At 68.9% G+C, this 57671-nt stretch carries 31 protein-coding genes, 1 tRNA gene and 2 pseudogenes (1 of these 34 running past the window's edge); 25 read left to right on the top strand and 9 right to left on the bottom strand.

Annotated elements, in window-relative coordinates; genetic code table 11:
* The 5 genes from greA to thrC form a co-directional block, all read left to right on the top strand.
* On the top strand, positions 1–275 hold the 3' portion of the coding sequence (gene greA, locus HUW62_RS07410; RefSeq protein WP_163870501.1) for a transcription elongation factor GreA. Its footprint begins 244 nt before the window's first position; 275 of the gene's 519 nt are visible here — the last part of the coding sequence; its start codon lies off the left edge, out of view; it ends in the stop codon at positions 273–275.
* Positions 276–460: 185 nt separating this feature from the next.
* Positions 461–3451: an ATP-dependent DNA helicase RecG gene (gene recG / locus HUW62_RS07405; protein WP_255203296.1), complete on the top strand. Its 2991-nt coding sequence runs from the start codon at positions 461–463 to the stop codon at positions 3449–3451.
* Between the two features lie 153 nt (positions 3452–3604).
* The gene (locus HUW62_RS07400; RefSeq protein WP_163870503.1) at positions 3605–4258 is read left to right on the top strand and encodes a protein-L-isoaspartate(D-aspartate) O-methyltransferase; all 654 of its coding nucleotides are present in this window, start codon (positions 3605–3607) and stop codon (positions 4256–4258) included.
* Between the two features lie 203 nt (positions 4259–4461).
* Positions 4462–4926, top strand: a complete 465-nt coding sequence (locus HUW62_RS07395; RefSeq protein WP_368670359.1) for a hypothetical protein — start codon at positions 4462–4464, stop codon at positions 4924–4926.
* Positions 4923–6260, top strand: coding sequence for a threonine synthase (gene thrC / locus HUW62_RS07390; protein ID WP_176433996.1), 1338 nt, complete (start codon positions 4923–4925; stop codon positions 6258–6260). Before HUW62_RS07395 ends, thrC begins: the two co-directional genes overlap by 4 nt.
* 58 nt (positions 6261–6318) lie before the next feature.
* Here thrC and ribB read toward each other — a convergent pair whose 3' ends face one another.
* On the bottom strand, positions 6319–7473 hold the full coding sequence (gene ribB / locus HUW62_RS07385) for a 3,4-dihydroxy-2-butanone-4-phosphate synthase (protein WP_163870515.1): 1155 nt from the start codon (positions 7471–7473) through the stop codon (positions 6319–6321).
* A 214-nt stretch (positions 7474–7687) separates the two neighbouring features.
* Here ribB and HUW62_RS07380 point away from each other — a divergent pair, with 214 nt between their 5' ends.
* From HUW62_RS07380 to HUW62_RS07370, 3 genes are all read left to right on the top strand, one after another.
* Positions 7688–8026: a hypothetical protein gene (locus HUW62_RS07380; protein WP_217911178.1), complete on the top strand. Its 339-nt coding sequence runs from the start codon at positions 7688–7690 to the stop codon at positions 8024–8026.
* Complete coding sequence (gene tmk, locus HUW62_RS07375) at positions 8023–8679, top strand: dTMP kinase (RefSeq protein ID WP_176433995.1); 657 nt, start codon at positions 8023–8025, stop codon at positions 8677–8679. Before HUW62_RS07380 ends, tmk begins: the two co-directional genes overlap by 4 nt.
* A 64-nt stretch (positions 8680–8743) precedes the next feature.
* Positions 8744–9481 (top strand): molybdopterin-binding protein, encoded by a 738-nt coding sequence (locus HUW62_RS07370; RefSeq protein WP_176433994.1) that lies wholly within the window; start codon positions 8744–8746, stop codon positions 9479–9481.
* 24 nt (positions 9482–9505) lie between these two features.
* Here HUW62_RS07370 and HUW62_RS07365 read toward each other — a convergent pair whose 3' ends face one another.
* The 4 genes from HUW62_RS07365 to HUW62_RS07350 form a co-directional block, all read right to left on the bottom strand.
* Positions 9506–14584: a tetratricopeptide repeat protein gene (locus tag HUW62_RS07365; RefSeq protein WP_176433993.1), complete on the bottom strand. Its 5079-nt coding sequence runs from the start codon at positions 14582–14584 to the stop codon at positions 9506–9508.
* A gap of 165 nt (positions 14585–14749) precedes the next feature.
* The gene (locus HUW62_RS48550; protein WP_255203295.1) at positions 14750–15448 is read right to left on the bottom strand and encodes a hypothetical protein; all 699 of its coding nucleotides are present in this window, start codon (positions 15446–15448) and stop codon (positions 14750–14752) included.
* 63 nt (positions 15449–15511) lie between these two features.
* Positions 15512–27649: a non-ribosomal peptide synthetase gene (locus tag HUW62_RS07355; RefSeq protein ID WP_176433992.1), complete on the bottom strand. Its 12138-nt coding sequence runs from the start codon at positions 27647–27649 to the stop codon at positions 15512–15514.
* Positions 27650–27828: 179 nt separating this feature from the next.
* Complete coding sequence (locus HUW62_RS07350) at positions 27829–30699, bottom strand: hypothetical protein (protein WP_255203294.1); 2871 nt, start codon at positions 30697–30699, stop codon at positions 27829–27831.
* Positions 30700–30885: 186 nt separating this feature from the next.
* Between HUW62_RS07350 and HUW62_RS07345 the strand changes: the two genes are divergently transcribed.
* The 3 genes from HUW62_RS07345 (at position 30886) to HUW62_RS07335 (ending at position 34593) form a co-directional block, all read left to right on the top strand.
* Positions 30886–31833 (top strand): pirin family protein, encoded by a 948-nt coding sequence (locus HUW62_RS07345; RefSeq protein ID WP_240356504.1) that lies wholly within the window; start codon positions 30886–30888, stop codon positions 31831–31833.
* Positions 31834–32109: 276 nt separating this feature from the next.
* Positions 32110–33861, top strand: a complete 1752-nt coding sequence (locus HUW62_RS07340) for an alpha-keto acid decarboxylase family protein (RefSeq protein WP_163866892.1) — start codon at positions 32110–32112, stop codon at positions 33859–33861.
* Between the two features lie 456 nt (positions 33862–34317).
* Positions 34318–34593, top strand: a complete 276-nt coding sequence (locus tag HUW62_RS07335) for a hypothetical protein (RefSeq protein ID WP_163866893.1) — start codon at positions 34318–34320, stop codon at positions 34591–34593.
* An 87-nt stretch (positions 34594–34680) separates the two neighbouring features.
* Here HUW62_RS07335 and hutH read toward each other — a convergent pair whose 3' ends face one another.
* Complete coding sequence (hutH, locus tag HUW62_RS07330; RefSeq protein WP_163866894.1) at positions 34681–36207, bottom strand: histidine ammonia-lyase; 1527 nt, start codon at positions 36205–36207, stop codon at positions 34681–34683.
* Positions 36208–36317: 110 nt separating this feature from the next.
* On the opposite strand from hutH, the gene HUW62_RS07325 reads away from it, so the two are divergent.
* From HUW62_RS07325 to HUW62_RS07310, 5 genes and pseudogenes are all read left to right on the top strand, one after another.
* Positions 36318–37595: an aspartate kinase gene (locus HUW62_RS07325; protein ID WP_163866895.1), complete on the top strand. Its 1278-nt coding sequence runs from the start codon at positions 36318–36320 to the stop codon at positions 37593–37595.
* Positions 37596–37662: 67 nt separating this feature from the next.
* Positions 37663–38019 (top strand): helix-hairpin-helix domain-containing protein, encoded by a 357-nt coding sequence (locus HUW62_RS49615; protein ID WP_163867073.1) that lies wholly within the window; start codon positions 37663–37665, stop codon positions 38017–38019.
* Between the two features lie 9 nt (positions 38020–38028).
* Positions 38029–38127: pseudogene (locus tag HUW62_RS49900) on the top strand (zinc-ribbon domain-containing protein); the annotation flags it as partial.
* A 114-nt stretch (positions 38128–38241) separates the two neighbouring features.
* Entirely contained in the window at positions 38242–40350 is a 2109-nt protein-coding gene (locus HUW62_RS07315; RefSeq protein ID WP_255203293.1) for a hypothetical protein, read from the top strand.
* Positions 40351–40518: 168 nt separating this feature from the next.
* The gene (locus tag HUW62_RS07310; protein ID WP_176433989.1) at positions 40519–41703 is read left to right on the top strand and encodes a glycosyltransferase family 2 protein; all 1185 of its coding nucleotides are present in this window, start codon (positions 40519–40521) and stop codon (positions 41701–41703) included.
* Positions 41704–41778: 75 nt separating this feature from the next.
* On the opposite strand, the gene HUW62_RS07305 is transcribed toward HUW62_RS07310, so the two are convergent.
* Positions 41779–42654: a CHAP domain-containing protein gene (locus tag HUW62_RS07305; RefSeq protein WP_163866898.1), complete on the bottom strand. Its 876-nt coding sequence runs from the start codon at positions 42652–42654 to the stop codon at positions 41779–41781.
* A gap of 136 nt (positions 42655–42790) precedes the next feature.
* On the opposite strand from HUW62_RS07305, the gene HUW62_RS07300 reads away from it, so the two are divergent.
* From HUW62_RS07300 to HUW62_RS07275, 6 genes are all read left to right on the top strand, one after another.
* Positions 42791–44485: a HEAT repeat domain-containing protein gene (locus tag HUW62_RS07300; RefSeq protein ID WP_163866899.1), complete on the top strand. Its 1695-nt coding sequence runs from the start codon at positions 42791–42793 to the stop codon at positions 44483–44485.
* 53 nt (positions 44486–44538) lie between these two features.
* Complete coding sequence (locus tag HUW62_RS07295) at positions 44539–46620, top strand: ATP-dependent helicase (RefSeq protein ID WP_176433988.1); 2082 nt, start codon at positions 44539–44541, stop codon at positions 46618–46620.
* A gap of 90 nt (positions 46621–46710) precedes the next feature.
* Positions 46711–48333 (top strand): Hsp70 family protein, encoded by a 1623-nt coding sequence (locus tag HUW62_RS07290; RefSeq protein ID WP_163866901.1) that lies wholly within the window; start codon positions 46711–46713, stop codon positions 48331–48333.
* 6 nt (positions 48334–48339) lie between these two features.
* On the top strand, positions 48340–48765 hold the full coding sequence (locus HUW62_RS07285; protein ID WP_163866902.1) for a hypothetical protein: 426 nt from the start codon (positions 48340–48342) through the stop codon (positions 48763–48765).
* Between the two features lie 16 nt (positions 48766–48781).
* Positions 48782–49051: a hypothetical protein gene (locus HUW62_RS07280; RefSeq protein ID WP_163866903.1), complete on the top strand. Its 270-nt coding sequence runs from the start codon at positions 48782–48784 to the stop codon at positions 49049–49051.
* A 74-nt stretch (positions 49052–49125) separates the two neighbouring features.
* Positions 49126–49197 (top strand) — tRNA-Val (locus tag HUW62_RS07275).
* 141 nt (positions 49198–49338) lie between these two features.
* On the opposite strand, the gene HUW62_RS07270 is transcribed toward HUW62_RS07275, so the two are convergent.
* Entirely contained in the window at positions 49339–50325 is a 987-nt protein-coding gene (locus HUW62_RS07270; protein ID WP_176433987.1) for a TerC family protein, read from the bottom strand.
* A gap of 352 nt (positions 50326–50677) precedes the next feature.
* Between HUW62_RS07270 and HUW62_RS07265 the strand changes: the two genes are divergently transcribed.
* On the top strand, positions 50678–51715 hold the full coding sequence (locus HUW62_RS07265; protein WP_176433986.1) for a carbohydrate-binding protein: 1038 nt from the start codon (positions 50678–50680) through the stop codon (positions 51713–51715).
* Positions 51716–51954: 239 nt separating this feature from the next.
* Complete coding sequence (locus HUW62_RS07260) at positions 51955–53571, top strand: Rieske 2Fe-2S domain-containing protein (RefSeq protein ID WP_176433985.1); 1617 nt, start codon at positions 51955–51957, stop codon at positions 53569–53571.
* Between the two features lies 1 nt (position 53572).
* On the opposite strand, the gene HUW62_RS07255 is transcribed toward HUW62_RS07260, so the two are convergent.
* Positions 53573–56737 (bottom strand): LamG-like jellyroll fold domain-containing protein, encoded by a 3165-nt coding sequence (locus tag HUW62_RS07255; RefSeq protein ID WP_176433984.1) that lies wholly within the window; start codon positions 56735–56737, stop codon positions 53573–53575.
* 181 nt (positions 56738–56918) lie between these two features.
* On the opposite strand from HUW62_RS07255, the pseudogene HUW62_RS07250 reads away from it, so the two are divergent.
* Positions 56919–57671, top strand: a pseudogene (locus tag HUW62_RS07250) (hypothetical protein); the annotation flags it as partial.

Genomic DNA, 57671 nt, shown 5'->3' with positions numbered 1-57671 from the left:
GCAAACTGGGCGGCGACAAGGTCGTCTTCGGGGCGACCGTGGACCTGCTGGACACGGAGACGGACAAGCCCGTCACCTACCGCCTCGTCGGTGAGCTGGAGGCCGACCTCAAGAAGCGGTGGCTCGCCGTCACGTCACCCGTGGCCAGTGCGCTCATCGGCAAGCGCAAGGGAGACATCGCCACGGTGCGGAGTCCGGGTGGGACGCGCGAGCTGGAGGTCCAGGAGATTCGCTTCGAAGACCCCGAGGACGACGCCCCGCCCAGCGAGGGCTGAACGTCAGCGGTTCCATTCTCGAGAGAGAGCCGACGGGGGAGCGGGCCTGAGCTCGCTTCCCCGGTTGCGTTTTCTGGGAGACGTCACCCCCGTTCCGTAGGATGGATGGTCGTGACTTCCGCGTGAACCATCCGCTCGCCAGTCTTGTGGGACCCCTTCGGTACGCGTGCCAGCGCGACTTCGCCATGCTCGCGACGCTGAAGGACCTGACGTCCGTCATGGAGCGTGCGTTGGCGGGAGCCAGTGGCGTGGACGCCGAGGCGCTCCAGGACCTGCGAGCGGCGCTGCCCTATGTGGACCACCCCACGCCCGAGCGCCGCAAGGCCGCGCTCCGACGCGTGGTGCGCGCGCTGAAGCGGAGTGGGGTCGCGCTGCCGCCAGAGCTGGATGGGGTCGCGGAGGCCGCGCCGAGAGCCGAGGGGACTGGGGCCGCTGAGTCCGGGAACGTGGTGAAGCATCGGCGGGACGACATGCCTCGTTCCGACCTCACTGGGGGCAAGCGCGAGCCCGTTGCGACGACGTCGTCAGGGCGAAGCGGCGATACCGCGCGCGGACAGGACGGGACGCCCGCGCGCACCGAAACCTCGCGCGTGCGAGGACAGGACGGGACGCCCGCGCGTGAGCCAGGGCGCATCGGCGATGCCTCACGTGTGCACGGACAGGAGGGCCTGCTGGAGCCCGCCGCTCGTGGCCGCACGCGCGTGATTGGGGAGAGCGGACCTGTCGCGCCGCCACCTGGTTACGTGCAGATTCCCCCGTGGAAGTCGAACGAACCATTGCCGTCCACGGCCCGTGCGACGGCCCCCGCGTCCCGCTCGGCCACCGGTGTCGCGCCACCGACGGCGAACCCCCGGTCCTACGGAAGGGAGATGGGCCTCGCACGCCCCGGCAACGCGCAGCCCGCCGTGGGAGAGATGCGCCCGGGACGACGCGGCGTCCAACAGGCCTCGCTCGACACGGGCGCGGAGGCCGGTGCCCCTCCCGCCAAGGCGAAGAAGGAGCAACGCAAGAAGAAGCGCGCCGTGGCGGCGGAGGCCTCTCGCTCCGAGGCGAAGCTCCTGTCCATCGCGCCTCGCTCCGGCCCTTTGTCCTCGCCGTTGAAGACGCTCGGCAAGCGCCTGGGGCCTCGGCTCATCTCCGCGCTCGACAAGAAGGGCCTGCGCCGGATGGGCGACATCCTCTTCCTGCTGCCGCGCTGCTACGAGGACCGCCGACAGTTGCGCACCATCGCCGAGCTGGAGCCCGGCGAGCGCGGTGTCACCGTGGGCATGGTGAAGGTCGCGGACTTCGTCCCGGGCAAGCAGGGACGGCGGATGTTCCGCGCCGTGGTGGGGGACCGCTCCGGCAGCATCGCCGCGACGTACTTCCACGCGGGACCGTGGCTCAAGAGTCGCTTCACCGTGGGCAAGCGCATCGTCCTCTCCGGCGAGGTGCGCGCGACGATGAACGGCCGCGAGATGGCGCATCCGGAGATCGAGCCGGCGGAGGATTTGGAGTCCGCCACCTCGGTCCACTTCAACCGCATCGTCCCCGTGTACCCAGGCTTCGAGCGAGGCGAGCAGCGCTCGTTCCGTGAGCTGGCCGCGCGTGTCGGCGAGCAGTACGCGCACGAGTTGGAAGACCCGCTGCCCGCGGACCTGCGCCGTCGACTGGAGTTGATGGGCCTCCCGGAGGCGCTGCGCTTCATCCACTTCCCACCGGACGCGGCCGACCTGGAGGCGCTCGACTCTCACCAGAGTCCGGCCCATCGCCGGCTCGCGTTCGACGAGCTGTTTTTCCTCCAATTGGGCATGGCCCTCAAGCGCCAGGGCATCAAGGCGGAAGAGGGCATCTCCTTCGACGTGTCAGCGCCCCGATTGGAGAAGGCTCGCGCCGCGCTGCCGTTCCAGCTCACCGGCGCCCAGGCGCGCGTGGTGGAGGAGCTGAGCCGGGACATGGCGCGCTCGGAGCCGATGAACCGGCTGGTGCAGGGCGACGTGGGCAGCGGCAAGACGGCGGTGGCGATGGTCGCCGCGCTCGTCGCGCTCCAGGACGGCTATCAAGTCGCGGTGATGGCCCCGACGGAAATCCTGGCCGAGCAGCACGAGCGCACCTTCCGCAAGGTGCTCGAGCCGCTGGGCTTCCAGGTGGGGCTGCTCAGCGCGGCGGGGACGGCCAAATCGAAGCGGCAGGTGCGCGACGCCGTGGCCCGAGGTGACGTCCACCTGGCCGTGGGCACGCACGCCCTCATCCAGCAGGACATCGCCTTCGCTCGGCTGGGGCTCGCGGTCATCGACGAGCAGCACCGCTTCGGCGTGCTCCAGCGTCACTCGCTGATGAGCAAGGGCCCGAAGCCGGACGTGCTGGTGATGACGGCCACGCCCATTCCCCGCACGCTCGCCATGACGCTGTACGGCGACCTGGACCTGTCCATCATCGACCAGCTCCCGCCGGGACGAACGCCCATCAACACGCGCGTCTTCAACGACAAGCAGCGCGCCCGCGTCTACGAGGCCATCGCCACGGAGCTGACCAAGGGCCACCAGGCCTACGTCGTGTATCCGCTGGTGGAGGAGTCGGAGAAACTGGACCTGGAGGACGCGACGCGCGGCGTGGAGAAGCTGCGGCTGGCGTTCCCCCAGGCGAGCGTCGGCCTGCTGCACGGGCGGATGAAGGCCGAGGAGAAGGACGCGGTGATGGAGGAGTTCCGCGAGAAGCGGCTGCAGGTCCTCGTGTGCACCACGGTGGTGGAGGTGGGCGTGGACGTACCCAACGCCTCGGTGATGGTGGTGGAGGCGGCGGAGCGCTTCGGCCTGTCACAGCTCCACCAGCTCCGGGGCCGCGTGGGCCGTGGCGCGGCGGCCAGTTTCTGCTACCTGGTGGCCAACAGCGCACGCTCCATGGAAGCCGTCGAGCGCCTGTCGGTGATGGAGCAGAGCAGCGACGGCTTCGTCATCGCGGAGCGGGATTTGGAGATTCGAGGGCCCGGCGAGTTCATGGGCACGCGGCAGAGCGGTCTTCCAGAGCTGGCCGTGGCGAACCTCGCGCGGGATGGAGACCTGCTGTCGATGGCGCAGGTGGAGGCCCGGCGCATCCTCGCCAGGGACCCGGAAATGCAGTCCCCCGAGCACCAGAGCCTGGTCAAGGCGCTCGAGGAACGCTGGGAAGGGCGACTCGCGCTGGCTCGGGTGGGGTAGGGCGTTCGGCGCCCGTCACCCTGGTAGCAGGGCAGCCACGTCGAGGATGCCAGGACCTGGCTGAAGTGTCGGGTCTCCCCAAGATGAACGCCGGCTCGGCCATGCGCGCAGCGTAAGCCTTTCTTGGGACGCTCGGGCGGTTAGGCTTGGAGCATGGGAGACCGAAGTCGAGCCCAGTACTTGTCGAGTCAAGGCATCCGCGACCGGCGAGTGCTGGAGGGAATCGCGCGCCTGTCGCGCGAGGACTTCGTGTCGGAGGACACGCGCGAGAAGGCCGAGGCCGATACCCCGCTGGCCATCGGCCATGGACAGACCATCAGCCAGCCTTTCGTCGTGGCGCTGATGACAGAGGCGCTGGGCATCAAGGGCCATGAGCGCGTGCTGGAGATTGGCACCGGCTCCGGTTACCAGACGGCGCTCCTGTCGCTGCTCTGCCGCGAGGTGTGCACGGTGGAGATCGTCCCCGAACTCGCCCGCTCGGCTCGCTCGCGGCTGCGGCGTCTGGGCTTCGACAACATCTACTTCCGCCGGGGCGATGGCACCGAGGGGTGGCCGGAGCAGGCGCCCTTCGACGCCATCCTCGTCACCGCCGCGCCGGACGAGGTCCCCAGCACGTTGCTCGGTCAGCTCCGGCGCGGGGGGCGGATGGTCATCCCCGTGGGGCCCACGGGAGGCACCCAGGAGCTGTTGCTCATCCAACGGGCCCGGAAGCCAGGAGTCCTCCCCCAGGTGGAGTCCCTGCTGCCCGTCCGCTTCGTCCCCATGACGGGAGGCGCTTTTCGAGTGGATCCTGGAGGGCGACCTTGACGTGGCGCGTGGAAAGGGCGGGGCCGCCCGAATGCCTGGATGCTGTCAGGAGCGGTGAAGGCGCGTTGCTCCCGAGCAGGGCCGCCCGCTAACGTCGCGCAATGATCATCTGCCCGGTCTGCGACCACGTTCAGCCCGAAGGGACCGAGTGTGACGTCTGCGGAAAGCGGTTCCCCGCCGCCGCCCTCGCGGCGACGCCACCCGTGGCGCGGCTGCCGGAGCTGGAGCTGACGCCTCACACGGGCGGACGCGACGCGGTGGACGCGCCCCTGCTGCCGGAGCTGGATGGGACGCGCTTGCGCAGCGGCCCGGACCTGCCGGCGCAGGTGGTGCAAGACCTGGAGCTGACCCGCTCGGCGCCGACGGGGGAGATGCCCGTGGCGATGCTCCAGGAGCTGGACACCGGGCGCGCGCAGGATGACGGCGTGAGGACCGCGGCCCCGGTGGGCGCCGTCGTCTGCCGCTACTGCCGCAATGTGCAGGCGGTGGGGCTGCTCTGCGACAACTGTGGCATGCGGCTGCCGCGCGCGCGGCTGGCGGCGACCGCCGTGGCGGCGAAGGGGCAGCAGGACGACGACGAGTGGATGGCCTGTCCCTCGTGCCATACCCGTGGTCGGCGCGGACGCGCCTGCTCCGAGTGCGGCACCCGGCTCCAGGAGCAGGCATGAGCACCAGGGAGCCCGGCTTCCGGGCGGAGTACGCATGCAGCGAGGGCTGTGACTTCCGCGCCTCGCTCCTGGACGTCGTCTACCGGTGTCCGCGTTGCGAGGGCCTGCTGGAGGTGCGTCACGACGTGGAGGCCCTGCGCGCCGTGTCCGCGACGGAGTGGAAGCGGCGCTTCGAGTCGCGCTTCGGCTCGGCTCGACTCCCGGATGGCTCGGGGGTGTGGGGCAAGCGCGAGTGGGCCTACCCCCAGCTTCCCGTGGAGGACATCGTCTCTTTGGGCGAAGGCCGCGTGCCGCTCAAGCCCCTGCCTCGCATGGCGTCCGAGCTGGGGCTGGCCGCGCTGGACTTGAAGGAATGCGGCGTGTCGCCCACGGGCAGCTTCAAGGACTGGGGAATGACGGTCCTGGTCTCCGCCGTGAAGCACATGCGGGCCAAGGGCGTGCCGCTGAGGGCCGTGGCGTGCGCGTCCACCGGTGACACCTCCGCGGCGCTGTCCGCCTACTGCGCGGCGGCGGGGATTCCGGCGGTGGTGTTCCTGCCCACGGACAAGGTCTCCCTCGCGCAGCTCGTGCAGCCCATCGCCAACGGCGCGCGCGTGTTGTCGCTCGACACGGACTTCGACGGCTGCATGCGGCTGGTGCAGGCGGTGACGGCGGACACGGGGCTGTACCTGGCCAACTCGATGAACTCGCTGCGCATCGAGGGGCAGAAGATGGTCGCCGTGGAGCTGTGCCAGGACCTGGGCTGGGAGCCGCCGGACTGGGTGGTGATTCCGGGCGGCAACCTGGGCAACGCCAGCGCACTGGGCAAGGGCTTCGAGCTGATGCTGGAGCTGGGGCTCATCACCCGTCGCCCGCGCATCGCCGTGGGGCAGGCCGAGCGCGCCAACCCGCTGGCCCGCTCCTTCCGGGGTGGGTTCCAGGAGCTGGTGCCCATGCAGGCTCGGAGCACGCTGGCGTCCGCCATCCAGATTGGCAACCCGGTGTCCTTCCGCCGCGCGGTGCGAATCCTCAAGGCGTTCGACGGCGTGGTGGAGGAAGCCACCGAGTCCGAGCTGTCCAACGCCGCCGCGCGCGCGGACAAGGAGGGCACCTTCACCTGTCCCCAGACGGGCGTGGCGCTCGCGGCGCTGGAGAAGCTGGTGGCCCAGGGCGTCATCGCGAAGGGCTCACGCGTGGCGGTGGTGTCCACCGCGCACGGGCTGAAGTTCGCGGACTTCAAGGTGGGCTACCACCGGGGCACGCTCGCGGACGTCACCAGCCGCTACGCGAATCCACCCGTGAAGCTCCCCGCGAACCTGGACGCCGTTCGCGAGGCCCTGTCGGACCTGGCCTGAGCCCGCGGCCTCGAGGTGGGGCTCCCGTTCAGGGGCGCCCCGGTGCTTCGAGAGCGCGTCAGTCCGCCAGCAGCGGGACGCGCTTGTCGATGGTGAGACCGAAGCCGGCGAGCCCGCGGTAGGTGACGTCCGTGTTGGTCATCACCTGGAGCGAGCGCACGCCCAGGTCATTGAGAATCTGGCAGCCCATGCCCAAGTCCCGCGTCTCGTGCGGGCCGGTGCGCAGGTCGGCGCTGCCGTCCGTGTTGCGCTTGTGATTGATGCCGAAGTCGCCGCCGTGCATGCCGGGCAGGTACACCAGCACGCCGGTGCCCTCGCGGGCGATGCGCGCGAGCGACTGATCCAACAACACGTTGCAGTTGCAGGTGGGCGAGCCGAACACGTCGCCCAGGGTGCAGGCGGCGTGCAGTCGCACCAGCGCGCTCGGGCGGGCGGAGGGGTCTCCCTTCACCAGCACCAGCGACTTGGCGCCGTCGGGCAGCCACGTGTACGTGAGCGCGGTGAAGTCGCCGTAGCGGGTGGTGACGGTCTGCTGGCCGGGCTCGCGGCGCACCAGCCGGTCCTTGCGGCGGCGGTACTCGATGAGGTCCGCGATGGTGATGACGGACAGCTTGTGCTGGATGGCGAAGGCCTTGAGGTCCGGCATCCGCATCATGGTGCCGTCGTCCTTCACCAGCTCGCAGAGGATGCCGGAGGAGCCCAGTCCCGCCAGCCGCGACAGGTCCACGGTGGCCTCGGTGTGGCCCGCGCGGCGCAGCACGCCGCCGTCGCGGTAGCGCAGCGGGAAGATGTGGCCGGGGCGCAGGAAGTCGTTCGCCTGGCTCTCCGGGTCCGCCAGCGCGAGGATGGTCTTGGCGCGGTCCGCCGCGGAGACACCCGTCGAGGTGCCGTGCCGGTAGTCGACGGAGACGGTGAAGGCGGTGCGGTGGGACTCGTTGTTGTCCGCCACCATCTGCGGCAGCCGCAGGGCGTCCAGCCGGTCCGCCAGCATGGGCATGCAGACGATGCCGCTGGTGTGGCGCACCATGAAGGCCAGGTGCTCCGGAGTGACTTTCTCCGCCGCCATGATGAGGTCGCCCTCGTTCTCCCGGTCCTCGTCGTCCGCGACGATGACGAACTTGCCTTCGCGGATGTCGCGGATGGCGTCCTCGATGGAGGACAACGGGAGGTCGTCAGGGCTCATGGAGGATTCGGTCCGCTCGCGAGTCTGCATGTGCTGGCGCATGTAGCGTCTGCGTCAGAGGCTGGCAAGCCAACCTGCCCGACGCCGTGCGCTCGGGTGATGGGGTGGATGAGCCAATCACGAGGGCTCTCTTGCCTGCCCGTTGCCGTGTCGCTGGAATTGGTTGGAACCCAGAAGGTTGGACTCGCCAGGGGCGATTGACTCGACGCGTGGGACGGGCTGCTGTAGGGTGCCCGGCTCCGTGATGAGCGCTGATACCCAGGACTTGAGGACGCAGCTCGACCAGTTGCAGGAGAGCTTGTCCATCCGGCAGAGCACCACGCACTTCGCCCACACGGGGGTCGCCACCCTGGCGGCCCTCATGTTCGCGGGGGCGGCTGGCAAGCTGTTCTATGACTCCCTGCGCACCCCGCTGTTGGCGTGGGGCGTGACGCTGCTGGCGCTGGGGCTGCTGGGCTACGCGCTCCGCCGCTACCTGGTGGGACGGCGCGTGCTGGCGGACGAGTTGACGCGCTTCCAGACGCTCCTGGAGCTGCGCAGCCAGCTCCGGCTCGACGACCCCGCGGCGCTGCTGCCCCGGTGAGCGCGGCCCGCAAGTCCGCCCGACGCGGGCGGTTCATCGTCCTGGAGGGGCTCGACGGAGCCGGCACCACCACGCAGGCGGAGCGGCTGGCCTCCGCCTTGCGCGCGGAGGGGCACGCGGTGCTCACCACGCGTGAGCCCTCGGATGGCCCGGTGGGAACCCTGATTCGCCAGGCCCTCACCGGCCGGCTGGGCCTGCCGAATGGCGCGGGCCCGCTGGCGCCGGAGACGCTGGCGTTGCTCTTCGCGGCGGACCGGACGGACCACCTCGCGGCGCGGGTGCTGCCCGCGCTGGAGGAGGGGAAGCTGGTGCTCTGCGACAGGTACGTCCTGTCCTCGCTGGCCTACCAGGGGGCGTCGCTGCCCATGGCCTGGGTGGAGGCGGTGAACGGGTACGCGGTGTCCCCGGACCTGACCCTGTTCGTCGGCGTCGCGCCCGAGGTGGCCGCGAAGCGCCGGGCCGCTCGCGGTGGGGCCGCGGAGCTGTTCGAGGCGGACGAGGCCCAAAGGCGCATCGCCAAGCAGTACCTGGCCGCCATCCGCCGCCGCGCGAAGAAGGAGCGCATCGTCCACATCGACGGTGAGCAGGGGATTGAAGCGGTGACGGCGGCGTCGCTGGTGGAGATTCGCAAGCTCTTGGCCCGCAAGCGCTGACGGACGGTTGGTGAAATCTCGCCCGGCGGAGTCCCCGGCCGTTGCGCTACAGTCCGCCCTTCCTATGGAGCGCACCGGCGCGGCGGCAATCATCATCGGCAATGAGGTCCTGACGGCGAAGGTCCAGGACCAGAATGGCCCGCACCTCATCAAGAGGCTGCGCGAGGTGGGCATCGTCCTGCGCTCGGTGGAGACCATCCTCGACGACGTGGACGCCATCGTCGACGCGATGAGTCGGGCGCGTCAGCGGGCCCGCTATGTGTTCACCAGTGGCGGCATTGGCCCCACGCACGACGACGTCACGGTGCGGGCCGTGGCGCTGGCCCTGGGCAAGCCCGTGGTGCGACTGCCGGAGATGGTGTCGCTCATCAAGGCGCGAGCGCCCGAGGGCAAGGTGACGCCGGAGGGCATGCGGCTGGCGGACGCCCCGGAGGGCGCGGTGCTGCTGCCGCAAGCGGGCACCTGGTACCCGGTGCTGACGGTGGGGGACGTGTTCCTCCTGCCTGGCGTGCCGCAGCTCTTCCGGATGCAGTTGGAGACGGTGCTGGCTCGGCTGAGCGGCACGCCCGTGGTGCTGAGCAACCTCTACCTGCGCCTGGGCGAGAGCGACATCGCCGCCGTGTTGGACAGCGTGGCGCTGAGCATGCCGCACGTGGCCATCGGCTCGTATCCGGAGTTCGACCCGGAGAAGGACTTCCGGGTGAAGATCACGGTGGAGGCCGCGGTGCGGGCTCCCGTGGAGGAAGCCGTCGCGCGAATCATTGGCGGGCTTCCCGACGGCGCGGTGGTGCGGCGGGAGTAGCTGCCCTCCCGCCGCGAGCCGGGACTACAGCGACAGTCCCAGCCGCTGGCGCAGCCGGAAGAAGTCGTCGGTGAAGGACCAGGTGAGCAGGGTGCGCAGCCGCTCGCCCTCGCGCACGGCCTGAATCATCGGCTCCGGGGAGTCCAGCTTCGCGCCCGCGAAGTTCGGGTCCTCGCGCAGCACCATGCCCAGGCCCACGGACACGTCACCAGCGATGAGCAGGCCCGCGCGGTCCGCCGAGGCATCCAGCGCGTCCAGCCACGGCGACAGCTCCAGCTTCTGCACGTCGCCCAGCGCCATCGCCGGCGCTTCCAGCGCCTTGATGGCCTTGCGTGAGAAGGCCTTGCGAAGCTGCTTCACCGTCTCGTCATTGCGCCGTCCCAGCGCGGTGAACTGCTGCGCGTGGATGCGGATGGCGCTGCCGAACAGCTCCGCTGTCTCGCCCTGCGACAGCTTCTCCAGCACCGCCGCCTTGTTCAACAGGCCCAGCGCCGCGCGGCCCAGGAGGAACTTCTGCTCGCGCGCGTTGAAGCGCCGCACCACGTCCTGGCCGATGCACACCGACAACGGCTCGGTGGTCTCCAGCACCGTGAGGCCGCGCCGCGCCTGGTATGCGTCGAACTCCTCCACGCCGAACACCTGCGCCACCGTGCGGATGGCCTTGTACACGGCGCTGTCCGTCTTGAGCTTGTCTGTCTTCGGGTTGACGCCGACGATGTCGAAGCTCGGGGGGTAGACCTTCTCCAACTGGTCTCCCATCGCCCGGAGCACCTCCAGCAGCGGCCCCCGGACGCCGGGGTGCAGCAGCATGGAGTCCACGTCCGTCGACGTGAGCCCCTCGCGGACCTCCTGCGCCAGCCGCGTGCGGCCCTCCGTGTAGAAGGCCAGCTCCGCCTCGTTCGTGGAGCGCAGGAACTGGAGCACGGACGCCACGCAGAAGGCCTTGTCGAGCTGCTTCAGTCCCTCCCACAGCTTGAACAGCGCATGCAGGCTGTCCACCCGCGTCGGGTCCTGGCGGAGGATCTGCCGGTGCTCCTCGACGGCGAGCGGCACGGAGGACGTGTCGCGCGCGTACAGCCCCGCCAGCGCCGTGCGCGCCGTGAGGTTGGCGGCGTCGCTCTCCACCACCACACGGTACAGCGCGGTGGCGCGCGCGGGCTCGGACAGGGGGCCCGCGAACAGCTCCGCCACGCGCATGCGCAGCGCCGCCGCGCGCTTCGAATCCGTGGCCGCCGTCGTCTGCGCCTGCGCCTCCAGGAGTTGCGCCAGCTCCGGCAGGTTGCGCGCGCGCTCGTACAGCGTCACCAGCCGGTCCACCAGCGTCGGGTCTCCCGGCGTCAGCTCCAGCGCGCGACGGTACAGCGGCGTGGCCGCGGCCGCGTCGCCCAGGCCCTCGTCATAGGTGCGCGCGAGCTCCAGCGTGAAGCGCGCGCGGGACTCGGCCGGCAGCTCCTGCTGAAGCAGCTTGTGCAGGCAGTCCACCGCGCCCGCCCAGTTGCGTCCCTGGGCATGAATCGAGGCCAGTCGCTCCAGCGCCTCCAGGTGGCGGGGCTGCGCGGTGAGCACCGTCATCAGGTGCGCGGACGCGCGGCTCGGGTCATTCAGGTGCGTCTGGTACAGCGAGCCCAGCGTGAGGTGGAAGGGCGCGAGCGTCCGAGCGTCGCCGCCCTGCTGCACGCGCTGGCTCAGCATCGCGGCGGCCTCCGCGTACTGCTGCGCCTCCAGCAGCAGCGAGCCGCGCAGCTCCAGCGCTTCGATGTGTCCCGGCTGCGCGGCCAGGGCCTTCTCCAGCAGCGCCACCGCGCGCGTCCGGTCTCCCAGGGCCGCGTGGTGCAGCCGCGCCGCGCTCACGTAGCCCGTGGCCGCGGCGGGGTGGTCCTTCTGCGCCAGCTTCGCGTCGGCGCGCCGCTCGTGCAGCGCGGCCAGGTCCGCCGAGCCACCCCGGTGGGCGAGCAGCTCCTCCAGGCCCGCCTGCGCGGCCGGGTGCAGCGGGTCTCTCTCCAGCGCCTGCTTGTAGAGGGCCGCCGCGGCGTCGGTGTCCTTCTGGACGAACGAGGCCAGCCGCGCCGCGCCGATGAACGCTTCGATGGCGCCGCGAGGGTCCTTGCTGAGCCGGGCCTCGGCCTCCAGCGCGGCCCGCGCCTCGGCCGCGTCTCCGCGCCGCATCGCCACGCGCCGCGTGCCCTGCAACGCCGGGAGGCACTGGGGATGCAGCTCCAGGGCCTGCTTGTAGAGGGCCGCCGCGCGCTCCAGGTCGCCGAAGCGGATCTCCGCGAGCTCGGCGGTGCGCAGCAGCATCTCCAGCGCCTCTTCCGCGTCGCGCGCGTGCGCCAGTCGCAGCGTGTAGAGCCGGGCCAGGCCCGAGATGTCCCCGGCGAGCTTGAGCGAGCGCTCCAGCGCGAAGGCCAGCCGCGCGTCGCCCGGGTCCGCCTCGAAGGCGCGCTTGTACGCCTCCAGCGTTCCCTCGGCGGGGCCCTTGTCCAGGTCCACGGCGGCGGACAGCCGCAGCGCGGTGGCCAGGCGCGGGTCATTCACGCGCTCGGCGATTCGCTGCCGCAGCTCCGCGCGGCGAGGACGGTCCGCGGCGCGGATGCGCTCCAGCAGGGTGAGGGCGGTGAGGTTTCCGGTGTCCAGGCCCAGCACGGCCTCGCAGCACAGGGCCGCGCGCGAGGGCTCCTGGAAGCGGTCCAGGTACAGCCGCGCCAGCTTGAGATACGCGGTCACCTTGGCCGTGGGCGTGCCGCCGACCTGTGTCTCGCGGTCCAGGATGGACACCAGCTCCTTCACGTTGTCCTGCGCGAGGAACAGGCGCTCCAGGGCGCGCAGCGTGGCGGCGTGGCCCGGCGTCAGCCGCAGCACCTCCTGGTACGTCTCGATGGCCAGCTCCGGACGCTGGAGCGAGTCCTCCCAGATGGCGGCGGCCTGGAACAGCGCGTTGGCGCGCTCCAGCGGATCCGTCCGGTTGGCGGCCTCCTCGCGCAGCATCTCCACCAGGTTCTCCCACGCGCCCTGCGCCCGGTAGATGCGGGCCAGCGCGCGCAGCGCCGGGAAGTAGCTGGGCGCCAGCATCAGCGCCTCCTGGTACGAGGCGATCGCCTCGTTCTCCTGGGACAGCCGCTGCTCGTACAGCTCACCAATCTTGTAGATGAGCGCGGCGGCCTGGTCGGTGGAGGGCGAGCTCTCCGACTCCGCCCGGTACATGTCCACCAGCTTCGACCAGCGGCCGTCCTGTGCGTACAGCCGTCCCAGCGCCTTGAGCGCGGGCAGGTACGACGGGGACAGCGCCAGCACGCGCTCGTAGGCGGAGATGGCGCCCGGGCGGTCCTTCAGGTTCTCGTCGAGAATCTCCGCGTTGCGGTGCAGGAGCGAGAGCACCTGCTTGGTGTCGCCCGCGAGCGACGCCTCCAGGTCATGCGTCTCCAACAGCTCCCGGTAGCGGCCCGCGCGCTCGTACAGCCGCGCCAGGTTGCGGATGGTGGGCAGGTGGTCCGACGCCAGGTCGAGGATGCGCTTCATGCACTCGATGGCGTGGTCCAGATCTCCCAGCCGGTCCTCGTATACGCCGGCCATCTTGTTCAGCGTGGTGATGAGCTGATCCCTGTCGGACGTTTGGAGCAGGTCCTGCTCGAACATCGCCACCAGCTCCGCGAAGCGGCCCTGGCGCTCGTAGAGGCGGGTGAGGGCCTTCTGCGCGGGGAGGTAGCCGGGCTGCAACTGGAGGCAGGAGTTGTAGCGGGAGATGGCGTCCTCCTGCCGTCCCAGCCGCTCCTCCAGAATCTCCGCGGCCTTGTACATGCGCGCGGCCTTCTGCTTGGCGTCCTCGGCGGCGGCGACCTCCGCGTCGAAGACGGAGACCAGGCCCTCCCAGTTCTGCATCCGGTAGTACAGCTTGCCCAGGCCCGCGAGCGCCGCGGAGTGGCCGGGGATGCGCGCGACGATGGCCTGATACCGCGCCGCCGCGTCCACCTCGCGCTTGAGGACCTCTTCGTATAGCGCGGCCAGGCGCAGGTTGGTGGCGACGAGCTCGCTCTCGTCGTTGAGCGAGCCCACGCGCGCCAGCAGCACGTCGGCCAATTCCTCGTAGCGGCCCTGCGTCTCGTAGATGCCGGCCAGTTCGCTGAGCACCAGCGGCTCGTTGGGCGCGGCGTGGCGCGCATCCAGCAGCGCGGCCAGGGCCTCTCCCTTCTGGCCCAGGCGCTCATGCACCTTGGCGATCTGCAGATAGGCGGGCGCGGCCAGGGGGCCCAGCGCGGTGGCCTCGGCGGTCAGCGCCGCGAGCAGCTCCTCGGTGCGCCCCTCGCGCTCGGCCACGTGCTTGAGCGCGGCGAGCAGCAGCGGATCCGAGCGGTCCAACGCGAAGGCCTCGCGCAGGAGCGCGGCGGCGGGCTCGCGCTGCTTGAGGCGCTCGTCGAGGAGCAGCCCCGCGCACGTCAGGTAGTGCGCGCGCAGCGACGGCTGCTGCATGGTGGCGGCGAGCAGCTTGTAGACCTCCACCAGCGCGGCGGCGTCATTGCGCATGGCGTAGACGGACTCGAGCTGCGTGAGCACCACGACGTCGGTGGGCCGTCGCTCCAGGCACTGGCGCAGGCAGGCGGTGGCCTCGTCGTCGCGGGACAGCCGCTCCTGGAGGACGATGCCCTTCTCGAACAGGAGCGCGGCTTGATGGCGCGCGTCCTCGGTGGCGGCGAGCTCCGCGTCGAGGAGCTGGATGACCATCTGCCAGTTGCCCACGTCCGCGAACAGGCGGCGCGCGGCGCGGATGTTGACCAGGTACCGGGGCGCCAGCTTGTACGCGTTCTGGAAGGCGACCGCCGCGTTGCGCGGATTCTTGAGCGGCTCCTCCCAGAGCAGACCCACTTCATGGAAGAGCTGCGCGGCGGCGGGGCCATCCGTGGTGCTCAGCGTCCGGGCCTCGCGCTCCAGCGAGGCGATGCGCTCGCGGGCCTCGTCCTCGGTGCTCGGCGCGGGCGCCGCCTGGGGCGCGGCCTGCACGGACTGGGTCAGCACGTCGGCGGCCGTCGGGCCGGCCTTCGCGGGTGCCCCAGAAAGCGGAGGAGGGGCGACCGTGACGGGGGGTCGCGGGATGTCGTTGCGCTCGCTCATGAAAGGCCGGCTCCGGGGGCCAGTTCTGAGAGGGAAAGAATGGCCAGGAGTGGTCGTAACACGCGCTTGGCCGGTCCCTCAACTTCCCGACATTCCTGACGATTTGGGTGTCCGGATACCCGGGGAGCGAGCAGGCCCCCGCTTGGGGCGCCAGTCCCGCGAGGCTCAGAGTCCCTCGCGCAGGTTCTCCTCGGCGATGCGTGTCAGCTCCGTCACGTGCCTGTGGAGCCAGAGGCCGAAGGGCTGGATGGACTTCGCGGGGGTCTGCTCGGGGAGGGCTTGCAGACTCTCGTCGAACGGGACGATGGCGTGCTCGCCCGAAGGAGTCCTCGTGCGTTGGTCGAAGGCGAAGGACCGGCCGATGTGCCATCCGCCGTGGAACACGAAGAGGTTCTTCAGCTCCTTGTTCCCGGTGGCCTTCACGAGCCCGTCGATGTCGTAGGTGTCGTCGGCGATCTCCAGACAGCTCCAGCCACCGCCCACGACGTTGCCGCATGGGAAGGTGGGCAGGCCGCGCTCCACGACGTTGTCCACGAGCCAGGTGACGCTGCCGTACACGCGCTGGAAGTAGTCCCAGCTCGACTCGCTGTTCCTGGGTTTGGGGACCTTCTTTCCGTTCCAGCTCCCGATGCGGTGCTTGTACTGGCGCTTGAAGATGGAGAGCTGTTGGTCGAGGGAGTCCATGCGCTCGGGCTCCTTCTTCACGTCGAGGTGCTCCGCGACGAAGTGTGACTTCGGGTAGCGGTCGTGGAGGTCCTTCAGCATCGCGATGGCCGTGTCGACGGCCTCGTAGGGGTCCTTCGGCTTCGCGAAAGAAGGGCCCTTGGGCGCGGAGGTCTTCTGCGGATGCTTCGAGTCGGGCATGGGCGATTCTTCACACGGGAGGTGGACGGGGTAAATCGATGAGTCCGTTTCCGACGCCGGTGCTCAGGTGCCCGTGGACTTCGGAAGGACCTTCTCTTCAACGCGCCGCATGAAGTCATTCAGGTGTCGAGCCATCACGGAGACATGGGGCGGTTCAACCATCGTCTGGTGATTGCCGGGGATGCCGATGAGCTCCAGTCCACCGCGGACGAGCTGTTGCCAGGGCCGCTCGGGATGGAGAGGGTGCGGTGGGACGTACTCCTGGGCGCGTAAGTAGATGGCGGTGCCCTCGGTAGGCGCAGGCTCGTAGCTGAACAACGCGCGCATGTGCGCCTTCCAGACGGAGAGGAAGACCTGGAGGTCCACGAGCGAGAACGAGTCGGGGACGACGGCGCCGTCGCGGGCGCGGCGCAGCACCTCGAGCATCTGGGCCTGCGGGTCCAGTCCGCGCAGGAGGGAGATGAGCGCCTCGGACGAGTCACCGAAGGTGGCGGCGAGCAGCTCCGCGTCATCCTCGAAGCGCTTGGGGAGCTGGCCAGGCCCTGGGGTGTCGAGGAACACGAGCAGCGAGGGAGGGACTCCCAGGCGTCGCAGGGTCTGCGCCATCTCGTAGACGATGGTGCCGCCCATGGACAGACCCACGAGGTAGTACGGCGGTCGCGGACGCAGTTGGAGCAGGGCATTCAGGTGGACGGAGGCGAGCTGTTCGATGGTCTGGAGCGGTTCGCATTCGCCATTCACGCCCGGAGCCTGGAAGCCGTAGACGGAGCGCTCTGGACCGAGCGCACGCACGAGGTCCTGGTAGCAGAAGACGGTTCCGCCAATCGGGTGCATGCACAGGAGCGGCGGGAGGTCATCGCGTCCCTGCTGGAGCAGCACGATACCATCAGGAAGCGCGGGCGCGGAGTCGAGCACCGTCGTCCCCGAATCACCGGGCGTCAGCTTGCCTTGGACCCAGGTGGCGAGCGCGGCCACGGTGGGACTCTGGAAGAGGACCTGGAGGGGGACCTTGAAGCCGAAGCGCTCGGACAGCTTCGCGACGAGCTGCGCGGCGAGGAGCGAATGGCCACCCAGGTCGAAGAAGCTCGTCGTCACGCTGATGGACTCGCGGCCGAGGACCTGGGACCACAGCGTGCCGATGTCCTCTTCCAGCGGGGTGCGTGGAGCGACGCGCGCGTTCGCGTCATCCCCCGTCGCGGAGGGCCGAGGCAGCGCTCGATGGTTGACCTTGCCGTTCGCCGTGAGCGGCAGTGACGGAAGCACCACGAAGTCCGAGGGCACCATGTGCGAAGGCAGCGTCCCCTGGAGGAAGGCGCGGAGCACCGTGGACGTCAGCTCCAACTCCGTCGCGACGTAACCGACGAGGCGCCTGTCGCCCGGAGTGTCCTCACGAACGAGGACGATGGCGTCACGCACGTCGGGGTGTGCACGCAGCGCCGACTCGACTTCACCCAGTTCGATGCGGAAGCCGCGCAGCTTCACCTGGTTGTCGCGACGGCCGATGAAGTCGAGAGCCCCGTCATGGCGAAGCCGGACGAGGTCACCGGTGCGGTAGAGGCGAGCGCCAGGAATGGTGCTGAAGGGGTGGGGAATGAAGCGCTCCGCGGTGAGGTCGGGCCGGTCCCAGTAGCCCCACGCGAGACCCTCGCCACCGACGAAGAGTTCACCCGTGACGCCCGTGGGGACGGGCTGCAAATGCACGTCGAGGACAAAGGCGGTGCTGTTGGCGATGGGCCTGCCGATGGGGACGGAGTGTTCCTGGTGGAGGAGGACGGGGTGCCAGGAGCTGAACGTGGTGTTCTCAGTGGGCCCGTAGACGTGGAGCAGGTGCTGAGGAGGGCCGAGAGAGAGGACGCGGTTGACGCACGAGGTGTCGGCGTTCTCGCCGCCGAACAGGAGGAAGCGGAGGCGGGAGAAGGCGGAGGGCTCGGAGCGCGAGACGAGGTTGAAGAGAGCGGTGGTCAGGAAGAGGGCGGAGACGCGCTCGTCGAGGAGACGACGGGAGAGGATGCTCGGGTCGATGACGTCATCCTTGTCGAGGATGACGAGGGATGCGCCGTTGAGGAGGGCGCCCCAGATTTCGAAGGTGGAGGCGTCGAAGGCGACGGTGGCCGCCTGGGCGACGCGGTCGTCGTGACCGAGCTGGACGTAATCGGAATCGAGGACGAGACGGAGGACGGCACGGTGGGGAATGCAGACGCCCTTGGGGCGGCCCGTCGAGCCCGAGGTGTATGTGACGTAAGCGAGCTCGTCCGGCCCCATGTCGTGCGTGAGCTGGGGAAGTTCGGCATCGGAGAAGAGGGGCAGCGCGTCGATGCACAGCGGCGCGGTGTCACCATGGGGGACGCGCGCGGACAGTGAGGTCAGCGTGACGATGCGCCGAACCTGTGAGTCGCGAACCATGAAGTCGAGGCGCTCAGCGGGATAGTCCGGGTCGAGCGGGACGTAGGCGCCACCTGCCTTGAGGATGGCGAGCAGCGTGACGATCAGCTCGGGAGAACGAGGCAGGCACACCCCGACCTGTGGATGCGCTCTGTCGACGCCGTGGGCACGGAGGATGCGCGCGAGCTGTGTGGAGCGAGTGTCGAGCTGACCGTAGGAGAGCGAGCTTGAGCCGTGCTGCACGGCGATGGCGTTGGGCCGCAGCGAGGCCTGGATGGCGAAGCACTCGACGATGGACGAGCGGGCCGGATACGGTCGGCGGGTGTCATTCCATTCGACGAGCCACTGACGCCGCTCCTCGGAGGAGATCAGCTCCAGGGAATGGATGGAGGCGTGTGGCGTCTGGACGACCTGCTCCATCAAGCCGCGGAGATGGTCCGCCATGCGAGAGATGGTGGCGGGCGCGAAGAGCGCGGTGGCGAACTCGAAGACACCGTTGAGTCCGTGAGGCGTCTCTTCCAGCGACAGAGTGAGGTCGAACTTGGAGGTGCGTGGGTGCAACTCAAGGGTGTCGACCACGAGGCCCGGGAGATGAAGCTGTCCGGCCGGAGCATTCTGGAGAACGAACATGACCTGGACGAGAGGGCCATGGCTCAAGGAGCGCTCGACGTGGAGCTCCTCGACGAGCTTCTCGAAAGGAAGCTCCTGATGGGAGTAGGCGCCGAGGCAGGCGTCACGGGTGCGAAGGAGGACGTCGAGGAAGGAGGGGTTGCCGGAGAGGCGAGCCGGGAGAGGGAGGGTGTTGACGAAGAATCCGATGAGGGATTCGAGCTGGGGGCGAGTGCGGTTGGCGATGGGAGAGCCGACGAGGAAGTCGAGCTGACCGGAGTAGCGGGAGAGGAGGAGCTGGAAGGAGGAGAGCAGTGCCATGAAGAGGGTGGCACCGTGGAGACGGGAGAAGGAGTCGAGGGAGTCGCGAAGGTGGAGAGGAAGAGAGAAGCGGTGGGTAGAGCCCTCGAAGCGCTGGAGAGAGGGGCGAGGGAAGTCAGTAGGCAGAGAGAGGACGTGAGGGACGCCGTCGAGGAGGCGGGTCCAGAAGTCGAGCTGAGAGGAGAGGGTGTCGCCGGAGAGCCAGGTGCGCTGCCAGGAGGAGAAGTCGGCGTACTGGATGGAGAGCGGGGCCAGGGGAGAAGGAACACCCTGGAGGCGCGAGAGGTACTCGGCGGAGAGTTCCTGGTAGAGGACGCCGAAGGACCAGCCGTCGGAGACGATGTGGTGGAGGTTGAGCAGCAGCAGATGCCGTTGAGGCGCGAGGAGGAAGAGGCGCGCACGGAAGAGAGGCCCGAGGGCGAGGTTGAAGGGCGTCTCGGCGTCGAGCTGGAGAAGGCGAAGGACCTCCTCGTCGGGGCTGGCAGAGGCCGAGAGGTCGACGAGTCCCCAGTCGAAGTCAGGCGAGTCGAAGATGTGCTGAGAGGGCGCGCCATCGCCGGGGAATCGAGTGCGGAGGGCCTCGTGCCGAAGGACGAGCGCGCGGAGGCTGTCATGGAGCGCGGTGACGTCGAGAGCACCCTCCAGCCGGAGCGCGAAGGGCATGTTGTAGACGGCCTGATGCTCATGGAACTGGCTGAGGAACCAGAGGCGTTCCTGTGCGAAGGAGAGCGGCGGCGGCTCGTCCCTGCTCACCGTCGGAATGAGCGAGGTGTTCGGAGCCGCCTGCGCTGACCCAATGCGCTGCTCCACGGCGTGCGCGAAGGACTCGATGGTCGGTGCTTCGAAGAGCATCCGCACGGCCAGCGGAACCCCGAGACGTTCCTGGCTTCGCGAGATGATCTGCGTGGCGAGCAAGGAGTGCCCGCCCAGGTCGAAGAAGTTCGCGGTGACGCTGACCTTGTCGAGCTGAAGCACCGTCGACCAGATGGCTGCGAGCTGCGACTCCAGCTCCGTACGTGGCGCGACGAATGCCTCATCGTCGAGGGGGGCCGCCTCGGGTGCCGGGAGCGCGCGGTGGTCGAGCTTCCCGTTGGGCGTGAGGGGCATCGCCGCCAGGACGATGATCGTCGAGGGAACCATGTGGCTGGGAAGCTGTTGCCCGATGTACTCGCGCAACGCGGGGCCGGTCAGCTCCGTCGCGATATAGGCGACGAGGCGCCTGTCGCCCGGAGCGTCCTCGCGCACCAGGACGACGGCATCTCGCACATCAGGATGAGCCCGGATGGCGGACTCGACTTCGCCCAGCTCGATGCGGAAGCCACGCAGCTTGACCTGGTTGTCGCGGCGGCCGACGAAGTCGAGAGCGCCGTCAGGGCGAAGCCGGACGAGGTCTCCGGTGCGGTACAGGCGCGTGCCGGGAGTCGCGCTGAAGGGATTGGGAATGAAGCGCTCGGCGGTGAGGTCTGCCTTGTTCCAGTAGCCCCAGGCGAGGCCATCGCCACCGACGAAGAGCTCACCGGTGACGCCCATGGGCACGGGCTGCAGGTGCACATCGAGCACATAGGCGGTGCTGTTCGCGATGGGCCTGCCGATGGGGACGGAAAGCTCCTGGTGGCGAAGGGCGGCGTACCACGTGCTGGCGGTGGTGTTTTCGGTGGGACCGTAGCCGTTGACCAGGCGCTGAGGCGGTCCGGAGGAGAGGACGCGGTTGATGCAGGATGGGTCCAGGTTCTCACCGCCAATGAGGACGAAGCGGAGGCGAGAGAAGGCGGAAGGCTCGGAGCGGGAGACGAGGTGGAAGAGCGCCGTGGTGAGGACGAGGGCGGAGATGCGCTCGTCGAGGAGGCGACGGGCGAGGACGGCCGGGTCGATGACGTCATCCTTGTCGAGGATGACGAGAGCGGAGCCGTTGAGGAGGGCGCCCCAGATTTCGAAGGTGGAGGCGTCGAAGGCGACGGTGGCGGCCTGGGCGACGCGGTCATCGGGGCCGAGTTGAACATCGTCGGAGTTGAGGACGAGGCGGAGGACGGCGCGATGAGGGATGCAGACACCCTTGGGGCGGCCCGTCGAACCCGAGGTGTAGAGGATGTGCGCCAGGTCATCGGGCTGGAGGTCGCACTCGAACGGCGTCGTGCTGCTCGCATCCAGCGCTTCGCGAAGCAGGTCAAGACTCAGGAGTCGCCAATCACCCGAAGGCACGCTCTCGCGGAGCGACTCGTGAGTGATGATGGCGACGACCTGTGAGTCGCGAGCCATGAAGTCGAGACGCTCGGAGGGATAGTCCGGGTCGAGCGGGACGTAGGCGCCACCCGCCTTGAGGATGGCGAGCAGCGAGACAATCAGCTCGGGAGAGCGTGGCAGGCAGACCCCGACTTGAGGACGCGCCCTGCCGACTCCGTGAGCACGAAGGGCGCGAGCGAGTTGGTTGGAACGGGCATCCAGCTCACCGTACGAGAGCGAGCTTGAGCCGTGCTGCACTGCGATGGCGTTGGGCCGCAGCGAGGCTTGGGTGGCGAAGCACTCGACGATGGACGAGTGGGACGGATACGGCCGGCCGGTTTCATTCCATTCGACGAGCCACTGACGCCGTTCGTCGGCGGAGAGCAGTTCCAGAGAATGGATGGACGCGTGGGGCGTCCGGACGCTCTGCTCCATCAGCCTGCGAAGGTGGTCCGCCATGCGCGCGACGGTGGCCGGCGTGAAGAGCGCGGTGGCGAATTCGAAAACGCCATGGAGGCCATCCGGGGACTCTTCCAGGGAGAGCGTGAGGTCGAACTTGGAAGTGCGCGGATGAAGTTCGACGTGCTCGACCTGGAGCCCGGGGAAGGACGGCGGTGCACCGGGCGCGTTCTGGAGCACGAACATGACCTGGACGAGAGGGCCATGGCTCAGGGAGCGCTCGACGTGGAGCTCCTCGACGAGCTTCTCGAAGGGAAGCTCCTGATGGGAGTAGGCGCCGAGGCAGGCGTCACGGGTGCGAAGGAGGACGTCGAGGAAGGAAGGGTTGCCGGAGAGGCGAGCCGGGAGAGGGAGTGTGTTGACGAAGAAGCCGATGAGGGATTCGAGCTGGGGGCGGGTGCGGTTGGCGATGGGAGAGCCGACGAGGAAGTCGAGCTGACCGGAGTAGCGGGAGAGGAGGAGTTGGAAGGAGGAGAGCAGTGCCATGAAGAGGGTGGCACCGTGGAGACGGGAGAGGGAGTCGAGGGAATCGCGAAGGTGGAGGGGAAGAGAGAAGCGGTGGGTGGAGCCCTCGAAGCGCTGGAGAGAGGGACGAGGGAAGTCAGTAGGAAGAGAGAGGACGTGAGGGACGCCGTCGAGGAGGCGGGTCCAGAAGTCGAGTTGAGAGGAGAGGGTGTCGCCGGAGAGCCAGGTGCGCTGCCAGGAGGAGAAGTCGGCGTACTGGATGGAGAGCGGGGCCAGGGGAGAAGGAACACCCTGGAGGCGCGAGAGGTACTCGGCGGAGAGTTCCCGGTAGAGGACGCCGAAGGACCAGCCGTCGGAGACGATGTGGTGGAGGTTGAGCAGCAGCAGATGCCGTTGAGGCGCGAGGAGGAAGAGGCGCGCACGGAAGAGCGGCCCGAGGGCGAGGTTGAAGGACGTCTCGGCGTCGAGCTGGAGAAGGCGAAGGACCTCCTCGTCGGGGCTGGCAGAGGCCGAGAGGTCGACGAGTCCCCAGTCGAAGTCAGGCGAGTCGGAGATGTGCTGAGAGGGCGCGCCGTCGCCCGGGAAGCGAGTGCGGAGGGACTCGTGACGAAGGACGAGCGCGCGGAGGCTGTCATGGAGCGCGGTGACGTCGAGAGCGCCCTCCAGCCGGAGCGCGAAGGGCATGTTGTAGACGGCCTGATGCCCGTGGAGTTGGCTGAGGAACCAGAGGCGTTCCTGCGCGAAGGAGAGCGGCGGCGGCGCATCTCTGCCCACAGTCGGAATCAGAGCCAGGTTCGTCTGAACATCGGAGGCGCCTTGGCGCTGCTCGATGACGCGAGCGAGCGACTCGATGGCTGGCGCCTCGAACAGCGCGCGGACTGGAACCAGCGCACCCAGGTGCTCCTGGATGCGAGAGATGACCTGGGTGGCGAGCAGTGAATGTCCGCCGAGGTCGAAGAAGTTCGCGGTGACGCTGACCTGGTCGAGATGAAGCACCGCGGCCCAGATGGCGGCGAGCCGCGACTCCAGCTCCGTGCGTGGCGCGACGAACGAGTCCGTCTCCAGCGGTCCGAACTCAGGCGCTGGCAGGGCGCGGCGATCCACCTTGCCGTTGGGCGTGAGTGGAAGCACGTCGAGGACGACGACCGCCGAGGGCATCATGTAGCTGGGAAGCTGTTGCCGCAGGTGCTCACGCACCAGTGTCCCGGACGTTCGCGTCACGACGTAGGCGACCAGTCGCTTGTCACCCGGCGAGTCCTCACGCACGAGCACGACGGCGTCGCGCACGTCGGGATGGGCACGCAGCGCGCTCTCCACTTCACCCAGCTCGATGCGGAAGCCACGCAGCTTCACCTGCGAGTCGCGGCGACCGATGAAGTCCAGCTCACCCTCCGGACGGAAACGAACGAGGTCGCCCGTGCGATAGAGGCGTGCGCCCGGAGTCGTGCTGAAGGGATGGGGAATGAAGCGCTCGGCGGTGAGGTCGGGCCTGTCCCAATAGCCCCAGGCGAGTCCATCACCGCCGACAAAGAGTTCACCCGCGACGCCTGGGGGAACGGGTTGCAGGTTCGCATCGAGCACATACGCGGTGCTGTTGGAGACGGGCCTCCCGATGGGGACAGACAGCTCGGTGGAGGGCTGAGCCTGATACCAGGTGCTGTACGTCGTGTTCTCAGTGGGGCCGTAGCCGTTCACCAAGGCGCCAGGCGCTCCGTGGTTGAGCACGCGTTGAACAGTCGTCGCATCGGCGGCCTCTCCTCCGAAGATGACCCAGCGCAGCCCCGCGAAGGCGTCAGGGTGCGTGCGCGCGGTGTGGTGGAAGATGGCGGTGGCGACGACCAGCGCGGTGATACGCTCCTCCTTCAGTCGGCGCGCGAAGACGTCAGGCTGGATGACCTCGTCCTTGTCGAGGATGACGAGCGCGGCGCCGTTGAGCAGTGCGCCCCAGATCTCCAAGGTGGAGAGGTCGAACGTCACCGTGGTCACCTGCGCGACCCGATCATCCGGTCCCAGTCGGACGTGGTCCGTGTCCAGCGCCATGCGAACCACGCCCCGGTGTGGAATGCAGACGCCCTTGGGCCGCCCCGTGGAGCCCGACGTGTAGATGACGTGCGCCAGGTCGTCGGCGGTGCTGTCGTCCACCCACGGAGTTGACGCCGAACCCTCCAGTGCATCTCCGAGCCGATCCAGGTTCACCACGTGCCACGGCCCTTCGGGCAGCCGCGCGCTCAGGGCATCGCGGGAGACAATGGCCGCGAGTCGGGCGTCCTGGGCCATGAAGGCCAGTCGCTCCGTGGGGTGCTCGGGGTCGAGCGGGACGTAGGCTCCACCGGCCTTGAGGCTCGCGAGGAACGCGACGATGAGCTCCGGGGACCGAGGAAGGCACACGCCCACCTGTGGATGCCGTCGGTCGACGCCATGTGAACGCAGCACCCGGGCCAGCGCATTGGCCCGTGCATCGAGCTGGGCATAGGTGAGCACGCGCTCACCGTGCCGAATCGCCACGGCTTCGGGCCGCAGCGCCACCTGTGCATCGAAGAGGCGCACGAGAGACGACTCGGACGGGTACGGGCGCGCCGTGTGGTTCCAGTCGATGAGCCACTGGCGTTGCTCGTCGTCGGAGAGGAGCGGCACCTGTCCGCAGGGGCGCTCGGGTGCACGGACGAACGCCTCGACGAGTCGCACGAAGTGCTCCGCCATGCGCTCGATGGTGCGAGGAGCGAACAGCGCGGTGGAGTACTCGATGGAGCCGCGGAGCCCCTCGGGGGTTTCCTCCAGCGCGAGGAACAGCTCGAACCGCGAGGTCCGTGTCTCCAACTCCAGCGGAGCGACCTGAAGCCCGGGGAGCTGAAGCTGTCCACCGGGTGCGTTCTGGAGCGCGAACAGGACCTGGACCAACGGACTGCGTCCAGGCTCACGCTCGACGTGGAGTTCCTCGACGAGCTTCTCGAAAGGAAGCTCCTGATGGGAGTAGGCGCCGAGGCAGGCGTCACGGGTGCGAAGGAGGACGTCGAGGAAGGAAGGGTTGCCGGAGAGGCGAGCCGGGAGAGGGAGGGTGTTGACGAAGAATCCGATGAGGGATTCGAGCTGGGGGCGGGTGCGGTTGGCGATGGGAGAGCCGACGAGGAAGTCGAGCTGACCGGAGTAGCGGGAGAGGAGGAGTTGGAAGGAGGAGAGCAGTGCCATGAAGAGGGTGGCACCGTGGAGACGGGAGAGGGAGTCGAGGGAGTCGCGAAGGTGGAGAGGAAGAGAGAAGCGGTGAGTGGAGCCCTCGAAGCGCTGGAGAGAGGGCCGAGGGAAGTCAGTAGGAAGAGAGAGGACGTGAGGGACGCCGTCGAGGAGACGTGTCCAGAAGTCGAGCTGAGAGGAGAGGGTGTCGCCGGAGAGCCAGGTGCGCTGCCAGGAGGAGAAGTCGGCGTACTGGATGGAGAGCGGGGCCAGGGGAGAAGGAACACTCTGGAGCCGTGAGAGGTATTCGGCGGAGAGTTCCTGGTAGAGGACGCCGAAGGACCAGCCGTCGGAGACGATGTGGTGGAGGTTGAGCAAAAGCAGATGCTCATGCTCCGAGGTCGTCACCAACAGCGCGCGAAAGAGAGGGCCGCGAGCCAGGTCGAACGGCCGTTCCGCCGCCGCACGCAGCAGGGCCTGGGCCTGTTCGAGTGATGTCGCGGTCCTCAGCTCCAGCCTCACAGACACCGACTCAGCCACGTGTTGCACGGGAGCGCCGTCACCCGGGAACGTCGTGCGCAAGGACTCGTGACGGTCGACCAGGGCCTGGAGGCTCTGCTCAAGGGCCGCGATATCGAGTGTCCCTTCCAAGCGGAACGCCATGGGCAGCGAGTACACGGCCGTGTCAGGCATCCACCGGTCCAGGAACCACAGTCGCTGCTGCGCGAACGATGGACTCAGCCGAGCCTCGCCCCGCGCTGGCCGGATGACGTCTTCGGCGAACGCGCTATCGCTCTCCTGGAGACTGGCGCACAGCTCGCGAAGGACGGGCCTGTCGAAGAGGGCGCGCAGCGGAAGGTGGAGGCGGGTCACCTCGCGCATCCGGGTGATGACCTGCGTGGCGAGCAGTGAGTGGCCCCCCAGGTCGAAGAAGTTCGCGGTGGCGCTCACCGCTCCCACGCCCAGCACCTCCTCCCAGATGCGCGCGACCGCTGTCTCCAGGGCCGACTCCGGTGCGACGAAGTCCTCGGAGCGCGACTGGGGCGCGGGCAGCAACGCGCGGTCCACCTTGCCGTTGGGCGTGAGTGGCAGTGCGTCCATCACCACGATGGCGGCCGGCACCATGTGATGGGGGAGCAGGCGCTGCAGGTGTTCGCGCAGCTCGATGGAGGTCGCTCGCGCGACGACGTACGCGACCAACCTCCGGTCTCCCGGCGAGTCCTCGCGCACGAGCGCGAGGGTCTCCAACACCGAGGGATGCTGGCGCAGCGCGCTCTCCACTTCCCCCAACTCGATGCGGAAGCCTCGGAGCTTCACCTGATGGTCGCGACGGCCGATGAACGCGATGGCGCCATCGGCGCGCTCCCGCACCAGGTCTCCGGTGCGATACATGCGGCCACCGGGCGTCTCGCTCCACGGGTCCGGCAGGAAGCACTCACCCGTCAGGTCCGCGCGCTCCCAATAGCCCCACGCGAGGCCCTGGCCGCCCGTGTACAGCTCGCCCACCGCTCCCGTGGGAACAGGCCGCATCGCCTCGTCCAGCACATACATCCGCGTCCCGGAGATGGCGCGGCCGATGGCGACGGCCGTGGTGTCCTCCGCCTCCAGTGCTCCTCGCATGGGATGGAAGCTGGTGAAGGTCGTGTTCTCGGTGGGGCCGTAGAAGTTGACGAAGCGAACGTGCGGAAGCTGCTCCAGCGCCTTGCGCGCATGGGGCACGGAGAGGACCTCGCCTCCCGTGAGCAGCTCGCGCACGCGGCCCATTCCGGGCAGGCCCAACTCGACGAGCTGATGGAAGAGGCCCGTCGTCACCCACACCACCGTCACGCCCTGGGCTTCCAGGAAGGGCCCCAGTTCGTCGAGCCCCGCCGCGCCCTGGGTGAACACCGCGAGCCTCGCGCCGTTGAGAAGCGAGCCCCAGATTTCGAACGTCGACGCGTCGAAGGCCACGGGCGCGAGCTGGAGCAGTACGTCGTCGGGGCCCACGTCCACGTAGTTGGCGCCCAGCACCAGTCGCAGCACGCCCCGGTGGGGAACACAGACGCCCTTGGGCTTGCCCGTGGAGCCCGATGTGAAGACGACATAGGCCAGGTCGTCCGGGCAGACCGCTCGCGAGGGTGGATGCGAAGGAAGCGCGTCCAGCTCCGCTTCCATCACATCCAGGCTCAGCGTGGGCGCACCGTCCGTGGGCAGTCGGGAGCGCAGGCGTGTCTGGGTGACGATGACGTGGACGCCCGCGTCCTCCGCCATCAGTTGCAGTCGCTCGGACGGATAGTCTGGATCCAGCGGAACGTAGGCACCGCCCGCCTTGAGAATGGCCACAAGGGTGACGAGCAGGTCCGCGGAGCGAGGCAGACAGACACCCACCCGCGGATGCTCCCGGCCGACGCCCATGGCTCGCAAACGCCACGCGAGCTGATTCGCCCGCGCGTCGAGCTGCTCATACGTCAAGCACACGCCGTCGCTGCTGACCGCGACGGCGTGTGGACGCAGCGCCACCTGGGCTTCGAATGCATCCGCGATGCTGGAAGGAAAAGAAGCCGGAGAGGGAGCCGACAAGGAGGGGGTGTCGAGCATGTCAACGCGTCGCCCTCACAGGATGAGGAAGCGACACGGCTGCCGCGCGGGGGCACGGCAGCCGATGAGACGGGGCGGAACGCGTGAGGCATATCTAGGAGGCTTGCCTAGACATGGCAAGATTGGCTGGACCTCCCCGCCCTGATGAGGCGGATCCCCATGAGCTGTGTTTCAGTTGATTACGGGTGACTCGCCGGGTTCGCTGGATTCGTGCCTGCCGCCCGCTCGTCACCATCGAGGAAGCCGTCGAGGTCCCGGTCGATGCCGATGCGCGTCCCCGAGCCCTGGGGCACGCACGTGTACGTCAGCACGCCGTTGCTCGCGGTGACGGCCGCGCGGAGGTTCGCATCCGACACGCCTGGCACACCGTGTCGGTCGACGATGAACTGACCTCCTCCCACGTAGAGGAAGCCCGCATCGTGCGGGCCAACCCGGCCCTTGGCCACCAGCTCGCACTCACCCGCGTTCGCTCGCGCCACCAGCAGGTTGATGCGCGGTGCCACCACGCTGGCCCGAGCGGCCGTCAGCGTCACCTGCTGCCCGACGATGGGCGCCAGGTTGCTGTCGAAGACGAACATGAACTGCTCCATGTTCCGCTTCGCGGCGATTCCCTCGGGCGTGTCGGGGATGCCCACCGCGTTGAAGATGGGGTGGAAGTCGAAGCCGCTGTTGAAGGCGAAGAGGGTGGGCACGGTGCCGTCACTGTTGAAGCCGAAGCCGCGCACCTGGTCCCCGAGGAATGGGTCCACGGGCAGGTTGCCGGTGGCGAAGGGCGCGCCGAACATTCCGACCTTCTGGTACAGGTTGCGCATGTGCGGCACCTTGGGGAACTGCGGCACCACGTCGAACGAGGACCGTCCGTCCGTGCCGAAGAAGCCCTTGAAGACGCCTTCGCCAGGGTTCGCGTTGGGGTCGAGCGTGTGGCACGAGCCGCAGGGCCCGTGGAAGAACGTCGTCGTGTTCAGGAAGAAGTCCCGGCCCGCCTGCTGCGAGGGCGTGAGGGAGTTGTCCAGCTTGCGGATGGGGTTGGGCGGATAGACGACCTGCAGCGCGAAGTCGGTGAACTTCTGGAGCTGCTGGGGCGTGAGCTGCGAGCTGCGTCCCAAGAGGTCCATGAAGGCCGGGTTGAACTGCTTGAAGGCCGCCGACTCGTTGAACGTGCCGCTGTTGGGCTGGGCGTTCGCCGCGCTGTCGCCGCCGTTGCGATCTCCTCGCCAGTGCATGGGGCCGTGGTTGGCCATGCCCCGGAGGCTCTGCGTCGCCATGGGGCCCTTCAGCGGGTGGAAGGCCGTGCTCTGACCGAACGTCGGATCACTCCCGAACTCGGGCATGATGGGGACCACGGGAATGGGGTTGCTCTTCACCGCGCCGTCCGGGTTGCCCAGGTCCCAGGCCAGGCTGTCGAAGTCGCCGAAGATGTGGCAACTGGCGCAGGACGAGTCACCGTGGCTGGAGCTGTTGCGCGCGTCGTAGAGGAACGGACGGCCCTCCACCACGCTCGCGGGCTCCGGGTTGTACATGGGCTGGTGGGCAATCTCCTGGCGCGTCGTCGTGTTGATGACGGAGATGGCGTTGTCGAAGCGGGTGAGCACGTAGAGCCGCCGCCGCGACTCGTCCAGCACCAGGCCCGTGGGCCCGCCGCCGGTGAGCTGAATCTGATTCGAAGCGCTCGGCACGAACGTATCCGCCTCCAGCGCGGCGGTGGAGTAGACGCCCAGCTTCGAGGAGCCGAAGGCCGCGACGAACAGCGTGGCGCCGTCGGACGTCACCGCCATGCCCAGCGGCTGCGCCAGGCTCTTCTCGCTCTCCGGATTGGGCGTGGGCGCGCAGCAGGTGCCGTAGTCGATGTGCTTGTTGAGGTGGCGCGGCGTGACGCTGGTGGGGCCGAGCACGGTGATGCGGCTCTCGTGGATGTGGCCGCGCAGCGTGGTGTTGGCGAACGAGCCGGGGCCCTCGAAGCGCAGGTCATTCCGGGCCTCGGTGTTGCTGACGTACACCTTCCCGTTGGCCGGGTTGACCACCATGTTGAACAGGATGGTGCCCACGCCCGCGTAGACGCTCCCGCCGCCGGTGAGCGGCGCGGGTGGGTTGGAGGTGGCGTCGATGGTGAAGACGTCCTTGTCCGGCAGCGAGAGGCGGACCTGCGACGTCCACGAGCGGTTCAGCACGTCCACCCAGTCCTGCCCGTTGTACTTGACGAGGACGGAGACCTCCGGGGCGGGGACTCCCGCGAAGTTGGTGTTGGGGCCCGGAACGCCGCCCGCGGCCTCGCCACCGTTGGGTACGGCCAGCTCGTGCAGCACCGTGGTGCGATTGCCCGAGTGGAAGGCCGCCGCGTACACCCGCGAGCCGTCGGGCGTCGTCGCGAGGGCCCGGGGCGTGTCCGCGAACAGCGACAGGATGGTGAGCGGCGTGCCGCCCAGCGAGCTGCCCAATTGCTCCGAGTCGAAGACCCAGACGTCGGCCCGGCCCACGCCCGGCGTGGTGAGCTGGGGGTCGAACGGCGCGTTCTGTCCGCGATGCGCCGCGGTGATGAACGCGCGCCGACGGCCCTGGCCCGCGAAGACCAGGTCCCTGGGCTCGTCACCCACGAGCAGCGTGCGAGTCACGATGCCGCCCTGGCCCTCCGCGTCCACGCGCACGATGCTGACGCTGTCGGACAGATGGTTGACGACCCAGACCTCGTCGTTCGTCCTCGCGGCGACCGCCACGGGCTCCAGGCCCACGGGCACCGAGCCCCGGTGGCTGATCCCGCTGTTGCCGATGCGGAAGATCTCCAGCCGGTTGTCCGGCGTGTTGGCTGCGAACAGCAACCTGCCATCGGGGGAGAGGGCCAGGGGGCGCACCTGTCCGCTCTCGAAGAGGGTGAAGGGCGCCGCGGACGCTTCGCGGCCCGCCAGGACTCCAGCCAGTAGCAAGGTCAGGACAACGCATCTCACCGCAGCAGCTCGAACAGCCGTGCACGAGGCTTTCACAACGTCCTCCAGGGGATTGGGACAGTTCCCTCCTCCCGTCGAGGGAGTGACGGAAAGAAGGGAATGCGGAATCATCCGTGGATACGGTGTTAGCCGTAAATGCTGGCATCTCCTTTTCTGGAAATGCCAGTCGTGATGAGGGGCTGAGCTTGACAACGCCTTTCTTCCGGCCTGAAGGGAAGCAGGGCGCATGGAGCTGGAGAGTCTGGGCCTGCCCATGGCATTTGCCGACGCGTCGTATTTTTACAGGAGTGTGTACGGATGGCCTGGAAGATGCCCGAGGAACCCTATGTAGACGCGGAGCCTGGCTCCGCGCTGGAGACCGTCATCGTTCCGCGCACGCGGGACCTGGGGGATGGCTTCGAGGTGCGCCGGGCGCTGCCGTCGTCGCGGCGGCGGATGGTGGGCCCGTTCATCTTCCTGGACCAGATGGGCCCTTCCGTGCTCCAGGCGGGCAAGGGGCTCGACGTGCGCCCCCATCCGCACATCGGTCTGGCGACGGTGACGTATCTGTTCGACGGAGAGGTCCTGCACCGGGACTCGCTGGGCGTGGTGCAGACCATTCGTCCTGGCGCGGTGAACTGGATGGTGGCGGGGCGCGGCATCGTCCATTCGGAGCGCACGCCGCCGGACGCGCGCGTGAAGGCGAACCGGTTGTTCGGCATCCAGTTCTGGGTGGCGCTGCCCGGCTCGCATGAAGAAGTCGCTCCGTCCTTCGAGCACACGCCCGCGGAGGCGCTGCCCGTCATCAAGGACCATGGCCTGGAGCTGCGGCTCATCGCCGGGGAGCTGTTCGGGGAGAAGTCACCGGCGCGCACCCAGTCGCCGCTGTTCTACGCGGATGTGAAGCTCGCCGTGGGCGCCCGGCTGCCCGTGCCCACCGTGCACGAGGAGCGTGGCCTGTTCATCGCGGAGGGCCAGGTGGAGGTCGGCGGGGAGAGCTTCGGCCCAGGTCAGCTCCTGGTGCTGCGTCCGGGCGCGGAAGTCGTCGCCCGGGGCGGCGGGGCCGCGCAATCCCGCCTGTTGCTCTTTGGCGGCGAGCCCATGGATGCGCCTCGGCACATCTGGTGGAACTTCGTCTCCAGCTCGAAGGAGCGCATCGAGCAGGCCAAGGAAGACTGGAAGGCGGGGCGCATCGGCCAGGTCCCCGGTGAGACGGAGTTCATTCCGCTCCCCGAGCCCGAGCCGAACGTGCCCCGCTATCCCTGACACGCCCGCAGGTGAGGTGAGACAGCCCCGCAGAAGGCCCGTCTGCGGGGTGTGTCTGTGATTGCCCGAGGCGCCCAATCACTTGTACGAAGGTGCTATCGCTCGAGCACGTGTCGCTCGGATTGATGGGAAGCTGACGGGCGGGGGAGGGCAGGGGTTCCCCGGATTGAGTCGTCGGGATTTTTCATGCAATTCCTTTCGTATCAATCCAGGGCGTCTGGGGATGCCCGGCTGTATCCGCTGTGCGGGGAAGGAATTGCCGTGAGTCATGTTTTCATGAAGTCGAGTGGAGCGTCGGTCTCCGTCGGAGACTATCTGCTGTTCCGCCTGTGCGAGCTGGGCATCCGTCATGTCTTCGGGGTGCCGGGGGACTTCAACCTGGGTGTGCTGGAGCAGTTGCTCAAGCATCCGGAGCTGCGGTGGGTGGGGTGCTGCAACGAGCTCAATGCCGCCTACGCCGCGGATGGGTATGCCCGCATGAGAGGGGCTGCCGCGCTGCTCACCGCGTATGGCGTGGGGGAGCTGAGCACCGTCAATGGCATCGCGGGCGCATATGCGGAGCGCGTGCCGGTGGTGGCCATCACCGGGGCGCCGCCGCTGTCCCATCTCCAGAAGCGCTCGGCGCTCCACCACAGCCTGGGGGATGGGGACTTCGGCAACACGCTGGCGAGCATGGCGCCCTTCACCGTGGCGCATGCGGTGCTGACGCAGGCGAATGCGCCCCATGAGATAGATCGGGTGCTACGCACGTGCCTCCGGGAGCGGCGGCCCGTGTATCTCCAGCTCCCCACCGACGTGACGTTCCAGCACGTCCCCGCGCCCGAGGGACGGCTGGTGCGGGAGGAGCCTCGGAGTGATCCGGACAGTCTCCGGCTGCTCCTGGCGGAGCTGGTGCCCAGGTTGCGAGGTGCCCGTCGCTGCGCGCTGCTGGTGGACAGCGACATCCAGCGCTTTGGCCTCGCGCCGAAGGTGCTCGCGTTGGCGGAGGCCGCCAGTCTTCCCATCGCCCTGCTCAGCTCCGCGCGGGGCCTGGTGGACGAGGGACATCCGGCGTTCCTCGGCTTCTATGGCGGGCGTCTGGCGGACCCATACGTGCGGGACTGGGTGGACGGCGCCGACTGCGTGGTGGGGCTGGGCGCGCGCTTCACGGACCTGAACACGAACTCGTTTACGCTTCGCCTGGAGCCGTCGCGACTGGTGGACCTTCAGCTCTCCAGCGCCGCGCTCGGGCAGGGCACCCAGGGCGTGCCGCCCTCGCTGTATAGCGGCCTGGTGTTGAGCGAGGTGCTGGAGGCGCTGAAGGAGGCGCTGGGCGAACGGAGGGCCCAGGACTTTGTTCCGCGCTCGGCGCGGTTGCGAGCCATGGCGGCGGCCCGGGCGCCGGTGCCCATCACCAAGGCCGGGACGTCGCTCACGCACTCGCAGCTCTGGCCCGCGCTGGCGGGGTTGCTGGAGCCGGAGGATGTCCTGCTCGTCGAGGCGGGCAGCCCCATGGTGGGCTTCGCGTCCGCGCAGCTGCCCCGAGGCGTGAGCTGGGTGGCCCAGCCGCTGTGGTGCTCCATCGGCTACACACTTCCGGCGGTGCTGGGGACCAGTCTGGCGACGGTCCCGGAGCGGCGCCACCTGCTCTTCATCGGAGACGGCTCCTTCCTCATGACGGCGCAGGAGCTGTCCACGCTGCTTCACCTGAAGCTCAAGCCCCTCGTGTTCCTCATCAACAACGCGGGCTACACCATCGAACGACTCATCATGGGGCCGGAGTCCGTCTACAACGACATCCCCCGGTGGAACTACCCGGCCGTCTGCGATGCCCTGGGCGTGCCGGGGCAGTCGTTGACCTTGCTCATCGAGAAGCCGGAGCAGCTTGGGCCCGTGCTGGCCGAAGCGGTGCGGGCCCAGCGTGACGGACGATTGGTGTTCGTGGAGGTTCGACTGGCTCCACTGGATGCCCCCGCTGGGATGGCCCAGATGGGAGCCTCCGTCTTTTCTTTGTCATACCGGGAGGACAGCGGACTGCCTCGTTTCTGACGCCCTGCTTCATCCCCTCTCAGGAATGGTGGAATGGGTAAATCAATCTCAGTGTGCTAACCTGGGAAGGCCGTGCAACCCATAGGCAGTCCCTGGAGGCATGAATGCAGGCTGGAAATTTCGTCAGCGGTGCGTTGCTTGCAGTGGGGTTGATGTTGGTTGGTTGCGGTGGTCCCACGGTGGAAGACACTGGGGCACAGGACCTGACCTCGCGTGAGGCCCTGGTTCCCAACTGTTCAGACACCACCGAGGGGTTCATCTCCTACTCCAACGCTCAGTACACGCAGATCGTGGGATACAGCGGCTGCGGTTGCGGGCGTTGGACGAGATGGGGCCAGTCGACCCAGTACTCCATCGTTACGGATCTGTGTGTCCCGCCGCAGACTCCCGAGGCCTGAATGGGCAGACGTCGTCTGGAAGAGTCGTACAACCCATAGGCAGTCCCTGGAGGCATGAATGCAGGCTGGAAGATTCATCAGCGGTGCGTTGCTCGCGGTGGGGTTGATGCTGGCTGGCTGCGGTGGCCCCGTGGTGGAGGACACCGAGGCACAAGATCTCACCTCGCGAGAGGACTCCATCCCCAACTGCGATGGGGTGTACTACGAGCACACGTATTACAGCGACGCGACGTACACCACGATCGTGGGCACGCGGGACTGTGACTGTCTCAACTGGGCGACCTGGGGTCGGACTACGGCGTTCCGCCAGTCCTACTTCGGGACCTGTCGGTAGCACGCGCTCCGCGTCACGTTGAATGAAGACGGCCCGCCCCGGAGTACTCCCGGGAGCGGGCCGTCGCACTTCAGTCAGGCATTGTGCTCAGGCGGTGGCGGAGCGCACGGCCGCGAGCAGCTCGCCAGAGTCGACCAACTGGCTGACCGCCTCGATGTCCTTATGCAGCTCCCGGTCCCTGTCCATGTGCGGCACCTTCGTGCGGATGAGCTCGTAGGCCGCCAGCGCGCCCTTGCCGGGCTTCCCAGGCAGGCGGAAGTCAAGGGCCTGCGCGGCGACCAGCAACTCGATGGCCAGACACGAGCGGGTGAAGTCACTCACCTGCCGACCCTTGAGCGCCGCCGTCATGCCCATGGACACGTGGTCCTCGCGGCCCGCCGAGGACGGAATCGAGTCCACCGACGCGGGGTGGCTGAGCACGCGCGACTCGGCCACCAGCGCCGCGCTCGTCACCTGGGCAATCATGAAGCCCGAGTTGAGCCCGGAGTTCTTCGCCAGGAACGCGGGCAGACCCGACAGCGACGGGTTCACCAACTGCTCCACGCGCCGCTCGCTGATGGAGGACAGCTGCGTGAGCGCCATCGCCACCACGTCCATCGCCAACGAGATGGGCTGGCCGTGGAAGTTGCCGCCGGAGACGATGCGCTCGGTCTCCGTGAAGACGAGCGGGTTGTCCGTGGCGCTGTTGACCTCCACCTCGAGGATGCGCCGGGCGAAGGACAGGCCCTCGCGCGCCGAGCCGTGCACCTGGGGCATGCAGCGCAGCGAGTAGGGGTCCTGCACCTTGCTGCAGTTGACGTGCGTCTCCACCAGCTCGCTGTTGACCAGGATGCGCCGCAGGTGCGCCGCACAGGCCTTCTGGCCCGGATGGGCCCGCACGTCGTGAATCTCCGGGATGAACGGCTTGTGGCTGCCGAGCAGACCTTCCAGCGTCATCGCGCCCGCGACGTCGGCCAGCTCCGCGAGGGACTCGGCGCGAAGCTGCAGGAGGGTGCCCACCGCGCACATGGCCTGGGTGCCGTTCACCAGCGCCAGGCCCTCCTTGGCCTCCAGGACGACGGGCTGGAGGCCGGCCATCTCCAGCGCCTTGCGCGCGGGCAGCCGCTGCCCCTGGTGGAAGGCCTCGCCCTCGCCGATGAAGACGAGCGCCAGGTGCGCCAGCGGGGCCAGGTCACCGGAGGCGCCCACGCTGCCGCGCTCGGGGACGACGGGGATGACGCCCCGGTTGAGCATCTCCAGTGCCAGCGTCAGTGTCTCCGAGCGGATGCCGGAGTATCCCTTCGCCAGCACGTTGCAGCGCAGCAGCAGCAGCGCGCGGGCCTCGGGGAGGGGCAGGGGCGTGCCGACGCCGCAGGCGTGGGAGAGGATGAGGTTGCGCTGGAGGTCGCGCAGGTCCTTCTTGTCGATGCGGACCTCGGCGAGGGTGCCGAAGCCGGTGTTGATGCCGTAGGAGGGCGTGTCTCCGGCGGCGACCCGGTCCACGAGCGCGCGGGCGGCTCGGACTCGGGTGGCGGCCTCGGGGGCCAGCTCCACGGTGACCTCGTTCCGAGCGACCTGGAGAATCTGCTCCAGCGTCAGGGTGTCTCCGTCGATGAGGATGCGGGGGCGCGACATTGGGGCTCCAACAAGGGGTGGCGGATTCAGGAGTCTTCCGCAGCGGGGCTTTACACCCGGGAGCCGTGCTCGTATAGCTCCGCCGACTGAAGAGGGAGGTCACGGACTCCGTGGCGCTGATCGTCCAGAAGTATGGCGGTACCTCCGTGGGTGACACCGAGCGGATGAAGAACGTCGCTCGCCGCTGTCTGGCCGCGCAGGGTGCGGGGCATGACGTGGTGGTGGTCGTCTCCGCGATGTCGGGAGAGACCAACCGGTTGCTCAAGCTCGTGGCGCAGATCACCGACCGGCCAGACGAGCGGGAGCAGGACGTGGTGGTGGCCACCGGCGAGCAGGTCACCATCGGCCTCGTCGCCATGGCCATCCATGCGCAGGGCGGTAAAGCGACGAGCTTCCTGGGGCATCAGGTGCGCATCGTCACCGACAGCACCTTCTCCAAGGCGCGAATCAAGAGCATCGACGCGCAGCCCATCCGCGCGGCCCTGTCCAAGGGCCACATCGTGGTGGTGGCGGGCTTCCAGGGCGTGGACGATGCGGGCAGCGTCACGACGCTGGGACGCGGCGGCTCGGACACCACGGCGGTGGCGGTGGCGGCGGCGCTCCAGGCGGATGCCTGTGAAATCTATACGGACGTCGACGGCGTCTACACCACGGACCCGAACATGGTCCCCGCCGCGCGCAAGCTGGACCGCATCTCCTACGAGGAGATGCTGGAGCTGGCGAGCGTGGGCGCGAAGGTGTTGCAGATCCGCTCGGTCGAATTCGCCATGAAGTACAAGGTGCCGCTCTGGGTGAAGTCGTCCTTCTCCCAGGACCCGGGCACACTCGTGTGTGAGGAGGACAAGTCCATGGAGGACGTGCTGGTCCGCGGCGTGGCGTATGACCGGAACGAGGCGAAGATCACCGTGTGTGGCGTGCCGGACGTGCCGGGTGTCGCCGCGAAGATCTTCGGGCCGCTCGACGAGAAGAACATCGTGGTGGACCTCATCGTCCAGAACCCGTCGCGGGATGGGCGCACGGACCTGACCTTCACGGTGGGCAAGTCGGACTTCCTCAAGGCGCAGGAGGTCGTGCGCGAGGCGGTGAAGGAGATTCACGCCGCCGGCATCGAGACGGACGAGAACATCGCCAAGGTGTCCATCGTCGGCGTGGGCATGCGCAACCACTCGGGCGTGGCGGCGCGGATGTTCACGGCGTTGTCGTCCGAGGGCATCAACATCCAGATCATCTCCACCTCGGAGATCAAGGTGTCCTGCGTGGTCCACGCCAAGTACACGGAGCTGGCGGTGCGGGCGCTGCACACGGCGTTCGGGCTGGATCAGCCGCTGCCCCCCGAGGGCGTGGCGACCGTGTCCGAGACGGCCGCGCTCAAGGGCGAGAAGGTCTGAGCGGGTGGCTGCGGGGCGCACCGCGGCGCTCGCCGTCGTCGCCCTGTGTGTCATCGGGTTGGGGGCGATGGCTCGCTGGCGTTGGCCGGATTCCGAGCCAGCGCTGGATTGTCCTCCGGAGGCCGTGCGGCTCCGCTCCGACGGTGTGGCCACGTGTGGTGAGGGCGAGGTGCCCACGGGGGCCACGGCGTTGGCGCTGGGGCGGCGGCTGGACTTGAACGCCGCGACGGAGGAGGAGCTGGCGCTGTTGCCGGGAGTGGGCAAGTCCCTGGCACGGGGGCTGGTGGAGGCCCGCGAGGCGGCGGGCGGCTTCGCGAACTGGGACGCCGTGGACGAGGTGCCTGGGGTGGGTGCTGCCCGGTTGAAGACCCTCCAGGCGGCCACGGTGTTGGGGCCGGCTCCGGATGCCGGGCCCGTGTGGTAAGCACGCGGCGTGCAGATCGCCTGCCCTCAGTGCTCGATGCAGTATGTCCTCGACCCCCGCCTGCTGCCGCCAGGAGGGGCTTCGGTCCAGTGCACGCGCTGTGGCCATGTGTTCATGGCGTCGCCGCAGGCGGAGGCTCCGCGTCCTTCACTCGCGGAACCCGGTGGGCCACGCACGCCGAGCGGCTCGTGGCCCTCCGCCCCGACACCCGCGGCCTCGAGCATGCTGCGCACGCAGATCTTCGGTGCCGGTGCGTCCAGTGGAGCGGTGCCGCCCGTTGAGGGCGGGGCTCGCACGGGCGAGGGTCCGCGGGGCGGGGTGCCGAATACGACGCAGACGTTCGGCGCGGTGCCGCCGGTGCGCCAGGGTTCGAGTACGTACACCGCTGTTCCCGATACGACGCAGACGTTCGGAGCGGTGCCTCCGGTGGGCCAGGGGGCGAGCGCTCAGGGCGCGGTGCCGAATACGACGCAGACGTTTGGCGCGGTACCTCCGGTCGCCTCGGATTCAGGGCCGCACGGCGCGGTGCCGAATACAACGCAGACGTTTGGCGCGGTGCCTCCGGTCGCCTCGGGTTCAGGGCGGCACGGTGTGGTGCCGAATACGACGCAGACGTTCGGCGCGGTGCCGCCGGTCGCCTCGGGTTCAGGGCCGCAGGGCGCGGTGCCGAACACGACGCAGACGTTCGGCGCGGTGCCTCCGGTGCGCTCCAGTGCGGGCTCGCAGGGCGCGGTGCCGAACACGACGCAGACATTTGGCGCGGTGCCTCCGGTGCGGTCCGGTTCGGGCTCGCAAGGCGCGGTGCCGAACACGACGCAGACCTTCGGCGCGGTGCCTCGCGTGCGGACGGATTCCGGCCCACAAGGCGCGGTGCCGAACACGACGCAGACGTTCGGCGCGGTGCCTCCCGTGCGGTCCGATTCGGGCTCACAGGGCGTGGTGCCGAACACGACGCAGTCCTTCCAGGTCTTCGGAAACACGAGCCAGGGCAGCTCCGTGCCGCCCACGATTGCTCCGGTGACGGGGAGCCTGAAGCAGCCTGTCGGTGCCACCGAAGGCCTCGCGCCCCTGGGCCGGACGCTGACCTTCGGCGCGGTGGCCGAGCAGTCCGCCCCCACGGGTGACGCGTCCGCGTTCCCCGGCGAGACCCAGACCCGTGTCTACGGAGCGGGCTCGGCGGGCGGCACCCAGAGCTTCGGGGCCGTCGACTCCGACGCGTCACCGGTGGCTCGCAAGACGTCGCTGTATGGGGCTCCCCAGGATTCCGACGGAGGCGTGCGGTTGCCCCCAGAGGAGCTTCCCGGAATCGGTGCCTTCGGAGCGCAAGGGCCCTCGGGTTCCTCCGCCTCGCCGTCGCCGCGACGGCCCAGCGTCTCCCTTCCTCCCGAGCTGCTCGCGGCGGGCCGAGACCGCCCCGAGTCTCCCGGGTTGGAGCCCTCGAGCAGCGCCTCCCGTCTGTGGATCGGCCTGCTGGTGGGGGCGGGAGTGCTCCTGGCGGGCGTGCTCGCCTATCCGGCATGGAGGGACCGCGACGCGAACATGCCCGCGGCGGCGGTGGCCGACAAGGACCGCGCGGTGGCGTCGCTCCGCAAGGATGATGCGGTCTCAAGGGACCAGGCCATCGCGAGCCTCAGGGCCCTGACGGCGACGCATCCCAAGTACACCGAGGCGCAGGCCGAGCTCGTCGGCGCGCTGTCCCTGCGCCTGGGTGAACTCCAGGCGGAGGCGGATCGCCTGCGCATGCGGAACGAACACGTCCAGCGGGAGATCTCCGCCTACCAGAAGAACCAGCTGCCGGTGGACTGGCCCAGTCGGGTCAACGTGCTCCAGGAGGAGAGCGACGGCCTCGCTCGTGTCAGCGCCCCGCTGAGGACGGAGGTCGACAAGCTCCGCAAGGAGCTGGACGTCCTCGCCGCCGCGCTGAAAGCCGCGCCGGAGGTGGAGCCCGCTCCAGCCCTGGCCGCCCGGGTGAAGGCCCTGGCCCTGCACGCGGGCGTGACGGCGGCGCCGGACGCCCTGGCCCTGGCGGAGCGCCTGCGCAACGTGGAGAGCGCTCCGAAAATCTGGAGCACGGTGGCACGGGCCGAGTACGTGCTCAGCTCCGGTTCTCCTCCGGACTCCGTGGCGCAGTCCGCGAACGAGCTGGAGAGGCTGCGCCAGGCGGACGGCACGCTCCTGCGCGCCCACGTCCTCGGGGCTCGCCTGGCCCTGCGCATGAAGGACCCGAAGATGGCGCGTTCACTGCTGGACGAAGTGCGGGCCCTCAACCCGAACCATGAGCTGGCGCGCAAGCTGCTCGAGCAGCTCGACAAGGGCGGCTTCCAGCCCTGAAACGACGTCCGTCGTGTCCACCGTGAGGCTGGAGAAAGTCCAGTCCCACCGTGGCGTTGATCCTCATCCCGCCGGGTTTCCACGGGCGGAACGCGCGGCGGTGCGCGGGGCATGCCTCTTGCTGTCACCCGGGCGGAGTCGGGGACTGGGTCTTGGGAGGCATGGTCGATGGCGGAGGTCTTCTTCTGGTGTTCCGCGCTGCTGCTGGCGCACACGTACTTTCTCTACCCATTGAGCCTGTTCGTGCTGGATGGCGCCGCGCAGGTGGCGCGCAACGTCCGGTCGATGCGGGGAGGGGAGCCTCGTCGGAGCCTTGTGGCCGCTCGAGGGCCGCCTCCCTCGGTGAGCCTCGTCGTGGCCGCGTACAACGAGGTGACCTGCATCGAGCAGAAGCTGGAGAACAGCCTCGCGCTCGACTATCCGGCGGACCGCTTCGAGGTGGTGATTGGCTCGGACGGCTCCACGGATGGAACCAACGAGCGGGTGCTCCAGTGCCATGATGAGCGGGTGCGGTTGTCGCCGGCGCCGCGCGCGGGCAAGACGACGGTGCTCAACCGCTGCATCCCGACGGCGAAGGGCGACATCGTGGTCCTCTCGGACGCGAACACGATGATTGAGCCGGAGGCCATCCAGAAGCTGGTGCGCCACTTCGAGGATCCGGAGGTCGGCGCCGTCTGCGGCAAGCTGCGGCTCTACAATCCGACGAAACAGGACTACGAGGAGAGCGCGTACTGGAGCTACGAGTCCCTCATCAAGATGTACGAGGGGCGCCGGGGCGCGGTGGTGGGGGCCAACGGTGGCCTGTACGCCATCCGTCGCACGCTGTTCACGGAGCTGCCCGCGTCCACCATCGTCGACGACTTCGTCATCCCGCTGCGCATCCTGGAGAAGGGCTACAAGGTCTCGTACGAGGAAGAGGCCGTCGCCCACGAGGAGACGACGGAGGACTACGGCAAGGAGTTCGGCCGCCGCGCGCGAATCGCCGCGGGCAACTTCCAGAGCCTCCGCATGGTGCCGGGCCTGCTGCTGCCCACCGCGGGCTTCCCCGCGTTCGCGTTCTGGTCCCACAAGCTCTTGCGCTGGTGCGCGCCCGCGCTGATGGGACTGGCTTTGATTGCCAACCTGTTCCTGCTCGACAGCGTGTTCTACCGCTTCACCCTCCTGGGGCAGGGGCTGTTCTACGCCCTGGCGTACCTGGGGAAGGTGGGGGTGCTGAAGCGTGGCGCGGTGAAGCGGGTCGCCTCCGTGGCCTACTACTTCACCACCATGAACCTGGCCATCGTCGTGGGCTTCTGGCGCTTCCTGCGCAACTCGCAGCGCGCCGCGTGGGACCGCACCGCTCGCGCGTCCTGAGTCACGCGCACGTCGTGCGTCCCGGCGCTCGGTCCCTCTGGGGGCCGGGCGCTTCTTCTTTCCACCGCCTGCCGTCTACCGAAGAGAAGCGACGGGGACGGGCGCGGCCTTCTTCGCCGCCGGGCTCGGGGGCAGCACGCTGCCGAACGAGGCGAAGAGCTGACCGGTGAGGACCGGGTCCTTGTTCGGGCCGGCGTGGCGAAGCAAGTCATTGAGCACCTCCCCCGTCTTCGGATCTCTCGGCAGGTGGGGGCGGGCCAGGTTCATCCGGTAGCGCACGACGCCCCGGCGCACGCGGTGGATGACGGTGACGGTGCCCTGGGCGTCCACCGAGTCGACGATGCCCACGTGCGTGAGGCCGTCGTTGCGGCGGCCGTCGCGGTTCTGGTCATACGTCTCGTTGAAGAAGACCAGGTCTCCAGGCACCGGGCGCCCCTCCGTGTACACGCGGCCATTCGCGCGGGCGTAGCGGTAGAGGGCGGTGACGCCGTTGTCGCCGGGCTTGAGCGTCCCCCGGAAGGACAGCCCCGCCTGGGCATGGACGCCCTCGATGAGTCCCGTGCAGTCCGCCGGGTACTTGCGCCCGTCGAGCGTCACCTGCGGCTTGCCCACCAGCGAGCGGGCCGCGGCGAGCACCTTCGCGCGCGCATCCGCGGAGACGGGCCTGGCGTGGGTGCTCGCCTGCGTGGTGGCGGGCTTGCCCGGCTTGTCCTTCGACGGACGCGCGGCGGTGGCGCGCGGGGGCGTGCGCTTCGCGGGGGTGGCCTTGCGCTCGGCTGTCTGGGCCTTGGGCGCCACGGGGCTGGAGAGCGACTCCCGGGGAAACGCGGGCGGGGACGCGGAGCGGTAGCGCACGGCGTAGGAGTCCAGCCACGGCTCCAGCCGGTTCGACGGGGTGGCGCAGCCCGTCGCCGCCATCGCGAGCATTCCCATCAGCGTGAGCCACCGCATGCGCGACCTCCCTGTAGCGTCCTGAGGCACCCATGGTCGCCCCGGTGGTTTGTGTCGTCAAAAAACCTACCCAGGCAACCGTCCGTGGCGGCTCGGGTTTCCGGGGGGGCCGGGGTGCGGTATTGCTGCGAGGAGAATGGTCGCCCTTCGCCGAGCCCTCGCCGTCCTCCTGCTGGCCGCTGCTGGCTGTCTGCCGTCGCCGTATGACCGCGCCGCAAGGACTGACACCGTGGAGGGCTACCGCGCCTTCCTGCGTGACAACCCGACCCACCCGGACGCGGACGCCGCCGAGTCACGGCTGGAGGAGCTGGAGTTCGAGGACGCGAAGAAGCTGCACACGGTGCTCGCCTACAAGCGCTTCCTGGAGGTGTATCCGGACGCGCCGCATACGCGCACCGCGAAGACGCTGCTGGAGGGCCTGCGCTTCAACGCCGCGAAGGAGGCCGCCACGGTGGCCGCGTGGCGCCAGTTCCTCCAGGAGCACCCGGACGGCCTGCAGCGCGACGAGGCGCGGCGGCTGATGGCGGAGGTGGAGACGCAGGAGCTGGCGACGACGCAGGACCCTCGGCGCCTGGCCGAGTACCTGCGCGAGAAGCCGGATGATCCGCGCCGCCTGGAAGTGGAGTCGCGGCTGGACGGACAGGCCTTCGAGCAGGCCAAGGCCGGCGGCGCGGCGAAGCTGTTCGCGTACCTCAAGGACTTCGCGGCCGGCGCGCACCGCGAGGAGGCGCGCACCCTCCTGCTGGAGCTGGAGGTCGAAGGGCTGCTCGTCTCGGGGCTCGTGGACGAGGCGGAGGCGCGGGTGAAGGCGCATCCCCTGGGGCCCAAGCTCACCGGCTTCCCGGCGCGGCTGGCTCGCGCCCGGACGGAGCGGGCGGCGCTGGCCCAGCCGGAGCCGCTGGTGCAGGCGTCGTACGTGGGGCACTACCTGCGGGACTTGGAGGACCTGAAGCGCGCGATGGTGGCGCCGGATGCGTTGGACCGGTGGCAGGCCGCGGAGGAGATGGGCCAGCACGTGTCGGTGCGCGCGTTGGACCCGTTGCTGGACGCGCTGCGCTCCGCGCGCAATCCGCTCATCCGCCAGAACGCGCTGGAGTCGCTGCGCACGGTGCTCTCCTCTCTGCCGCGTCCGGTGGCCGAGTACGAGGTGGCCTCGCGCCTGGATGCCCTGCGTGAGCGGGCCAGCAGCGCGGAGATGTACCTCACGGTGGCGGTGCTGCTGGACCTCTCCGGTCAGCTCGGTCAGGCGTCCACCGAGTACCAGCGCGCCTTCGACTCCGGCGTGCCGGACCCCGTCGTCCTGAGGCGCTGGGCGGACATCCGCGAGGCGCGCAAGCAGCCCTTCTCCGCGGCGGTGGCCGCGCGGCAGCTCGCGGTATGGGCGCTGGGCGTGGCGCGCGAGGAGACGGTGACGGCCGAGGGCCGCGTGCCCCTGGCGTCCGCGCGGCAGCTCTGCGCGGCGGCCGTCAACGCGCGCTTCGCCGCCGGAGTCATCGCCCGGGCCCGCGCGGCGTCCAGCGAGTTCCCCGAGGACCTGGCTGAGTTCGAGCGCCGGGCCGAGGAGGCGCGGCGGCTGACCGAGGCGCGGCTGGCGGACGCGGAGCTGATGCTGCGCGAGCAGAGCCCGGGCATCCGCACCTGCTCGGACCGGGGCGTCGCCGAGCGACTGGAGGGTGGGGTGAAGGATCGCACCGCCGCGCTGGCGTCCGTGGGCACGAAGCTGCCGCAGCTGGGGCGGCTGCTCCTGGAGCTGGCGCGGGAGAGAGACCCCTCGCCCCAGGTCCGCGAGGCCGCCTCCGCGCGGCTGACGGCGCTCAAGCCCGTGCCCTGAAGCGACTGATCCGTTCGTCCCTGGAGGGCGGGGCGGTTAGAGTTCGCCGCCCCATGGCCTCCCTCCCCATCCCTCGGACAGTCGCTCCGACGAGCGCCTCGTCGCGCATCGACTACGCCGGCCTGCTCAACGAGGAGCAGCTCCGGGCGGTGGAGGCGGAGGCCGGGCCCGTGCTGGTCATCGCCGGGGCGGGCTCCGGCAAGACGCGCACGCTCACCTTCCGGGTGGCCCGCCTGCTGGAGCGGGGCGTCGCGCCGGAAAACCTCCTGCTGCTGACCTTCACCAACAAGGCCGCGCGGGAGATGACCCGGCGCGTGGCGGACCTGGCGGGCTCCTTCGCGGACGTGCGGCGCATCCTCGGTGGGACCTTCCACCACGCGGCGCACCTGCTCCTGCGCCAGCATGCGGGAGTGCTGGGCTACTCGGACCGCTTCACGGTGTTGGACCGGGAGGACGCCCGGGACTTGATGGTCACCTGCCTGGCCGAGCGCAAGCTCAAGAGCGACAAGCGCTTCCCCCGGCCGGAGCTGGTGTTGGAGCTGGTGTCGCTGGCCACCAACCTCCAGCAGGCCGTCTCCGAGGTGCTCTTCGACCGGAGGCCCCAGTTCCTGCCCCTGGCTCCGGAGATTCTCGCGACGGCGGCGCGCTACCGGCAGCGCAAGGCGCAGCTGCACCTGATGGACTTCGATGACCTGCTGCTCAACCTGAAGCGGCTGCTCACCGAGCACTCCGCGGTGCGTGAGCAGCTCACCGAACGCTTCCACACCGTCCTCGTGGACGAGTACCAGGACACCAACAAGCTCCAGGGAGAGATTGTCGATCTGCTCGCCGGAGAGCGCCGTGACTTGACGGTGGTGGGGGACGACTGCCAGTCCATCTACAGCTTCCGGGGCGCGGACTTCTCCAACATCATCGGCTTCCCCGAACGCCATCCCGGCTGCGCTGTCTTCACGCTCACGCGCAACTACCGCTCCACCCCGGAGGTCCTCCAGCTCGCCAACGCGGCCATCGCCCGGAACGAGCGGCAGTTCCCCAAGGCGCTCGTCGCGGAGCGTCCCCCCGGTGCGCGCCCCATCGTCGTCCCCGCGCTCGACGCCGCCGACCAGGCCCACTGGGTGGCGAGCCGCATCCAGGAACTGCGCGACGGAGGCCTGCCGCTGGAGTCGATGGCCGTCCTCTATCGCGCGCACAACCACTCGCTGGAGCTGCAACTGGAGCTGACGCGCCGGGGCCTGCCGTTCCGCGTGCGCTCCGGGGTGCGCTTCTTCGAGCAGCCCCATGTCAAGGATGTGCTGGCGCACCTGCGACTGGTGAACAACCCCGGCGACGAGCTCGCCTTCAAGCGGGTGGTGCGCGCGGTGCCCGGGGTGGGGCCGATGACGGCGGAGCACCTGTGGACGTCCCTGCGGGCGCTGCCGGAGGGGTTGTCCCTGGCGGAGGGCCTGGAGCGCGACGAGGTCCGCACCCACCTGTCGCGCAAGTCGAAGCCGGGCTTCGAGCGCTTCGCGAAGTTGATGGGTCTGCTCGGACGTCCCGAGGCCGCCGCCGACCCGGGTCGCCTCATCGAGGACGTGCTGGAGGGCGGGTACGCGGAGGTGCTCGCGGCGGAGTCCTCCCTCGAGGAGGGCCGGGAGGACGACCTGCGCCAGCTCGCCGAGTACGCGCGCCGGTTCGAGGACCTGCCCCGCTTCCTGTCGGAGCTGGCCCTGGTCGCGGAGTTCGCCGCGAAGGAGGCCCTGGGGGCCGAGGCCGCCGGGGACGTCCTGACACTCACCACCGTCCATCAGGCCAAGGGGCTGGAGTGGCGCGCCGTCTTCGTCCTCTGGCTGGTGGACGGGCGCTTCCCCATGTCCCAGGCCGCTCGCTCGGTGGAGGAGGAAGAGGAGGAGCGGCGCCTCTTCTATGTCGCCACCACCCGGGCGCGGGACTCCCTGGCGCTGGTGTACCCCCTGTCCGTGCTGCCCCGGGAGGGAGACCGCATCCTCTTGAGGCCGTCCCGGTTCCTGGAAGAGCTGCCAGCCGGGGAGGGGTCTCCCTATGATCGGCTGGTCCTGGCGTCCGCCGAGGGGGTCCTGGGCGGACTCCCCCTGGGGTCGCCTGGCCCGGGGCCGACGGGGTCCGAATCAGGGGACTGAGTCGGACGCCCAGAAACGCGCGCGCGAAGTCGCGACGTGATACAGAGTGGGACGAGGGCGTGCGTCTTGTGACCCGCGCCTGTGAACTTCATGGCGGACAGACCTCGCATCGTCGGGATTGACCTGGGCACCACCAACACGCTGGTGGCGTCCGTGCGCAACCGCATCCCGAAGATTGTCCCCACGGATCGCGGCAATCTCATCCTCCCCTCCGTCGTCGCCCTGTCGTCCAAGGGCGACCTGCTGGTGGGAGGCGTGGCCAAGGACCAGATGGTCACCAACCCCCGCAATACGCTGTGGGGGACCAAGCGGCTCATCGGACGGAAGTACCATTCCAAATCCGTGGAAGACCTCCGCGGTGCCTTCCCGTACGACATCGTCGAGGGCCCCGGTGGCGACGCCGCGGTGATGATGGGTGGCAAGCTCTACTCGCTGCCCCAGGTCTCCAGCTTCGTGCTGTCCCAGCTGAAGACCATCGCCGAGCAGTTCCTGGGCGGCCCCATCGACGCGGCCGTCATCTCCGTCCCGGCCTACTACAACGACAACCAGCGCCAGGCGGTGAAGGAGGCGGGCCGGCTGGCCGGCTTCGACGTCAAGCGCATCGTCAACGAGCCGACGGCGGCGGCGCTGGCCTACGGCTTCAACCGGGGCCTGGACCAGAAGATCCTCGTCTATGACCTGGGCGGCGGCACCTTCGACGTGTCCGTGCTGCACCTGTCCGGCAACGTCTTCGAGGTGCTCGCCACGGGCGGCGACTCCTTCCTGGGTGGCGCGGACTTCGACAACCGCATCATGGAGTACGTGCTGGAGCGGTTCCGCGAGGAGGCGAAGATCGACCTCGCCGAGAACACCATCGCGCTCCAGCGCATCAAGAACGCCGCCGAGGCGGCGAAGATCGACCTGACGCTCATCCCCAACGTCGTCATCGACCTGCCCTTCATCGACGAGCGCAAGGGCAAGCCGTTGGACCTGCGCATCCCCCTGACGCGCGAGTTCCTCAACAGCCTCACCGGCGACCTGGTGGACCGGACGTTCGAAATCTGTGATCGCGTCCTGGCGGAGAAGGGCATCGCCCGCTCGGAGATCGACGAGATCATCCTCGTCGGCGGACAGAGCCGGATGCCGCTGGTGCAGCAGAAGATCCAGGCGCACTTCGGCAAGCCGCCCCGCAAGGGCGTGCACCCCGACGAGTGCGTGGCCCTGGGCGCGGCGCTCTTGGGCGACTCGCTGGGCAGCATCGACGCGGTGACGCTGCTGGACGCGCTGTCCATGCCCATCGGCTACGCGCTGCCCAACGGCCGCGTGAAGCGCATCATCGAGAAGAACTCGCTCATCCCCATGGTGAAGAGCTTCCGCCTGCCTCCGCCCAAGGAGCCGAGCGCGCAGTTCATCGAGCTGGACATCTTCCAGGGTGACAGCGACCTGATGGTGGACAACGAGTACCTGGGCACCGTGCGTGTTCCTTCCGCCGCCGCCGGGCGGAAGATCGACTTCCGCCTCACCGAGGAGTGTCTGCTCCAGGTGGAGGTCGAAGAGGCCAGCGGCGTGCCGCGGAAGGTGGACCTGGCCACGCGAGACACCCCGGAGCAGCTCAAGAAGGCGCTCCAGGAGGTCGTCATCAAGCGCGAGAATCAGCCGGTGGCCAGCTCCAGCGGCACCAGCGATGACCGGGGCCTCTTCTCCAGCATCAAGAGCATCTTCCGGAGAGGGTAGTTGGTCATGGCGAAGTTCCCGTCGAAGGAGTGGCTGGACGAAGCGGTCCGGCTCACGAACGAAGATCCCGAGTGCGCCGTGGCCGGCCGAGGCTGGAAGGGCGACTTCGGGGCCATCATCGACGCCGAGCCCGGAAAGCTGGCGAAGTCGTTCGTCATCCACGTCGTCCCCGGTGACTGCCGCATCGAGAAGGCGCGCGTGCTCGCGGACCCGGATGACCTGGACGAGCTGGAGCCGGTGTACCTGGCGCGTGCGCCGTACACCGTCTGGAAGCAGCTGCTCCTGGGCACGTTGGATCCGGTGGAGGCGGTGCTCAAGCGCCGCATCTCCATGAAGGGCGACCTGCAGCCGCTCATCGAGCGCATGAAGTACAAGGGCATCGCGGACCGCGTCTTCGCGAAGCTGCAGACGCAGTTCGTCGACGAGCCGTAAGGCCGGGGGGACAATCATGGGTATCCGCGACGACTTGAAGAAGCAGGCGTTGGAGCTCTCCAGCAAGGCGGTGGAGAAGCTGATGGCCGACGAGAAGCGGGCCATGGCCATCGCCAACGCCATTGGCAAGGCTCAGCGCGGGAAGCAGGCGCTGGACAAGGGCCAGGAGGGCCTGATGAAGGCGTTCCACTTCGCGCCGCGCAGCGAGTTCAAGGCCGTGGGCAAGCAGCTCTCCGGCCTCAAGCGTCGACTGCGTGAACTGGAAGAAAAGCTGGATGGCTTGTAGTTGAAATTGCGTTGACACCCACGGGGGCAGATGGCATTTACCCCCTCGTCGCGTCTCGGTCGCACACGAAGCGCGGGCGCATAGCTCAGTGGTAGAGCACTGCCTTCACACGGCAGGGGTCGCAGGTTCAAGCCCTGCTGCGCCCAACAGAAGAGGCCGTGAATCCAAGGGGAAACCCAAGGGTTCACGGCCTCTTCGCTTTTCGGCTCAGGCAGTGCCGGAGGTCTCTCTGGAGCGTCGGTTCGGCGCGCCTGGAGTCGACTCCCAGGCGCGCCGCGAGGCGGGCTTCAGCTCTCCGACGGCTTGGCGAGCGGCTCGGCGCCGGGCGCCACGGGCGCGTGCGGCGGCGTGTGTCGCGACTTGATGAGCGACGCGACGATGCTGGCCCCCAGCAGGCCGGCGATGACGCCCAGGGACACCGCGGGGTGGATCTTCACGAAGTCGATGATGGCCATCTTCGTGCCCACGAAGATGAGCACGCCCGCCAGGCCCACCTTCAGGTAGCTGAACTTCTCCACCGCGCCGGCCAGGAGGAAGAACAGCGACCGCAGGCCGAGGATGGCGAAGATGTTGGACGTGAAGACGATGAATGGATCCCGCGTGACGGCGAAGATTGCGGGGATGGAGTCGAGCGCGAAGAGGATGTCCGACGCCTCCACCAGGATGAGCGCCATGAGCAGCGGCGTGGCCAGCTTGCGGCCGTTCTCCATGGTGAAGAAGTGGTGCCCGTCGAAGCGCGTCGTCGAGGGGATGCTCTTTCGGGCCATCCTCATCATCCACCCGTCCTCCGGATGGTCCTCCTTGTTGCGCTGGAAGAAGAGCTTCAGGCCCGTGAGGATGAGGAACGCGCCGAAGACGTAGATGAGCCAGTGGAAGCGCTCCAGCATGGCCACGCCGGCGAAGATCATGATGGCCCGCAGCACCAGCGCGCTGAGGATGCCCCAGAAGAGCACCCGGTGCTGGTACAGCGCGGGGATGCGCAGCGCGGAGAAGATGACGACGAAGACGAAGATGTTGTCGACGGAGAGCGACTTCTCGATGAGGTAGCCGGTGAGGAACTCCACCGCTGGACCTCCGCCGAACTTCCACCACAGCCCCGCGTTGAACACGAGCGCCAGGCTGATCCACACCGAGCTCCAGCCCAGCGCCTCCTTGAATCCGACCGCGTGGGCCTTCCGGTGGAAGACGCCCAGGTCGAGGGCGAGCATGGCGATGACGAAGGCAATGAAGCCGCCCCACAGGGCGGGACTGCCGACGGTTTGTAAGGGTTCCATAGGTGGATTTCAGATAAGAGCGCCCGCTCTCTTCGACAAATAGGGATTACGGCTGCTCTCCATCCAGAAAACCGAAGTGAAGCTTCGGGAGCGGATGGAGGCCTGTCCCGGGAGGGGCCGGCCCGAGGAGGGCTGGTGCGGGCGACACTGGCTGGGGAAGGGTTGCGGGACGTGGTGGGTTTCGGCCCGTCCGGTTGGAATTCGACAGTCACCGGGCCACTGAGACCAACCAGGCGTCGGCGCTCGGAGGCATTCCTGGCCTCCGGGGCGGTGGGCGCGGCGAGGGCTCGCAGGGCGATCGGCGTCCGCGGCTCCTGTCACTCGAGTGGCCCCTCGAAGAAGGACCGCCTTTTTGACCCGGAACCGTCTTCTCTCCTCGATTTGCGGGGCGCTGTTGGCCCTGACCGCCACGGGCTGTGGCGCGGACTCCTCTGGCACGACGTCTCCCGGTGGCACCGAGCCGCCTTCCGAGCAGCCCCAGGTCCCCACGCCGGTGCCAACGCCAGACCCGACGCCCACGCCGGTGCCGACTCCCACGCCTGACCCCACGCCGGTGCCGACGCCAGACCCGACGCCCACGCCCACGCCGGACCCCACGCCCACTCCCGAGCAGCCGGGCGTCGACAAGTTTGGCGTGACGATGCTCTATCCCTCCGAGTCAGGGGGCGAGGCCTGGGCGCTGGCGGACAACCCGACGTCGGACTCGCGGTTCGATCCGCAGGGCACCGTCACCCGCAACGCGGATGGCTCCTGGAAGATGAAGAGCGGCCAGGTGCGCATGGGCGTCAGCACGTCGACGGGGTACTCGGCGGCGAAGATTCCCACCTATGACAGGGATGTGCTGGCGAGCCGGGGCTACATGCAGGCGGCCAATGACTGGCGCAACGTGGAGATGACGGGCTTCGTGAAGCTCAACTCCGCGTCGGACGGCTCCGACAACTTCGACTGGTACGCGCGCGGCGGCAAGCACAACGACAGCAGCTCCGGCTGCGAGGGCAGCAGCTACAAGGGTGGCTTGCACTACGACGGCCGCGCGCGCTGGCAGAAGGAGACGTGGCACGTGTCCTACGAGCAGGCGCCGTACAAGCCGGCCACGTCCCCGTTGAAGGGCCGCTGGGTGGGCTTCAAGGCGGTGATGCGCAACACCCCCGTGAGCGGCAAGGAAGCCGTGAAGCTGGAGCTGTACGTCAACGAGAACGCGGACAAGGTGACGTGGAAGAAGGTCCACGACATGGTCGACGCGGGGGACTGGGGCGGTGACGCGCAGCACTGCGGCGGAACTGTCGGTGCCATGCCGATTACGTGGGGCGGCCCCATCGCCACGTTCCGCTGGGACAACGCGGAGGACGTGGACTTCAAGTGGCTGACCGTTCGTGAAATCCAGCCGTAGTCGGGGCTGAGTCGCGGACCGTGTGTGCCGGGGCGCGGAGGGCAGAGGCCTTCCGCGCCCTTTTTGTGCGCCGGGCGCGGGCTCGTGTCGCCACGCGAACGAGGAGGGGGACTCCGAGGCAGGTGGCCGGAGTGTCCGGGAGCGCGCAGCCTTCTTCGCACCCCTGCGGGAGCGGGAGGCACATCCGAGCATGTGGGCGCGGCGCGTCGCTGGCCTGCTTCGGGCGAAGGGCGGCGTTGATGCGAATCACCTTCCTGGGCCATGCGGGTTTCGCGGTGGAGACCGAGCGGACCGTCGTCGTCATGGACCCGTGGCTCACCGAGCGGGGAGCCTTCGACTCGGCGTGGATGCAGCTTCCGCGCAACCACCACGTGGCCCCGCGCGTGCGGGAGCTGATGGAGACGCCGGGCCGGGAGCGCTTCCTCTACGTCAGCCACGAGCACAAGGACCACTTCGACCCGGAGTTCCTGGCCACGCTCCAGCGGCGCGACTTCACGGTGGTGATTCCGCGCTTCCTGCGCTCGGAGCTGCAGGACATCTTCGCGAAGTACGGCTGCAAGCGCGTCATCGCCTGCGAGGACGGACGCGAGGTCCCCTTCAAGGGCGGCTACCTCAAGCTCTTCGTGTCGGAGCAGGGCACCAACCGGGACTCGGCCATCATGGTGCGAGGAGACGGCCAGTGCTTCATCAACCTCAACGACTGCAAGCTGCATGACCGCCTGGCGCGCATCACCGAGGAAGAGGGGCCCATCGACATCTTCACGGCCCAGTTCTCCGGCGCCATCTGGCACCCCACCTGTTACGAGTACTCGCCGGAGACCTACGCGGCCATCTCCCTGAAGAAGCGGGAGAGCAAGTTCGAGGCGGTGGCGCGGGCGCTGGAGGTGGTGAAGCCGCGGGCATACCTCGCGTCAGCGGGGCCCGCGTGTTTCCTGGACCCGTCCCTGTTCCACCTCAACTTCGAGAAGGTGAACATCTTCCCCAACGCGACCACGCTGTTCCGCTTCCTGGAGCAGCGCCTGCCGGGGGCCGCGTCGAAGTACCTGGAGCCGATGCCGGGAGACGTGCTGGACGTGGGCTCGCTGGACTTCGTCTCGCTCGAGGCGGAGCGGGTGACGGCGGAGGGCATGGAGGCGTACCTCCGGACGTACGCGGCGGACATGGCGCCGCTGTTCCGGGAGCGGCGCCGCAACATGCTGCGCGCGGAGGCGGATGAGATTCATGCGCGGCTGCGCGTGGAGCTGCAACGCAAGCTGGACCTTTTGGACCTGCACGAGCGCGTGGGCATGCCGCTGTACGTGGAGCTGACGGAGCTTCCAGAACGGTTGCTGCGGGTGGACTTCAAGGGCCGGCGCGTGGACGAAGTCACGGAGGTCCGCGAGACGACGCGCTACGCGATGAAGGTGTCCGCGGCTGACATCGTTCGGGTGTTGGACCGGAAGCTGACGTGGGAGGACTTCCTGCTGTCCTTCCGGTTGCGGCTGAGCCGGTCTCCGGACGTCTACGAGCCCATCCTCCACGGCTTCCTGGGCGTGGAGATTGAAGACATGCGCGCCTTCTGCGAGGGCGTGCGCTCCACGGAGTCCCAGCGCGAGCGGACCGTGGTGACGGTGGGACAGAAGCGCTTCTCCGTGCAGCGCTTCTGTCCGCACCAGGGCGCGGACCTGGCGGAAGGCTGGGTGGAGGAGGGGCGCTACCTCGTCTGCCCTCGCCACCGCTGGCAGTTTGATCTGGAAGACGGTGGGCGCTGCCCGGTGAACGGCTCCACGCTCTGCGCGGAGCCTGTCACCGATACCGTGCCCGAGGAGACGGAGAAGCCCTCCGCCCCCGCGACGGTCATCGAGCCACGCGCGTAGCTCAGGGCTCGAAGCCCGCGCCACCGTTCCACAGGCGCTGGCTCTCGGCCTCGGTCAGCACGCGCTTCCAGTAGCCGACGGCATCCAGCGTGCCGTGCAGGTGGGCGTCCTCGCAGGTGTTGTGGGCGCCCAGGTTCAGATCGCCGGATGTCACCTGGACGCCCGTGGACCAGGGGGCGGACACGACCGTCCCACGGTCCGCCGTCGTCCCCACGCGCAGGTGGATGCTTCCCGCGAGCGCGTCGTGCCAGGCCTCCAGGAAGTAGAACGTGTCCAGGCTCACGGGCGCGGGGTGGATGACGCCGCCCAGCTCTCCAGGGTCCGCGTCTCCGGTGCTCGACACCTGGAACTCGAAGTGCTGAAGCGCGGCGTTGTACCAGACGCGGTACTCGCGTCCGCCGGCCTCGTTGTTCCATTTACCGACGAGGGTCTGGTTGTCGTAGAACGAAGACATCCGCATCCAGCCCGCCCACGTGAAGCTGCCTCGGCCGTGGCTCATGGTGGAGACGTTGGGTCGCCAGAAGTGGTAGCCGTTGGGGCCGTTGATCTGCTGTCCCATGCCCTGGATGGCGGGCACGCGCGTGATTCCGACCGCGTCCTCGGGGAAGGGGCCCACATCCATGCCGCTCGCCGCGTCGACGCGGTCCTCGGTGCCCGTCTCGTCCAGCTTGAAGAACATCACCGCGGACTCGGCCAGCGAGGTCGCCGGGTCCACGGGGACGCGGACGCACGAGGTCAACCCGTACTTGGCCGCGAGGTAGTCCTCGATGGCCTCCCGCTCCGAGGGCGCAAGCGCGCGGTGGTAGACGATGACCTCCGAGATGAGCCCCGCGAACGGATCTCTGGACTGGTCGCTCTGGGCGCCGTCGCTCGCGCCCAGCGTGGACCTCCCGTAGGCGTAGGCGTTCGTCGTGGCGGTGGAGGAGCCCTTCGCGGCGCAGTTGACGAACAGCCGGCTGTTGCTGGATTGAGCCACCGCGCTCAGCACGCGGAGCGCTCCGTCGTGAGCCGTCGTAGGGGAGGACAGGTACAGGCCGCTGCCGTTCGAGTTGGCCTTCACCGTGGGCTTCCCTCCGACGAAGGCCAGGGCGCCGCCGTAGGTGGTGAGGAAGCCCGCGGAGGAGGAGCCGGTGCCCAGCACGTGGCCCTCGGTGTCGTTCGTCTGGAGCACGGCGAAGACGGTGACGGGGAAGTCGCCAGTGGCGAAGGTATTGGCGGTCAGGTCGAGCCGGTCATTGGCGCCGTCGAACTCGACGGCCGAGTGGCCCGCGAGGGCGGAGCGTCGCAGCACGGGCTGGAGTGTCGAGGCCGCCTGGGTGGCATGGTTCGTCTGGCCGGAGGTGTCCGGCCACAGGCCCACCGCCGCGCCATTCGCCCCCTGCAGGTCATCCGCGCGCAGCCACAGCGCGCGTCCGCTGGCGATGACGGCCTCGTCGGCGCAGGTGCTGTTGTCACCTCCGCACACGCCGCATGCATCGATGACGGCGCCGCTGCCTGGCACGCCATCACAGCCTGGAGGAAGGGTGAGGCCCACGCCATACTTCGCGCCGAGGTATTGCTCGATGTGGAGCCGCTCGAACTCGCTGAGCGCGCGCTGGTAGACGATGACCTCGGCCAGCTCACCGGCGAAGGGGTCCTGGGACACGGAGCTGTTGCCGCCATCGCTCGCGCCGAGCGTGGACTTTCCATAGGCGTACGCTCCGAGCGCCGTATACGACAGCCCCGCGACCTGCCCGTTGACGAACAGGCTGCTGGGACCTCCGTGTGCCACGGCGGAGAGCACTCGAGGCTGTCCATCGTGGATGACGGGGCCTTGCAGGAGCAGGCCCGCGCTGTTCGAGTTGGCCTTGAGCGTGGGCTTCCCGGCCGCCAGGGCAAGGCCTCCACCGTAGGTGGTGAGGAAGCCCGCGGATGAGGAGCCCGTCCCCACCAGATGGGCGTTCGCGTCGGTGGTCCGGAGCACCGCGAAGACGGTGAGGGGAAACTGACCGGGCGCGAAGACATTCGTGGTCAGGTCGAGTCGGTCATTGACCCCGTCGAACTGGAGCACCGCGTGGCCGGAGAGCTGGTTCCGCCTCACCACGGGGCGGGCACCGGCGACGCCCTGGAGGGCGTGGTTGCCCAGTCCGGAGGCATCCCGCCAGCTCGCCACGGCCGAGCCCTCCGTCCCGTCCAGGTCATCCGCGCGCAGCCACAGGGCGCGACCGCTGGCGATGACGGCTTCGTCGGCGCAGGTGCTGTTGTCACCTCCGCACACGCCACACGCATCGACGATGGCGTGACTGCCTGGCACGCCGTCACAACCCGGGGGCAGGGTGATGGTGAGCTGATACTGGCTCCCCAGGCACAGCTCCAAGGCGTTGCGCTCCGCGTCGCCCAGCACTCTGTCATAGACGAGCAGCTCCGCCAGTCGACCCGCGAAGGCATCGCGCGAGGCGTTGCTGCTGGCACCGTCGCTGGCGCCCAACGTGGCCTTGCCATAGGCGTAGGTGTTGAGTGCCGCGCTCGACGCGCCCATGGCCTGTCCATTGACGAAGAGGGTGGTGCTCCCGCCTTGCAGGACGGTGGAGAGGAGCCGTGGCTGCCCGTCCGCGATGGAGCCGGGGCTGCTCAGCAGAAGGCCGCTTCCATTCGAATTGGCCTTCACCGTGGGCTGGCCCGCCACCAGCGTGACGCCCTTGCCGTAGGTGGTCAGGAACCCCGCGCTGGACGAGCCGGTGCCCGCCAGGTGGGCCTGCGTGTCATTCGTCTGGACCACCGCGAGCACCGTGAGCGGCGTGTTGCCGGCGAAGAGATTGTGGGTCAGGTCCAGCCGGTCATCGACGCCGTCGAACTCGATGGCGGCCCGCCCGCCAATCGCGCCGTGACGCACCACGGGTCGCAGGCCCGCCGCCGTCTGGACGGCATGAAGGCCTTGTCCGGAGATATCCGCCCAGCTCGCCAGCGGGGCTCCCTCCGCATGGGTGAGCTGACCGGCGCTGAGCCACAAGCGCAGTCCCACGGTCGGGGGCCCGCACTCACTCGACTCCGTGGAGACCCGCGGATTCGCGAGCGATTCGGCGGTGCGTCCGGAGTCCGAGCAGGACCACCAGACCGGACTCAGGAGCAGCACGGCGGCCAGGCATCCGGAGACCGGCGTCACACCGAAGGACAAGAAAGGGCGCATGGCTCGATGCTAGCCTTTCTTTCCAGAAAACAGGAATTCCATGTTCGGGAGGGCTCGCAAGGGATGTCTGTCTATGTCTCGGAATGGAGCCGGGGATTCGCGGAAGCCGGCGGAATTCTCAAGGGCCCAGGCTGAAGAATGCGGAGACCTGGCGCTGTGTGGGCGATACCTTCGGCCCGACATGTCTCGTGCCCCTCAGCCCCCGAAGAAAGTGGACGTCACCCGATTGATGAAGAAGGTGGACGCGCTGCTCGATGAGTCACCGCCTCGATTGGATGACGCGATTCCCCTCCTGCGCCAGGTGCTGGAGGCGGAGCCGGAGCGGCTGATGGCGCTGCATTCGCTGAGCTGGGCGCTGGATGCCTCGCGCCGCGCGGCCCCTCATCACTGGGAGCGGGAGCTGAAGGCGGAGCACTGGAAGGCCAGGGACCGCATCCTCGAGCTGACGCGAGGCACCCGCCCCGGAGGAAAGTTGAGTGATGCCCAGCGGGCGCGCTCCCTGGCCCTGAGCCTCTGGGCGGAGGAGGTCATCCTCGGCGCTCCCACGGACGCCCGACTCGACGCCGTGGAGGCCGCGCTGGAGGAGGCGGAGGGACTTCGCCCGCTGCCCGACCACGGCCGCGCCCGTCGGGGACTCGAGGCCTGGCGCGCCGTGCGACAGGGCCCCGGGAAGGAGGGCTACCCGGTGCTGCTCGCCCAGGTGGAGGCGTCGCCCGAGCAGGGCTTCCTCGACGTGGAGGACGACGGCCCGGAGTGCTTCAGCGGCCTGCAGGGCGCATTCTCCGACGAGGGTTTCGTGGCGTGGCTGCGAAAGCAGAAGCCAGCGGCGCGTCCCAAGGGGAAGAAGGCCAAGGCACTCGACGCTGGAGTCCTGCTCGCGGCGGGACAGGACACCGCCCCGTTCTTCGGCCCGGGTTTCGGAGGAGGGCGGGTG

The organism is Myxococcus sp. AM011, from assembly GCF_013372595.1.
Classification (GTDB): domain Bacteria; phylum Myxococcota; class Myxococcia; order Myxococcales; family Myxococcaceae; genus Myxococcus; species Myxococcus eversor.
This window is presented reverse-complemented; position numbering and strand designations above follow the sequence as displayed.

What these genes read in the sequence shown, in the direction of transcription:
- recG (WP_255203296.1), top strand. Translation starts at nt 461, where the DNA reads ATGCTCGCGACGCTGAAGGACCTGACGTCCGTCATGGAGCGTGCGTTG.
- HUW62_RS07400 (WP_163870503.1), top strand. Translation starts at nt 3,605, where the DNA reads ATGGGAGACCGAAGTCGAGCCCAGTACTTGTCGAGTCAAGGCATCCGC.
- thrC (WP_176433996.1), top strand. Translation starts at nt 4,923, where the DNA reads ATGAGCACCAGGGAGCCCGGCTTCCGGGCGGAGTACGCATGCAGCGAG.
- ribB (WP_163870515.1), bottom strand. Translation starts at nt 7,473, where the DNA reads ATGCAGACTCGCGAGCGGACCGAATCCTCCATGAGCCCTGACGACCTC.
- HUW62_RS07380 (WP_217911178.1), top strand. Translation starts at nt 7,688, where the DNA reads ATGAGCGCTGATACCCAGGACTTGAGGACGCAGCTCGACCAGTTGCAG.
- HUW62_RS07370 (WP_176433994.1), top strand. Translation starts at nt 8,744, where the DNA reads ATGGAGCGCACCGGCGCGGCGGCAATCATCATCGGCAATGAGGTCCTG.
- HUW62_RS07365 (WP_176433993.1), bottom strand. Translation starts at nt 14,584, where the DNA reads ATGAGCGAGCGCAACGACATCCCGCGACCCCCCGTCACGGTCGCCCCT.
- HUW62_RS48550 (WP_255203295.1), bottom strand. Translation starts at nt 15,448, where the DNA reads ATGCCCGACTCGAAGCATCCGCAGAAGACCTCCGCGCCCAAGGGCCCT.
- HUW62_RS07355 (WP_176433992.1), bottom strand. Translation starts at nt 27,649, where the DNA reads ATGCTCGACACCCCCTCCTTGTCGGCTCCCTCTCCGGCTTCTTTTCCT.
- HUW62_RS07350 (WP_255203294.1), bottom strand. Translation starts at nt 30,699, where the DNA reads ATGATTCCGCATTCCCTTCTTTCCGTCACTCCCTCGACGGGAGGAGGG.
- HUW62_RS07345 (WP_240356504.1), top strand. Translation starts at nt 30,886, where the DNA reads ATGGCCTGGAAGATGCCCGAGGAACCCTATGTAGACGCGGAGCCTGGC.
- HUW62_RS07340 (WP_163866892.1), top strand. Translation starts at nt 32,110, where the DNA reads ATGAAGTCGAGTGGAGCGTCGGTCTCCGTCGGAGACTATCTGCTGTTC.
- HUW62_RS07335 (WP_163866893.1), top strand. Translation starts at nt 34,318, where the DNA reads ATGCAGGCTGGAAGATTCATCAGCGGTGCGTTGCTCGCGGTGGGGTTG.
- hutH (WP_163866894.1), bottom strand. Translation starts at nt 36,207, where the DNA reads ATGTCGCGCCCCCGCATCCTCATCGACGGAGACACCCTGACGCTGGAG.
- HUW62_RS49615 (WP_163867073.1), top strand. Translation starts at nt 37,663, where the DNA reads ATGGCTCGCTGGCGTTGGCCGGATTCCGAGCCAGCGCTGGATTGTCCT.
- HUW62_RS07315 (WP_255203293.1), top strand. Translation starts at nt 38,242, where the DNA reads ATGCTGCGCACGCAGATCTTCGGTGCCGGTGCGTCCAGTGGAGCGGTG.
- HUW62_RS07310 (WP_176433989.1), top strand. Translation starts at nt 40,519, where the DNA reads ATGGCGGAGGTCTTCTTCTGGTGTTCCGCGCTGCTGCTGGCGCACACG.
- HUW62_RS07305 (WP_163866898.1), bottom strand. Translation starts at nt 42,654, where the DNA reads ATGCGGTGGCTCACGCTGATGGGAATGCTCGCGATGGCGGCGACGGGC.
- HUW62_RS07300 (WP_163866899.1), top strand. Translation starts at nt 42,791, where the DNA reads ATGGTCGCCCTTCGCCGAGCCCTCGCCGTCCTCCTGCTGGCCGCTGCT.
- HUW62_RS07295 (WP_176433988.1), top strand. Translation starts at nt 44,539, where the DNA reads ATGGCCTCCCTCCCCATCCCTCGGACAGTCGCTCCGACGAGCGCCTCG.
- HUW62_RS07290 (WP_163866901.1), top strand. Translation starts at nt 46,711, where the DNA reads ATGGCGGACAGACCTCGCATCGTCGGGATTGACCTGGGCACCACCAAC.
- HUW62_RS07285 (WP_163866902.1), top strand. Translation starts at nt 48,340, where the DNA reads ATGGCGAAGTTCCCGTCGAAGGAGTGGCTGGACGAAGCGGTCCGGCTC.
- HUW62_RS07280 (WP_163866903.1), top strand. Translation starts at nt 48,782, where the DNA reads ATGGGTATCCGCGACGACTTGAAGAAGCAGGCGTTGGAGCTCTCCAGC.
- HUW62_RS07270 (WP_176433987.1), bottom strand. Translation starts at nt 50,325, where the DNA reads ATGGAACCCTTACAAACCGTCGGCAGTCCCGCCCTGTGGGGCGGCTTC.
- HUW62_RS07260 (WP_176433985.1), top strand. Translation starts at nt 51,955, where the DNA reads ATGCGAATCACCTTCCTGGGCCATGCGGGTTTCGCGGTGGAGACCGAG.
- HUW62_RS07255 (WP_176433984.1), bottom strand. Translation starts at nt 56,737, where the DNA reads ATGCGCCCTTTCTTGTCCTTCGGTGTGACGCCGGTCTCCGGATGCCTG.